The organism is Streptomyces sp. CC228A, from assembly GCF_021390935.1.
GTDB lineage: Bacteria > Actinomycetota > Actinomycetes > Streptomycetales > Streptomycetaceae > Streptomyces.
The window spans coordinates 110,817-168,487 of sequence record NZ_JAJPUI010000005.1 but is presented as its reverse complement, the minus strand read 5'-3'; the positions used below and the strand labels follow the sequence as shown (position 1 = coordinate 168,487).

At 72.2% G+C, this 57,671-nt stretch carries 40 protein-coding genes, 3 rRNA genes and 5 pseudogenes (2 of these 48 cut by a window edge); 17 read left to right on the top strand and 31 right to left on the bottom strand.

The features are described from left to right. Window positions 1-1,748 carry the 3' portion of an asparagine synthase-related protein gene (locus L6E17_RS16240; protein ID WP_236241480.1) on the top strand. It extends 1,129 nt beyond the left edge of the window, so 1,748 of the gene's 2,877 nt are visible here — the last part of the coding sequence; its start codon lies beyond the left edge, outside the window; it ends in the stop codon at window positions 1,746-1,748. A 38-nt stretch (window positions 1,749-1,786) separates the two neighbouring features. Here the strand turns inward: L6E17_RS16240 and L6E17_RS16235 are convergent, their stop codons facing one another. The 3 genes and pseudogenes from L6E17_RS16235 to L6E17_RS16225 all read right to left on the bottom strand — a co-directional run bounded on the left by L6E17_RS16235 (window position 1,787) and on the right by L6E17_RS16225 (window position 6,456). Further along, window positions 1,787-2,326: a hypothetical protein gene (locus tag L6E17_RS16235; protein ID WP_236241479.1), complete on the bottom strand. Its 540-nt coding sequence runs from the start codon at window positions 2,324-2,326 to the stop codon at window positions 1,787-1,789. Between the two features lie 607 nt (window positions 2,327-2,933). After that, window positions 2,934-4,857: pseudogene (locus tag L6E17_RS16230) on the bottom strand (sigma-70 family RNA polymerase sigma factor). 666 nt (window positions 4,858-5,523) lie between these two features. Continuing rightward, window positions 5,524-6,456 (bottom strand): TetR/AcrR family transcriptional regulator, encoded by a 933-nt coding sequence (locus L6E17_RS16225; RefSeq protein ID WP_374109065.1) that lies wholly within the window; start codon window positions 6,454-6,456, stop codon window positions 5,524-5,526. Window positions 6,457-6,805: 349 nt separating this feature from the next. Between L6E17_RS16225 and L6E17_RS16220 the strand changes: the two genes are divergently transcribed. Together L6E17_RS16220 and L6E17_RS16215 are read left to right on the top strand one after the other, a co-directional pair. Then, the gene (locus tag L6E17_RS16220) at window positions 6,806-8,443 is read left to right on the top strand and encodes an NAD(P)/FAD-dependent oxidoreductase (RefSeq protein WP_236241477.1); all 1,638 of its coding nucleotides are present in this window, start codon (window positions 6,806-6,808) and stop codon (window positions 8,441-8,443) included. Between the two features lie 108 nt (window positions 8,444-8,551). Further along, window positions 8,552-10,312: a SpoIIE family protein phosphatase gene (locus L6E17_RS16215; protein WP_236241476.1), complete on the top strand. Its 1,761-nt coding sequence runs from the start codon at window positions 8,552-8,554 to the stop codon at window positions 10,310-10,312. A gap of 15 nt (window positions 10,313-10,327) precedes the next feature. Here the strand turns inward: L6E17_RS16215 and L6E17_RS16210 are convergent, their stop codons facing one another. Next, window positions 10,328-11,629, bottom strand: a complete 1,302-nt coding sequence (locus tag L6E17_RS16210; protein ID WP_236241727.1) for an MFS transporter — start codon at window positions 11,627-11,629, stop codon at window positions 10,328-10,330. 143 nt (window positions 11,630-11,772) lie between these two features. Between L6E17_RS16210 and L6E17_RS16205 the strand changes: the two genes are divergently transcribed. From L6E17_RS16205 to L6E17_RS16185, 5 genes are all read left to right on the top strand, one after another. Next, window positions 11,773-12,324 carry a MarR family winged helix-turn-helix transcriptional regulator gene (locus tag L6E17_RS16205; RefSeq protein WP_236241475.1) on the top strand — a complete coding sequence of 184 codons (552 nt, stop codon included), beginning with the start codon at window positions 11,773-11,775 and terminating at the stop codon, window positions 12,322-12,324. Between the two features lie 623 nt (window positions 12,325-12,947). Continuing rightward, window positions 12,948-14,473: ribosomal RNA gene (locus tag L6E17_RS16200) — 16S ribosomal RNA — on the top strand. A gap of 319 nt (window positions 14,474-14,792) precedes the next feature. Further along, window positions 14,793-17,915 (top strand): 23S ribosomal RNA (locus L6E17_RS16195). Window positions 17,916-17,990: 75 nt separating this feature from the next. After that, window positions 17,991-18,107 (top strand): 5S ribosomal RNA (gene rrf, locus L6E17_RS16190). Together the 16S, 23S and 5S rRNA genes form the textbook arrangement of a ribosomal RNA operon. Before the next feature lie 172 nt (window positions 18,108-18,279). Then, on the top strand, window positions 18,280-18,843 hold the full coding sequence (locus L6E17_RS16185; protein ID WP_236241474.1) for a GNAT family N-acetyltransferase: 564 nt from the start codon (window positions 18,280-18,282) through the stop codon (window positions 18,841-18,843). Window positions 18,844-18,991: 148 nt separating this feature from the next. Here L6E17_RS16185 and L6E17_RS16180 read toward each other — a convergent pair whose 3' ends face one another. From L6E17_RS16180 to L6E17_RS16145, 9 genes are all read right to left on the bottom strand, one after another. Next, window positions 18,992-20,776 (bottom strand): type IV secretory system conjugative DNA transfer family protein, encoded by a 1,785-nt coding sequence (locus L6E17_RS16180; protein ID WP_236241473.1) that lies wholly within the window; start codon window positions 20,774-20,776, stop codon window positions 18,992-18,994. A 1-nt stretch (window position 20,777) separates the two neighbouring features. Continuing rightward, the gene (locus tag L6E17_RS16175) at window positions 20,778-22,184 is read right to left on the bottom strand and encodes an ATP-binding protein (RefSeq protein WP_236241726.1); all 1,407 of its coding nucleotides are present in this window, start codon (window positions 22,182-22,184) and stop codon (window positions 20,778-20,780) included. Window positions 22,185-22,428: 244 nt separating this feature from the next. Next, window positions 22,429-23,997: an SCO6880 family protein gene (locus L6E17_RS16170; RefSeq protein ID WP_236241472.1), complete on the bottom strand. Its 1,569-nt coding sequence runs from the start codon at window positions 23,995-23,997 to the stop codon at window positions 22,429-22,431. After that, a complete protein-coding gene (locus L6E17_RS16165; protein ID WP_236241471.1) occupies window positions 23,994-25,424 on the bottom strand; it encodes a hypothetical protein in 1,431 nt (476 codons plus the stop codon). Before L6E17_RS16165 ends, L6E17_RS16170 begins: the two co-directional genes overlap by 4 nt. Next, entirely contained in the window at window positions 25,414-26,247 is an 834-nt protein-coding gene (locus L6E17_RS16160; protein ID WP_236241470.1) for a hypothetical protein, read from the bottom strand. The genes L6E17_RS16165 and L6E17_RS16160 overlap by 11 nt, the downstream gene beginning before the upstream one ends. A gap of 126 nt (window positions 26,248-26,373) precedes the next feature. Beyond that, window positions 26,374-26,682: a hypothetical protein gene (locus tag L6E17_RS16155; RefSeq protein WP_010474953.1), complete on the bottom strand. Its 309-nt coding sequence runs from the start codon at window positions 26,680-26,682 to the stop codon at window positions 26,374-26,376. A gap of 332 nt (window positions 26,683-27,014) precedes the next feature. Next, a complete protein-coding gene (locus tag L6E17_RS30560; RefSeq protein ID WP_268985256.1) occupies window positions 27,015-27,149 on the bottom strand; it encodes a hypothetical protein in 135 nt (44 codons plus the stop codon). Between the two features lie 512 nt (window positions 27,150-27,661). Next, window positions 27,662-27,940, bottom strand: a complete 279-nt coding sequence (locus tag L6E17_RS16150; RefSeq protein ID WP_236241469.1) for a hypothetical protein — start codon at window positions 27,938-27,940, stop codon at window positions 27,662-27,664. Next, on the bottom strand, window positions 27,937-28,440 hold the full coding sequence (locus L6E17_RS16145; RefSeq protein WP_236241468.1) for an SseB family protein: 504 nt from the start codon (window positions 28,438-28,440) through the stop codon (window positions 27,937-27,939). The genes L6E17_RS16150 and L6E17_RS16145 overlap by 4 nt, the downstream gene beginning before the upstream one ends. Before the next feature lie 223 nt (window positions 28,441-28,663). Here L6E17_RS16145 and L6E17_RS16140 point away from each other — a divergent pair, with 223 nt between their 5' ends. Both L6E17_RS16140 and L6E17_RS16135 read left to right on the top strand, forming a co-directional pair. Then, on the top strand, window positions 28,664-29,671 hold the full coding sequence (locus tag L6E17_RS16140) for a bifunctional lytic transglycosylase/C40 family peptidase (RefSeq protein ID WP_236241725.1): 1,008 nt from the start codon (window positions 28,664-28,666) through the stop codon (window positions 29,669-29,671). Window positions 29,672-29,800: 129 nt separating this feature from the next. Beyond that, a pseudogene (locus L6E17_RS16135) lies at window positions 29,801-30,507 on the top strand (phosphatase PAP2 family protein). Between the two features lie 300 nt (window positions 30,508-30,807). On the opposite strand, the gene L6E17_RS30990 reads toward L6E17_RS16135, so the two are convergent. Beyond that, window positions 30,808-30,996, bottom strand: coding sequence for a hypothetical protein (locus tag L6E17_RS30990; protein ID WP_236241467.1), 189 nt, complete (start codon window positions 30,994-30,996; stop codon window positions 30,808-30,810). 242 nt (window positions 30,997-31,238) lie between these two features. Here L6E17_RS30990 and L6E17_RS16125 point away from each other — a divergent pair, with 242 nt between their 5' ends. Beyond that, entirely contained in the window at window positions 31,239-31,991 is a 753-nt protein-coding gene (locus L6E17_RS16125) for a hypothetical protein (RefSeq protein WP_374109064.1), read from the top strand. Window positions 31,992-32,148: 157 nt separating this feature from the next. Continuing rightward, entirely contained in the window at window positions 32,149-32,313 is a 165-nt protein-coding gene (locus L6E17_RS16120) for a hypothetical protein (protein ID WP_236241466.1), read from the top strand. Between the two features lie 108 nt (window positions 32,314-32,421). Here L6E17_RS16120 and L6E17_RS16115 read toward each other — a convergent pair whose 3' ends face one another. Then, on the bottom strand, window positions 32,422-32,787 hold the full coding sequence (locus L6E17_RS16115) for a metal-sensitive transcriptional regulator (protein ID WP_236241465.1): 366 nt from the start codon (window positions 32,785-32,787) through the stop codon (window positions 32,422-32,424). Between the two features lie 191 nt (window positions 32,788-32,978). Here L6E17_RS16115 and L6E17_RS16110 point away from each other — a divergent pair, with 191 nt between their 5' ends. Further along, complete coding sequence (locus L6E17_RS16110) at window positions 32,979-33,599, top strand: DUF47 domain-containing protein (RefSeq protein WP_071270980.1); 621 nt, start codon at window positions 32,979-32,981, stop codon at window positions 33,597-33,599. A gap of 7 nt (window positions 33,600-33,606) precedes the next feature. Next, a complete protein-coding gene (locus L6E17_RS16105) occupies window positions 33,607-34,605 on the top strand; it encodes an inorganic phosphate transporter (RefSeq protein WP_236241464.1) in 999 nt (332 codons plus the stop codon). A gap of 408 nt (window positions 34,606-35,013) precedes the next feature. Here L6E17_RS16105 and pstB read toward each other — a convergent pair whose 3' ends face one another. The 11 genes and pseudogenes from pstB to mshD all read right to left on the bottom strand — a co-directional run bounded on the left by pstB (window position 35,014) and on the right by mshD (window position 47,909). Next, window positions 35,014-35,790 carry a phosphate ABC transporter ATP-binding protein PstB gene (pstB, locus tag L6E17_RS16100; protein WP_236241463.1) on the bottom strand — a complete coding sequence of 259 codons (777 nt, stop codon included), beginning with the start codon at window positions 35,788-35,790 and terminating at the stop codon, window positions 35,014-35,016. A gap of 25 nt (window positions 35,791-35,815) precedes the next feature. Then, window positions 35,816-36,895: a phosphate ABC transporter permease PstA gene (gene pstA / locus L6E17_RS16095; protein WP_236241462.1), complete on the bottom strand. Its 1,080-nt coding sequence runs from the start codon at window positions 36,893-36,895 to the stop codon at window positions 35,816-35,818. Next, window positions 36,892-37,902 carry a phosphate ABC transporter permease subunit PstC gene (gene pstC / locus L6E17_RS16090; protein ID WP_236241461.1) on the bottom strand — a complete coding sequence of 337 codons (1,011 nt, stop codon included), beginning with the start codon at window positions 37,900-37,902 and terminating at the stop codon, window positions 36,892-36,894. The genes pstA and pstC overlap by 4 nt, the downstream gene beginning before the upstream one ends. A gap of 123 nt (window positions 37,903-38,025) precedes the next feature. Then, complete coding sequence (gene pstS / locus L6E17_RS16085; RefSeq protein WP_236241460.1) at window positions 38,026-39,156, bottom strand: phosphate ABC transporter substrate-binding protein PstS; 1,131 nt, start codon at window positions 39,154-39,156, stop codon at window positions 38,026-38,028. Window positions 39,157-40,348: 1,192 nt separating this feature from the next. Continuing rightward, window positions 40,349-40,753: an NUDIX hydrolase gene (locus L6E17_RS16080; protein WP_236241459.1), complete on the bottom strand. Its 405-nt coding sequence runs from the start codon at window positions 40,751-40,753 to the stop codon at window positions 40,349-40,351. Further along, window positions 40,750-41,717: pseudogene (locus tag L6E17_RS16075) on the bottom strand (CHAD domain-containing protein). Before L6E17_RS16075 ends, L6E17_RS16080 begins: the two are co-directional and overlap by 4 nt. Then, complete coding sequence (locus L6E17_RS16070; RefSeq protein ID WP_236241458.1) at window positions 41,704-43,959, bottom strand: RNA degradosome polyphosphate kinase; 2,256 nt, start codon at window positions 43,957-43,959, stop codon at window positions 41,704-41,706. The pseudogene L6E17_RS16075 and the gene L6E17_RS16070 overlap by 14 nt, the downstream one beginning before the upstream one ends. A gap of 613 nt (window positions 43,960-44,572) precedes the next feature. Continuing rightward, window positions 44,573-45,547, bottom strand: coding sequence for an ABC transporter permease (locus L6E17_RS16065; protein WP_236241457.1), 975 nt, complete (start codon window positions 45,545-45,547; stop codon window positions 44,573-44,575). Further along, the gene (locus L6E17_RS16060; RefSeq protein WP_236241456.1) at window positions 45,544-46,452 is read right to left on the bottom strand and encodes an ABC transporter ATP-binding protein; all 909 of its coding nucleotides are present in this window, start codon (window positions 46,450-46,452) and stop codon (window positions 45,544-45,546) included. The genes L6E17_RS16065 and L6E17_RS16060 overlap by 4 nt, the downstream gene beginning before the upstream one ends. Continuing rightward, window positions 46,449-46,835 carry a GntR family transcriptional regulator gene (locus L6E17_RS16055; RefSeq protein ID WP_236241455.1) on the bottom strand — a complete coding sequence of 129 codons (387 nt, stop codon included), beginning with the start codon at window positions 46,833-46,835 and terminating at the stop codon, window positions 46,449-46,451. The genes L6E17_RS16060 and L6E17_RS16055 overlap by 4 nt, the downstream gene beginning before the upstream one ends. A 132-nt stretch (window positions 46,836-46,967) precedes the next feature. After that, complete coding sequence (gene mshD, locus L6E17_RS16050) at window positions 46,968-47,909, bottom strand: mycothiol synthase (protein WP_236241454.1); 942 nt, start codon at window positions 47,907-47,909, stop codon at window positions 46,968-46,970. A 303-nt stretch (window positions 47,910-48,212) separates the two neighbouring features. On the opposite strand from mshD, the gene L6E17_RS16045 reads away from it, so the two are divergent. After that, on the top strand, window positions 48,213-50,045 hold the full coding sequence (locus L6E17_RS16045) for a bifunctional UDP-sugar hydrolase/5'-nucleotidase (RefSeq protein ID WP_236241453.1): 1,833 nt from the start codon (window positions 48,213-48,215) through the stop codon (window positions 50,043-50,045). Window positions 50,046-50,432: 387 nt separating this feature from the next. Continuing rightward, window positions 50,433-51,299: a phosphatidylinositol-specific phospholipase C gene (locus L6E17_RS16040; RefSeq protein ID WP_236241452.1), complete on the top strand. Its 867-nt coding sequence runs from the start codon at window positions 50,433-50,435 to the stop codon at window positions 51,297-51,299. On the opposite strand, the gene L6E17_RS16035 is transcribed toward L6E17_RS16040, so the two are convergent. The 5 genes and pseudogenes from L6E17_RS16035 to L6E17_RS16010 all read right to left on the bottom strand — a co-directional run bounded on the left by L6E17_RS16035 (window position 51,279) and on the right by L6E17_RS16010 (window position 56,772). After that, window positions 51,279-52,691, bottom strand: coding sequence for a HAMP domain-containing sensor histidine kinase (locus L6E17_RS16035; protein WP_236241451.1), 1,413 nt, complete (start codon window positions 52,689-52,691; stop codon window positions 51,279-51,281). The genes L6E17_RS16040 and L6E17_RS16035 overlap by 21 nt on opposite strands. Window positions 52,692-52,770: 79 nt before the next feature. Then, window positions 52,771-53,496: pseudogene (locus L6E17_RS16030) on the bottom strand (response regulator transcription factor); the annotation flags it as partial. A 28-nt stretch (window positions 53,497-53,524) separates the two neighbouring features. Next, window positions 53,525-54,705 (bottom strand): annotated as a pseudogene (locus L6E17_RS16025) (S1C family serine protease). A 207-nt stretch (window positions 54,706-54,912) separates the two neighbouring features. Continuing rightward, entirely contained in the window at window positions 54,913-55,941 is a 1,029-nt protein-coding gene (locus L6E17_RS16015) for a LacI family DNA-binding transcriptional regulator (protein ID WP_236241450.1), read from the bottom strand. A 24-nt stretch (window positions 55,942-55,965) separates the two neighbouring features. Next, complete coding sequence (locus tag L6E17_RS16010) at window positions 55,966-56,772, bottom strand: response regulator transcription factor (protein ID WP_236241449.1); 807 nt, start codon at window positions 56,770-56,772, stop codon at window positions 55,966-55,968. Between the two features lie 263 nt (window positions 56,773-57,035). Here L6E17_RS16010 and L6E17_RS16005 point away from each other — a divergent pair, with 263 nt between their 5' ends. Beyond that, window positions 57,036-57,671: the 5' portion of an alpha/beta hydrolase gene (locus L6E17_RS16005; protein WP_236241448.1), read on the top strand. Its footprint extends 243 nt past the window's final position; only the first 636 of its 879 coding nucleotides appear in the window; the start codon lies at window positions 57,036-57,038; the stop codon falls past the right edge of the window.

The following is a 57,671-nucleotide window of genomic DNA, read 5'->3' as shown; positions in this document are numbered from 1 at the left end:
AAGCCGTACGCGCCCGTCTCACCGCCCCCCGGCACGCCCCCGCCGCCCCACCGCCCGACCCCGGACCCGTCCCCGGCATGGGGCCCGCCGACCGCCGCGCCGCCCGCGGCGCCCCCACGCCCGTGCCCGGCATCGGCGCCGACCTGTCCGGAGGCAGCGCTTCCAGCACCCTCGCCCTCCTCGCCGCGGGCCTGCCCGGCGTGCCCGGCATCATCCCCGGCACGTTCGGCACCTTCGGCGCCTTCGACACCCCGGCGGACCACGCGGCAGCGCGCTCACCGGAAGCACCCCCGCCACCACCCGGACCACCCCACCCCCGCGACCCCCTGGGCGCCACCGGACACACCACCCCCAACGGCACCCGACACGGCACCCACCACGGCACGGCCCACGGCTCCGGCCACAGCACGCACGGCACCGCCCCCGGCCCCACCCACACCACCAGGCACACCGCGGAAGCCGGCGAACGCCTCCTCGCCGTCACCTTCAACGACCTCACCGCCAACGGCCACGACCCCGCCCGCACCGCCGAACTCGAACGCGCCCGCACCCTCGCCGAGAACCCCCGCCTCCACCACGTCGTCGTCGCCGCCGGCGAGGAAGCCCTCCCGTACGCCGACCTCGACATCCCGCTCACCGACGAACCGGGCCCCGCCCTCGTCACCGCCGTCCGCCACCGCCTCCGCCTCGCCGCGGGCAGCGCCGACCACCTCACCGGCCACGGCGCCCGCCAGGTCCTCGACGCCCACCCCGCCCGACTCGCCGACCTCCTCATGGACCGCAGGCGCCGCCACCTGCTGCGCCCCGTCACCGCCCTCGCCAAAGCGTCGGGCGCGTCCGCCGGCGCCCTCCTGGTCCCCCTCACCGTGTACCGGGCCGCCCGCAAACTCGCCCGCACCCCCTACCGGTCCGGACTGGAGGCCGCCGCCGCCCGCCTCGCGAGCGGCCCCCGCGACGCAGCCGCCCCACCCGGCGGCCCCGAAGACCCCGCGGCCGGCAGCGCCGCCGACGGCGCCCGCCACCCTGCCGCCGTCCGCCACGGCCCCGTCGACGCCTCCCTCGCCGCCCTCACCTGGGCCCGGCCCGGCCCCGCCGCCCGGTGGCTCACCGGCGAGGCCCTCGCCGACGTCGCCGCCCGCCTCCACCAGGCAGCGGGCCGCCTCACCCCCGTCCACCGCCCCGGCGAGGCCCGCGCCCGCGCCGCCCTCACCCGGCACGCCGCCGACCACCGCGTCCTGGAGCAGGCCGCCGAGATCCGCAGCCAGCGCCTCCACGCCCCCTTCCTGGACAACCAGGTCGTACGCGCCTGCCGCGACCTCCCCGAATCCCTCCGCGTACGCCCCGGCGCACGCGCCGACATCCTGCGGGCCGTCCTCGCCGGCAGCGGCATCCACCACCTCCCGCCCGGCTGGGGCGCCACCTCGCACGCCCCCTCCGCCACCGCTGCGCACACCGGCCTGCGCGCCGCCCTGCCGCACCTGCTCGCCCTGTTCGACGCGCCCCTCCTGGCGGACGCCGGACTCATCGAGGCCCGCGTCGTCCGGCGCGCCCTCAGGGACGCAGCCGACAGCGGCAGCGCCGCGGCCGACGACCTCGACGGCCTCGCCGACCTGATCTCCACCGAGCTGTGGCTGCGCCGCCTGCTGGCCCGGCGCGGCACCTGCTGGACCGGCACCGGAGCCCCGCGCCAGCGCGCCGCCGCCACCGGTATCCCGCACCGCCCGCCCCGCCCCGGCATCCGCGCCTGAGCCGCGCTCCGGCGCGGCACCGCACCCGCGCCCCCGCGTCAGCCGGGCAGCAGGTCCCCGAGCGCGTCGAGAAGCAGCATCCACATCGGCAGCGCACCGGTCCCGAACGCCGCGGCCAGCGCGTACCCGATCGCCGCCTCCACCGGCCGCACCCCGGCGCCGGCCGCCCACTGCGCGACGACGACCCCGTCACCGTCCGACGACAGCTCCCCGATGCGCTCCGAGCCCCGCAGCAGCCGGCTGCCGGTCATCGAGTCCGGCACCAGCCGGTAGCGCACACCGGCGTGGGTGATGTCGACACGGAACGAACGCCGGGTCAGCCGCCCCCTGCCAGGGGAGACCGGGACGGCCCCGCCGTCGACCGTCAGCGCCAGGCGCCTGCCGTCCCGCGTACCGACCGGGACGTGCTCGTCCACCTCGCCGGAGCCCTCGGCCCGGCGTACGACGACCCGGGGCAGCCCCTCCCCCTCGACGGCCACCAGCCCGTGCTCCGCGTCGAGCGTGACGCGGACCTCCCCGAACTCCTCATCCCGCGTCGACGTGCCGACGGCAGCCGACGGCTCCGCTCCGTGCTCCACAGTGCTCCCCTTGCTTGCGCCGGTACCGCCGGCGTCCGGTCAGTACGCCGACGGGCGCGGCCCGGGCACACGGCATCGCCGCAGCCGCGCGGACCGCACAGGAACGACTGTTCCACCCCTGGCCACCCGGCCGGAAACCCGGAGCAGCCCCCGGTGCGTGGCCTCCGGTGCGTGGCCTCCGGCGCGCGGCCTCCGGCCCTCACGGCAGACCCCCTTGGGCGGAACCTCCCGCCCCGTGCGGACCCCACGCAGCGAAACACCCCGCCCCACCCCGCAACCACGGCCCGTACGGGTTCAGGGGCTCCCACGGGCCCAGGGGCTTGCACGGGCCCCAAGGCGCACCGGCCCAGGGGCGCGCCGGCCCAAGGGGGCACCGGCCCAGGGGCGCACCCGCCCAAGGACGCACGGACTGGCACGGGCCCACGGTCTACGGGCCCACTGCTTCGCAGAGCCGCAGAGCCGCAGAGCCGCAGAGCGGCCGAGCCGCAGAGTTCGCTTCGTGTCGGTGCGCGGTCGGGGCCGGCAACGCCCCTGGGGCCCCAGGGGTTACCTCGGTGGCTGCCCGATGCATCACCGCGTCGGGGCTTGCTCCCGCAGGCTCCTCCGGCTATCCCTTTCCGGCGCAGCCGATCCGGGCTTCCGCCCAGTTCGCGAGCGCCACCGCACCGAACGGCCTGGCCGGCTCCACCACGAGCCGCAGCGATGTGTGGCCCGTGATGCCGACCCGTACCGGAGCGGCCGGGTCGCCGCCGTCGACGACAGGCGACCGCCACAGCCGCTTCCCGTCCTCCCCGTACACCGAGAACCGTGCCGACCCCAGCCCGAGCGACATGTCGTCGACGCCGACGAACGCCTCGAAGGTGGAGCACTCACGGTTGAGGTCGACGATCACCGAGGACCGCGGGTGGACGGTGATGCCGTGCCCGTACCGCTGACCGCCGATCGACATCTCGTACCGCTGCCACAGCCAGCTCGACCCGCCCATCCGCAACTCCGGCCCCGTCCCGTCCCCGAACAGGTCGTAGGGGAGACGGTTCACCTGGTACACGGCGGGCGGCGGCTCCGGGCTCGGAACGGCCGAAGAGCGCGTCGGACTCGGTGCGGCCGGCGGAGACGGGGACGGCACGACCGGGGAAGGCACGGCGGCCGCAACCGTCGGTGCGGGTGACGGCGTGGGCGTCGGTTTCGGCGCCGGTGCCGGCGTGGTGGGCGCAGGAGCCGGTGGCTCCGGGCTCCGCGCCGCCGGCGGCTGCGGGTCGGCCGGCGGTGTCGGTGTCGGTGTGGGCGTCGGCGACGGAGGTGCGGCCTCCGGTACGAGGGGCTGCGCGGCGGGCGGACGCCGATCCGGCGGCGGTACGGGCTCGGGGAGCCCGACAGCGCCCACACGAGGCCCGCCGTCGCGGCCACCGCCACCGCTGCCGCGACACCGGCCTTGGCGGGGGCACCGAGGCCTTCGGCTACGGCCCCCCGGCGGCCCCCCCGCCCCCACCCCCGCCCGCCCCCGCCGCCACCCCGGCCCCGGCCGCGCCGGCACTGCCGACCGCACCGCCGGCACCTGAGCCGGCCACAGCTCCCGCCCCGGCACCGGCACCGGCCCCGGTGCCGGACGCCGCCGCACCCGCGGCGGCACCCGCGGCCGCACCCGCGCCGGTCCCTGCTGCCGCGCCTGCCCCGCCGGTCGCCGCGCCACCGGTGGCGGCTGCGGCGGCTCCCGCGCCAGCCGCTCCGGCCACGCCGCCGGTGAGGACGCCCGCCGCCTTGACCGAGAACCCGGCGGCGAACCAGCCGATGACCGCGACCGGCAGCAGCGCCGGGATCCCGGCGTTGACCTGCGCGAGCTCCCCGGCCGCCAGCCGGCATCTGCCGCACTCCTCCAGGTGCTTGCGCAGGCCCCGCTCGGCCCGCATGCGCAGTCCGCCCCGGGCGTACGCGCCCAGCCGGTCGGCGTAGCGGGCGCAGTCGCCGCCCGAGGTGAGGGACTGGCTCACATGCGCCTGCAGGTACGCCTGCTTGAGCCCCTCCCGTGCCCGACTGGCGAGTACGGCCGTCGCGTTGGCGGTCAGCCCGAAGAGCGGTGCGATCTGGCTCGGTGACTCCTCCTCCACTGTCGTGTGCCACAGCACGGCCTGCCATCGCTCCGGCAGCGACCGGAACGCCTGCAGGGCCAGTGACTGCTCGGCCTCGTGCATGGCCCGTACGTCGGCGGCCAGTTCGACGGTGTCGGTGTCCGACAGTTCGGACGTTGAGGCCGCTTGTGCCGCGAACACCGCGAAGTCCTCGACGAGCTGCTCCCGCTTCGCGGTCCTCGTCCAGGCGGCTGCGACGTGCCGCACCGTGGTGAGCAGGTACGCGCGGACCGCCTGGTCGGGGCCGGCGCCCCTGCGCACCGCTTGCAGGGTCCGCGCGAAGACCTCAGCCGTCAGGTCGTCCGCGGTGTGCCGGTCGCGGCAGCACGTCCGTGCGTAGCGCCGTACGGCCGGAGCGTGCCTGCGGAACAGCTCCTCGTACGCGGAGTCGTCGCCGCCGCGCATCCGCTGCACCAGTTCCGAGTCGGATGGCGGCAGTTCCACGGGCGGGGGCAGCAGCGCGTCGTTCGGCTCCTTCCCGCGGGCGCCGGAGGCCGCGGCACCGCGGTGCCGGGCCCGCCCGCGCCCGCGCTGGGAGGGAACGCTCGGACCTTCCGCAGGCGGTGCCTGCCGCCGTTCGCTTGCGGGGCCGCCCTGGTCGGGCACCTGCTCGCCGCGGACCTCACCGCTCACCGCGACCGCCCCCGTACCACTGCTCAGACCGGAACACCAAGCAAGCGTGCCACAAGGGAATGACCGGGCTGCCGCCGTGCGGGCGTCAACCACTCCTGCGGGATGCATACCGAACGAAAGCCCTGATAGCAGGCGTTCCTTCAGTCGGCCGCCATCGCGCGGGGAGGGTGTGCCGCGGCGGTGCCGGGAGGAGCCCGCCACCGAGCCCGTCGGTTCCCGGGGCACGCGGCCTTCGGGACGGCGGCTCTCTGGTGCTCCCCGCGTGTGGCAGGAGCCCGCCGCTGGGCCCGGCAGCTTCCGAGGCACGGCCACTTCCGAGGCCCGACGGCTCCGAGTCGTGACGGCCCTGAGGCGCGGCGGCTCGGGAAGCCCGGTGGCTTCCGAGCCTCGGCGGCCTCCGGGACTCCCCGCGCCGGCCCGCGGGCGTGGCGCGCGCCGTCAGGCGGGGCGGGACCTCAGGCCCTCCAGCATGATGTCGAGGAGCCGCGCCGCCGCAGCGCTCTGCTGCGCCGCGTCCGGCAGGGACGGCGCGGCCGTGGCTATGACCAGCAGCACGTCACCCACCGTCACGTCCCTCCGCAGCTGGCCGGCCTCCCGCGCCCTGCGGACGAGCTGGCCCACGACGTCGAGGAGTTCCGAGGCCCCGGCGTTCTCCAGCTCGGCCGCCGGTATGGGGCGGGGTGCCACGCCGCGGAGGTCCGGCGCCGCCTGGGCGCCGTCCGCGTAGGAGTGCCGCTGCTGCGGGACACGTGCCGCGTCCGCCGACTGAGCGGCACCGGCCTCGGGGGCCTCGTGGGCGTCCACGACGTCGACGCCCACCCTGAGGATCTGCGGGGGCAGCAGCCGTCCCGCTCCCGAGGCGACGGAGGTGCGCAGGAAGCGGGAGAGCGCCGACCAGGGCTCGTCCTCCTGCCCCAGGGCCGTGCGGGCCTGCTCCGTGAGCCGGGCCGTCTCCTCCTCGGCTATGCGCCGGACCAGCACGTCCTTGCTGGGGAAGCGCCGGTAGACGGTGCCGACGCCGACGCGGGCGCGGCGGGCCACGTCCTCCATCGGTGCTCCGTAGCCCAGCTCGCCGAACACCTCGCGGGCGGCGCGCAGGACGTGCTCGAGGTTGCGCTGCGCGTCCACGCGGAGCGGTGCCGGCCGCTGCGCTGCTGCGGTGCCCGTCGGGTGCCCGGCGCCGGTGGTGCTGGTGGTGGGGCCGGTCGGCACCAGGGCGCGTGCCGCGCCCCGTACACCCACCGCGCCGGCCGCACCCGCCGCACCCGTGCCGGGCGTGCCGATGCCGCGCTGGGTGTTTCCGCTGCTCATGGTCGGCGCGCCGTGCGTCATCGCTGTGCGCGCCTGCCCATGCGAATCGTGCATATGCATTGTCATCCCCCGGTAACTGACGTCTCCCCCCGGAGACTCCCCGCCCTGACTGCCGTGCCCGGCCGGGCCGCGCTGTGGTCGTACGCACGGCTGCCGGAACCCCGACGGGATACGAACATAGTTGAGACGGAGTCAATTCAGAAGGGGCTGTTCCGTCCGGTGCGCCCCCCGATCGGAGCAAGGCCCGGAAGGCTCCCTATTCCGGGCCGGTCCGGCCCCCATGGCTCCCCGTTTGACCTGCGGTTACGTGCCTTTCAGGAGGTTAAACGCCACCCTGCGCCTCCCCGCCCGGCCGGTCACACAATTCGTCGGGCCTGTGGACAAACCTCGGCGCCCGTTGCGTCATGGGATGGTGACGGCTGCAATCTCGCGGGGAGCGACTGACGCGTCCCCCACTCGTGCGCGCATTCTCGTCGTCGGCGGCGGCTACGTCGGGATGTACACCGCCCTGCACCTCCAGCGGATGCTGAAGGCGGAACTGAGGCGCGGTGCGGCGGAGGTCGTCGTCGTCACGCGCGATCCCTACATGACGTACCAGCCGTTCCTGCCCGAGGCGGCCGCCGGGAACATCTCGCCGCGCCATGTCGTGGTGCCGCTGCGGCGGGTGCTGGACGCGTGCACGATCGTGATCGGCGAGGTCACGGCGGTCAACCACGCCAAACGCTCCGCGACCGTGGCCACGCTCGCCACGGACGAGGAGGCGGCGGGGCCCGTGGAGATGGCGTACGACGAGCTGGTCTTCGCGCCGGGCTCGGTGTCGCGGACGCTGCCCGTGCCGGGCCTCTCGGACCACGGCATCGGCTTCAAGACCGTCGAAGAGGCCATCGGGCTGCGCAACCACGTCATCGAGCAGATGGACATCGCGTCGTCGACCCGCGACCCGGCCATCCGGGACGCGGCGCTGACGTTCGTGTTCGTCGGCGGCGGCTACGCCGGGGTGGAGGCGCTCGGCGAGCTGGAGGACATGGCGCGCTACACGTCGCGGTACTACCGGAACATCAAGCCGGAGGACCTGAAGTGGGTGCTCGTGGAGGCGAGCGACCGGATCCTCCCCGAGGTGGGGGAGGAGATGGGCCGGTACACGGTGCGCGAACTACGGGCGCGGAACATCGACGTCCGGTTGCAGACGCGGCTTGAGTCGTGCGTGGACCGGGTGGCGGTGCTGAGCGACGGCAGCCGCTTCCCGACGCGTACGGTCGTGTGGACGGCGGGGGTGAAGCCGGCCCCGGTGGTGGCGGCGACGGACCTGCCGCTGAACGAGCGCGGCCGTGTCCGCTGCACCGCCATGCTGTCGGTCGAGGGGGTGCAGCACGCGTGGGCGGCGGGCGATGCGGCGGCCGTGCCCGACGTGACCGCGGCGGAGCCGGGCAAGGAGTGCGCGCCCAACGCGCAGCACGCGCTGCGGCAGGCGCGGGTGCTCGCGGAGAACCTCGTGGCGTCGCTGCGGGGCGGGCCGCGCAAGGAGTACGCGCACAAGTACGTCGGGTCGGTCGCGTCGCTGGGGCTCCACAAGGGTGTCGCGCACGTCTACGGGCGCAAGCTCAAGGGCTACGCGGCCTGGTTCATGCACCGCACCTACCACCTGAGCCGTGTGCCCACCTTCAACCGGAAGGCTCGGGTCATGGCGGAGTGGACGCTGGCGGGCCTGTTCAAGCGGGAGATCGTCTCGCTCGGCTCGCTGGAGCATCCCCGCGCCGAGTTCGAGATGGCGGCGGGCCCTCCGCCGCCGCCCGACCTGGAGGTCACGGCCGACTCCTCGCCCGGTGCGCACGACTCGCCTGAGGCCGGCCGCCCTCCCGCACCGGGCGGGTCCGCGGCCGAGGGCCCGGCGGCAGGGGGCGCCGCGACCGGCGGCGGCTCCGGGCGCGCTGCCGGTGGTACGGGACGGCGCGGAGCGGAGGAGTCCGGCGGCCAGGGTGAGGCGGCGGACGCCGGGGGCGCGGAAGGAACCGGAAGCACCAAGAACGATGGCCCGGAACTCGATTGACGCCCCTTTGTCAGTGTGTTCGGTCACACTGGACGTGTGACCATAGGTGGGCCCACACCTGCACAGAGTGACTCAGCACGGCAACGACACCACGAGGCATAGAGATCCGTGAACTTCACGCGTTGGAGCGCCCGCTTCCCCGGTACACAGCGCCGTGCCGCCGCGCGCAGGGCCGGCCGAGCAGCCTCGTCGGCACAGCGGGGGGAAGGCGCGGTGCCCGCCGCGCGCAGCGAGTACGGGCAGGGCGAGTCGCGTGCCGGGAGCGGCTGCCCGCCCGGTGGTGTGCAGGACGCGGCGGGCGGGGGAGGAGCGGAGGCCGCGGACAGCCGGGCGCCGGGGAGCGCGGATGCTCCTGGGCGGCCGGTCCCGGCGCTGGAGGACTTCTCGGTGCGGGAGATCCTGGAGCGGCTGCCCGGCCTGGTCGCCCTCACCTATGGCAGCGACCACCGCCTGGCGTACGTGAACGACGCGTACGGCACGGCGTTCGGCCCCCGGCCGGCGGGGGTCGCCGTGGCGGACGGCTGCCCGGAGCTGGCGGATCTCGGGCTGCTGCCGCTGATGGACCAGGTGCTGCGCAGCGGGAAGCCGCGGACGGTCAAGTCGCGCCGTACGCGCGGCGGCTCGTACACGGTCACGTGTCTGCCGGTGGACGTGCCGGGGCGCAGCGGCGGAGGCGTCCTCGTGCACGCCGCGGACGTCACCGACCACGCCGACGCGGCCGAGCGGCTGCGGGCCAGCGAACGCCGGCACCGGGAGACGGCGGTGACGCTGCAGCGGTCCCTGCTGCCGCAGGAGTTGGAGCAGCCCGACGACCTGCGCGTGGCCGCGACGTACCAGCCGGGCGGTACGGACGCGGCGGTCGGCGGTGACTGGTACGACGTGATCACGTTGGGCGCCGGCCGGACCGCACTGGTCATCGGCGACGTCATGGGCCGCGGGGTGCGCGCGGCGGCCGTCATGGGCCAGCTCCGCACCGCGGTACGGGCCTACGCGCGCCTGGACCTGCCGCCGCACGAGGTGCTGCAACTGCTGGACGGCCTGGCCGCGGAGATCGACGCCAGCCAGATCGCGACCTGCGTGTACGCGGTGCACGACCCGAACGAGGGCCGCCTCGTGTACGCGTCGGCCGGGCACCTGCCGATCCTGGTGAGGGACGAGGACGGGGCGGTGCGGCGTGCCGAGGACCCGACGGGCCCGCCGCTGGGCACGGGCGGCTGGCTGCACACGTCCGGCACGATCGCGCTGCCGCCGGGCTCCACCGCGGTCCTGTACACGGACGGGCTCGTGGAGCGGCGCAGGGAGGACATCGACGAGGGCGTGGCGGCGCTGGAGCGGGCGCTGGCCGGGGCCACGGGCACACCGCAGGTCGTCTGCGACCGGCTGCTGCGCTCCCTCGGCGTGACGGCCGAGCACGATGACGACGTGGCGGTGCTGGTGCTGCAGCACCCGTCGCGGACGGGCCCGGATGCGGAGCTCTTCCACAATGCGGCGCTGGACCTGCTCGGCGGTGTGGAGGCGGCGCCCCGCGCGCGTGCCTTCGCTTCCGGGGTGCTGTCGAGCTGGCGGTTCCCGGTGGAGCTGCGGGACCTGGGCGTGCTGGCGGCGAGCGAACTCGTCGCGAACTCCCTGCAGCACGGCACGCCCCCGATGCGGCTGCGGCTGCGCCGCACGGACCGGCGGCTGATCATCGAGGTGACGGACGGGGACGACCACCTGCCGCGCCGCCGCCGGGCCGAGACGGAGGACGAGGCGGGCCGCGGCATTTCGATCATCGCGACGATCGCCTCGTCCTGGGGGAGCCGCCGCACCCCGGGCGGGGGCAAGGCGGTGTGGTGCGAGTTCGCGCTGCCCGGCCGGACCGGCGGCTGAGCCGCGCGGGCACCGTCAGACGGCCGCCTCCACCGCCCGCCCCGGCCCTTCGGCGGGCGCCGGCCGGTGCTGTGCGACGACCCGGGAGCGGGCGGCGGCGTACGGATGGTCCTGCGCAGGGGTGAGGCCGCGCCCGAGCCGCAGCGCGAGCACGCTGATGCCGAGCGAGAAGACGACGAACGTGATGATGTACGGACCGTGCAGCGCGGCGCCCATGGGCCCGCCGACGGCCGGGCCGACGGCCAGCGCCAGCTGCTTCACCAGGGCGAAAGCCGAGTTGTACTGGCCCACCATGCCCTCCGGGGCGAGGTCGGCGACCAGCGGCGCCACGGTGGGGGACAGCATCGCCTCCCCCAGCCCGAACAGCCCGTACGTCGTGATGAACGCGGCCGTCGCCATCTCCTGGCTGACGTGGCCGAGGCCCGCGAAGCCGGCGAACAGCCACGCCACGGCCCACAGCAGCCCGACGGCCGCGACGACCCGGGTGCGGCTGCGCCGCTCCACGAACCGCAGCACCAGGAACTGGGCCGCGACGATGACGGCCGTGTTGGCGGCGAGGGCGATGCCGAGGGTCGACGGCTCGATGCCGGCGGCCTCCGTGCCGTACGCGGCAAGACCCGACTCGAACTGGCCGTAGCAGGCGAAGAACAGCACGAAGCCGAGCACGCACAGCTGCACCATGGCGCGGTGGCCGAGCAGCGCCCGCATGCCGCCGGACGCCGGTGCCGCGTCCTGGCCGGGCCGCGCCTCGGCCGCGGACGGCAGGGAAGCGGTACGGGGGAGGCGTACGGTGGCCGCGATCCCGGCGAGGACCAGGAACATCGCGGCCTCTATGGAGAACAGCAGCAGGAAGCTGCCGGCCCGGTCCTCGTCGACGAGCTGGCCGCCTATGAGCCCGCCGATGCCGAGCCCGAGGTTCTGCAGGAAGAACTGCAGGGCGAAGGCGCGCGTCCGGTCCTCCGCCGGCGAGCACCAGACGATCAACGTCGCCAGCGCGGGCTGCAGCACCGCCGTGCCGGCCCCGAGCAGGGCCGCCGAGGCGACGACCGCGGCCACGCTCGCGGCCACCCCCATGGCTGCGGCGCCCACGGCGGCCACCAGGGCGGCGCCCACGAGGACCGGGAGGGGGCCGCGCCGGTCGATGGCCCGGCCGGTGAAGGGCAGCACGGCGAGCGCTGCCATGGCGAAGACGGCCAGCACGGCACCCGCCGCGGTGGCCCCGAGGTCTCGCACCTGCGCCACATAGACATAGAGGTACGGAACGGTGAACCCGAGTCCGAACGCGCTCAGCGCGTTGCCTGCCTGGATCCGGCGCATCGCAGCGCCCTTCGCCTTGGTCACACTCACCCACTTCGAACGTGTAGGGCTCAGCCCTGAAGACTTCACAACTAAACTTTGAACGTTAACTCTACACGGCGAAGGACTTCGATGCCAAGCGGGGGCGTGGAATACTCCTCCGCATGCCCGAGCCACAGGAACCGAGCGTCGAACCCGCCCTCGACGAGCAGATCGCCGCCTACCAGCGCGAGTTCCGCGACCTCGACCCGCAGGTCGAGAAGGTGGTGTCGGCCCTGGGCCGGCTGAACCGCCGCATGAACGTGGCGTACGGACGCCAGGTCGCCGAGCTCGGCATCACCAATCCCGAGTGGGAGGTCCTCAAGACGCTGGTGCTCGCCGGCGCGCCCTACCGCATGGGACCGAGCGAGCTCGCCAAGCGCCTCGGCCTCACCCCCGCGGCGATGACGCACCGCATCGACCGCATGGCGGCCGAGGGTCTGGTCACCCGCGACCGCGACGAGACCAACCGGGTCCGGGTGATCGTGGAGCTCACCGACGAGGGCCGCGCGAAGTGGCTGGAGGCCATGCGCATGGCGACTGCTTTCGAGGAAGAGCTGCTCCAGGACCTCACGGCGACCGAGCGGGCGCTGCTCGGTGAACTGCTCATCCGGCTCCTGCGGCGCGTCGAGGACACCCAGCCGGACGCCGGCGGCCGCCTGACCGGCCTCGACTGACGGCCGCACAGGGGCGGCCGGACCGCGATTGACACGGCCCGCGCCGATCCGTAAAGTTCTTCGGGTTGCCACGGAGCCGGACAGGCCCGGGGTGGCACCTCTGCCGCGAAAGCGGCCACCCAAACCCAGCACGACCTCCCCAGCGGGAAGTATTTCGGCATGCCGGAATTCCTCCCTACGACTCGATTGTGAGTCCGAAGGGGAAATCAGCTAAGGTTTGGACCGCCGGAAGGGCCCAAGCGGCCGGGAAGGCAAACCCCTCTGACTGGGAATCAGGCCCGAAAGGATCTGATAGAGTCGGAACCGCCGGAAAGGGAAACGCGAAAGCGGAGAACAGTCCGGCAGCCCGCTCCAGCGGGTGGCGGAAACGGAAAACGGATCTGCTAAGCTGGAAACATCGAAGGGAAGCGCCCGGAGGAAAGCCCGAGAGGGTGAGTACGAAGGAAGCGTCCGTTCCTTGAGAACTCAACAGCGTGCCAAAAGTCAACGCCAGATATGTTGATAACCCCGTCTCTTGGAGACGAGGTTCCTTTGAAAAACACAGCGAGGACGCTGTGAACCGGGAGATTATTCCTCTCCTGGTTCCGCTCAACGCGAGTGTTGACCCGGATCACCGGGAAGCATTCACGGAGAGTTTGATCCTGGCTCAGGACGAACGCTGGCGGCGTGCTTAACACATGCAAGTCGAACGATGAACCACTTCGGTGGGGATTAGTGGCGAACGGGTGAGTAACACGTGGGCAATCTGCCCTGCACTCTGGGACAAGCCCTGGAAACGGGGTCTAATACCGGATACGACCACTTCAGGCATCTGATGGTGGTGGAAAGCTCCGGCGGTGCAGGATGAGCCCGCGGCCTATCAGCTTGTTGGTGAGGTAACGGCTCACCAAGGCGACGACGGGTAGCCGGCCTGAGAGGGCGACCGGCCACACTGGGACTGAGACACGGCCCAGACTCCTACGGGAGGCAGCAGTGGGGAATATTGCACAATGGGCGAAAGCCTGATGCAGCGACGCCGCGTGAGGGATGACGGCCTTCGGGTTGTAAACCTCTTTCAGCAGGGAAGAAGCGAAAGTGACGGTACCTGCAGAAGAAGCGCCGGCTAACTACGTGCCAGCAGCCGCGGTAATACGTAGGGCGCAAGCGTTGTCCGGAATTATTGGGCGTAAAGAGCTCGTAGGCGGCCTGTCACGTCGGTTGTGAAAGCCCGGGGCTTAACCCCGGGTCTGCAGTCGATACGGGCAGGCTAGAGTTCGGTAGGGGAGATCGGAATTCCTGGTGTAGCGGTGAAATGCGCAGATATCAGGAGGAACACCGGTGGCGAAGGCGGATCTCTGGGCCGATACTGACGCTGAGGAGCGAAAGCGTGGGGAGCGAACAGGATTAGATACCCTGGTAGTCCACGCCGTAAACGTTGGGAACTAGGTGTGGGCGACATTCCACGTCGTCCGTGCCGCAGCTAACGCATTAAGTTCCCCGCCTGGGGAGTACGGCCGCAAGGCTAAAACTCAAAGGAATTGACGGGGGCCCGCACAAGCGGCGGAGCATGTGGCTTAATTCGACGCAACGCGAAGAACCTTACCAAGGCTTGACATACACCGGAAACATCTAGAGATAGGTGCCCCCTTGTGGTCGGTGTACAGGTGGTGCATGGCTGTCGTCAGCTCGTGTCGTGAGATGTTGGGTTAAGTCCCGCAACGAGCGCAACCCTTGTCCCGTGTTGCCAGCAGGCCCTTGTGGTGCTGGGGACTCACGGGAGACCGCCGGGGTCAACTCGGAGGAAGGTGGGGACGACGTCAAGTCATCATGCCCCTTATGTCTTGGGCTGCACACGTGCTACAATGGCCGGTACAAAGAGCTGCGATACCGTGAGGTGGAGCGAATCTCAAAAAGCCGGTCTCAGTTCGGATTGGGGTCTGCAACTCGACCCCATGAAGTCGGAGTCGCTAGTAATCGCAGATCAGCATTGCTGCGGTGAATACGTTCCCGGGCCTTGTACACACCGCCCGTCACGTCACGAAAGTCGGTAACACCCGAAGCCGGTGGCCCAACCCCTTGTGGGAGGGAGCTGTCGAAGGTGGGACTGGCGATTGGGACGAAGTCGTAACAAGGTAGCCGTACCGGAAGGTGCGGCTGGATCACCTCCTTTCTAAGGAGCACTTCTCACCGAGCACCTGGTGCTTGGTCAGAGGCCAGTACATCAGCGAGTGTCTGATGCTGGTTGCTCATGGGTGGAACGTTGACTATTCGGCCTGGTGCATGGGTCGAAGACCGCTAGTACTGCCTCGTCAGGGGCGTGGAACGTGTGATCTTCGGACGTGGCCGGGTCGGGCGCGCTGTTGGGTGTCTGAGGGTGCGAGCGTTGCTTGCCCTTCATGCGCCGGCCCCAGTGAACTCGCTGCTTGTGTGGCGGGGTGATGGGTGGCTGGTCGTTGCTTGAGAACTGCACAGTGGACGCGAGCATCTGTGGCCAAGTTTTTAAGGGCGCACGGTGGATGCCTTGGCACCAGGAACCGATGAAGGACGTGGGAGGCCGCGATAGGCCCCGGGGAGCTGTCAACCGAGCTGTGATCCGGGGGTGTCCGAATGGGGAAACCCGGCAGTCGTCATGGGCTGTCACCCGCTGCTGAACACATAGGCAGTGTGGAGGGAACGCGGGGAAGTGAAACATCTCAGTACCCGCAGGAAGAGAAAACAACCGTGATTCCGGGAGTAGTGGCGAGCGAAACTGGATGAGGCCAAACCGTATGTGTGTGATACCCGGCAGGGGTTGCGCATGCGGGGTTGTGGGATCTCTCTTCTGTTGTCTGCCGGCAACAGGGCGAGTCAGAAACCGTTGATGTAGGCGAAGGACATGCGAAAGGTCCGGCGTAGAGGGTAAGACCCCCGTAGCTGAAACATCAGCGGCTTGCTTGAGAGACACCCAAGTAGCACGGGGCCCGAGAAATCCCGTGTGAATCTGGCGGGACCACCCGCTAAGCCTAAATATTCCCTGGTGACCGATAGCGGATAGTACCGTGAGGGAATGGTGAAAAGTACCGCGGGAGCGGAGTGAAATAGTACCTGAAACCGTGTGCCTACAAGCCGTGGGAGCGTCGCGCAAGGACTTGTCCTTGCGTCGTGACTGCGTGCCTTTTGAAGAATGAGCCTGCGAGTTTGCGGTGTGTTGCGAGGTTAACCCGTGTGGGGTAGCCGTAGCGAAAGCGAGTCCGAATAGGGCGGTTCAGTAGCACGCTCAAGACCCGAAGCGGAGTGATCTAGCCATGGGCAGGTTGAAGCGGAGGTAAGACTTCGTGGAGGACCGAACCCACCAGGGTTGAAAACCTGGGGGATGACCTGTGGTTAGGGGTGAAAGGCCAATCAAACTCCGTGATAGCTGGTTCTCCCCGAAATGCATTTAGGTGCAGCGTCGTGTGTTTCTTGCCGGAGGTAGAGCACTGGATAGGCGATGGGCCCTACCGGGTTACTGACCTTAGCCAAACTCCGAATGCCGGTAAGTGAGAGCGCGGCAGTGAGACTGTGGGGGATAAGCTCCATGGTCGAGAGGGAAACAGCCCAGAGCATCGACTAAGGCCCCTAAGCGTACGCTAAGTGGGAAAGGATGTGGAGTCGCAGAGACAACCAGGAGGTTGGCTTAGAAGCAGCCACCCTTGAAAGAGTGCGTAATAGCTCACTGGTCAAGTGATTCCGCGCCGACAATGTAGCGGGGCTCAAGCGTACCGCCGAAGTCGTGTCATTGCAGCATGAGGGCCAACGCCCGCTGTGATGGGTAGGGGAGCGTCGTGTGCCGGGTGAAGCAGCACCGGAAGGTAGTTGTGGACGGTTCACGAGTGAGAATGCAGGCATGAGTAGCGATACACACGTGGGAAACGTGTGCGCCGATTGACTAAGGGTTCCTGGGTCAAGCTGATCTGCCCAGGGTAAGTCGGGACCTAAGGCGAGGCCGACAGGCGTAGTCGATGGACAACCGGTTGATATTCCGGTACCCGCTTTGAAGCGCCAACGCTGAATCCAGCGATGCTAAGCCCGTGAAGCCGCCGGCTGAGTCTTCGGACGAGGTCGGAGTGGTGGAGCCGGTGAACCGGACTGGTAGTAGGTGAGTGATGGGGTGACGCAGGAAGGTAGTCCAGCCCGGGCGGTGGTTGTCCCGGGGTAAGGGTGTAGCCCGAGGGGTAGGTAAATCCGTCCCTCATGTAAGGGTGAGACCTGATGCCGAGCCGATTGTGGCGAAGTGGATGATCCTATGCTGTCGAGAAAAGCCTCTAGCGAGTTTCATGGCGGCCCGTACCCTAAACCGACTCAGGTGGTCAGGTAGAGAATACCGAGGCGTTCGGGTGAACTATGGTTAAGGAACTCGGCAAAATGCCCCCGTAACTTCGGGAGAAGGGGGGCCATGTCTGGTGATGGCACGTGCTGCCGGAGCTGGGTGTGGCCGCAGAGACCAGCGAGAAGCGACTGTTTACTAAAAACACAGGTCCGTGCGAAGCCGTAAGGCGATGTATACGGACTGACGCCTGCCCGGTGCTGGAACGTTAAGGGGACCGGTTAGCTCCATTTCGGTGGGGCGAAGCTGAGAACTTAAGCGCCAGTAAACGGCGGTGGTAACTATAACCATCCTAAGGTAGCGAAATTCCTTGTCGGGTAAGTTCCGACCTGCACGAATGGCGTAACGACTTCTCGACTGTCTCAACCATAGGCCCGGTGAAATTGCACTACGAGTAAAGATGCTCGTTTCGCGCAGCAGGACGGAAAGACCCCGGGACCTTTACTACAGTTTGATATTGGTGTTCGGTTCGGCTTGTGTAGGATAGGTGGGAGACTGTGAAGCTTGGACGCCAGTTCAGGTGGAGTCGTCCTTGAAATACCACTCTGGTCGTGCTGGATGTCTAACCTGGGTCCGTGATCCGGATCAGGGACAGTGTCTGATGGGTAGTTTAACTGGGGCGGTTGCCTCCTAAAGGGTAACGGAGGCGCCCAAAGGTTCCCTCAGCCTGGTTGGCAATCAGGTGTTGAGTGTAAGTGCACAAGGGAGCTTGACTGTGAGACCGACGGGTCGAGCAGGGACGAAAGTCGGGACTAGTGATCCGGCGGTGGCTTGTGGAAGCGCCGTCGCTCAACGGATAAAAGGTACCCCGGGGATAACAGGCTGATCTTCCCCAAGAGTCCATATCGACGGGATGGTTTGGCACCTCGATGTCGGCTCGTCGCATCCTGGGGCTGGAGTCGGTCCCAAGGGTTGGGCTGTTCGCCCATTAAAGCGGTACGCGAGCTGGGTTTAGAACGTCGTGAGACAGTTCGGTCCCTATCCGCTGTGCGCGTAGGAATATTGAGAAGGGCTGTCCCTAGTACGAGAGGACCGGGACGGACGAACCTCTGGTGTGCCAGTTGTTCTGCCAAGGGCATGGCTGGTTGGCTACGTTCGGGAGGGATAACCGCTGAAAGCATCTAAGCGGGAAGCCTGCTTCGAGATGAGTATTCCCACCCACTTGATGGGGTAAGGCTCCCAGTAGACGACTGGGTTGATAGGCCGGATATGGAAGCACCGTGAGGTGTGGAGTTGACCGGTACTAATAGGCCGAGGGCTTGTCCTCAGTTGCTCGCGTCCACTGTGTTAGTTCTGAAGTAACGAACTCCCTTTGCCGGTTGAGTTGTTATCTTCATAGTGTTTCGGTGGTCATAGCGTTAGGGAAACGCCCGGTTACATTCCGAACCCGGAAGCTAAGCCTTTCAGCGCCGATGGTACTGCAGGGGGGACCCTGTGGGAGAGTAGGACGCCGCCGAACAATTTGTGGGGGAGCCCCGCACCTTATGGTGCGGGGCTTCCTGCATTTCCGGACCTGCTGGCCTTCCTTGAGTCGCCCTCCCCCCGTGCTCCGCGGAAAAGCCGTGTCGTGGTGGGCACGCAGAGCGGTACGGTTCGCAGATTCCGTGAGGACGAAGGAAGGAGCCGGTGCTGTGGACTACGAGGTCAGGGCCGTGCGGGCCGACGAATGGCGCCAGGTGCGGGAGCTGCGGCTGGCCGCGCTACAGGACCCGGTCGCTGACATCGCTTTCCTGGAGACGTACGAAACCGCCGTCGACCGGCCCGACGCGTTCTGGCAGCAGCGGGCAGAAGGCGCCGCGGAGGGCGCTGACGGCGTTCGCCAGCTCGTCGCCAAGGCGGCGGACGGCAGCTGGCTCGGGTCCGTGACGGTCCTCGTGGAACGACGCGCGGACGACGTACGGATAGGGGCGCCGCCGGAAGCCGACCAGACGCACCTCGTGGGCGTGTTCGTACGGCCCGAAGCCCGCGGAAGGGGTGTGGCGGACGCGCTGTTCCGCGCCGCGCTGGAGTGGTCCTGGTCACTGCGGGAGCCGGTGGTGCGCCGGGCACGGCTGTACGTCCACGAGCGCAACGACCGCGCGGCAGCCTTCTACCAGCGAGCCGGCTTCGTGCAGAGCGGGCAGACGGCGTTGCTCGACGGGGATCCGGCATCACGCCAAGTCGAGTACGAGGTACCGCGGCCCCGGGCGGTCTGAGGAGCGGTGCCGCGAACTGACGTGCTCTGAGGTCCAGACGACGCGGCACGCAGGTGCCAGGACGGGCGAGCAGGGCTCTCGTGGCTGGGGGGAACCGCCGCGGAAGACTGCTCCCCCATGTGTGTGGGCATGGCCGGCGTTCTCGGGGTCAGGGGCGGTGGTCGGCGGTGAGGAGGGGGTGGGGCCAGTGGGCGCGCGCCTGTTCCGGGGAGCGGAGCAGGGCGAGTGCGAGGAGGCCCCGGTCGTGGCCCGTGGCCAGCAGGTCGGGAAGGTGCGGCAGCGGCGCCACCGCGGCGACATCGTCCAGGACCAGCGTGAGTGGTGGGTCGAGCCGACCGTCGGATGACCGTGCGGCCATGCGGCGGCCGTGCTCGACCACGTGCGCGGCGAGCGCCGTGAGGAGCGGCATGGCCCCCGGGTCCGTCCGGGGGTCCTCGATCGGTTCGCCCACCAAGTAAAGGGTGCCCGTCTCCTGGATGAATGATTCCAAGGTCAGCGCATCAGTTCGATGAGGGGTGCAGGCGTCCCGGATGTGCACCGAGGCGAGCGCGGACAGGGCGCGGGCGGTGAGGGCCCGGGCGGCGTCGCGGCGCTCCGGGTACGCCGTGAGCGCGGATTCGAGAAGGCCGGCGTGGCTGTGGGTGGCCTTGGGGTGGACGCGGAGGATCCGCACGGGTTCGTGGGCGGTGCCGTGCTGCTGGGCCCAGCGGTGGACCTGCTTGAAGGGGCGGCCGTCTACAGCGGCGGCGTGCAGCCAGCAGCGCAGCAGGGTTTCGGCGGTCTCGGCTATGGCGGCGTCGATACGGGCGCGGGGCCGTACCGGTGCGAGGAGCGCGGCCGCGCGAGCGGCGGCTGCAGCGGTGTCCTCGCAGCCCTCGACAGGTGACCAGCGCAAGCGGTCGGGGCTGTCGCACAGGTGCCCGGGGTCGTACAGCAGGACCGGGCCGAGTTTCGCGCGGGCGTCCTTGGTGTCGGCCCAGAGGGCGGGGTCGGAGGTGACGACGAGGACGGGTCCTGCGGCGTCCTGGACCGCCCGCAGGGCGCTGGAGCGGCGGGCGCCGCGGTCGCCGTACAGCAGGCCGGGCACGGGTGGGCCGGTGAGGGGTTCGGGGCCGGCCGACGGGTGAGTACGGGCCGGCGGCGGGGGCACCGGGGACGCGGGCGGGGCGGCTGGTGGCTGCCGGTCTTCCCGAGCGGGGTGTACAGGGGTGCGGTCCCCGTGCGGGTGGGCGGCGGGATCCTGCTGGGGGGCGGGCGCCTGGGCCGTGTGCCCGGGGGTGCCGTCGTCGTGTGCCCGGTGGTCGCGGCGCGGGTGGTCCTCGGCCGGGCGGGCCTGGGTGCGGGGCTCCGGGTGCCCGTATTCCGGAGTGCCGTACTCCTGGGTCCCGTACTGCTGCGCTTCGTGGGCCCCGTGCCTGCCGGCCCCCTGCTTCAGGGGCCCCTGCTTCTCGGCTCCGTGCGGCTGGTGCCCCGGTCGGCGGTCTCGCGGGTGCGGGGGTACGGGCGGGTCGGGCTGCGCGTACTCGTGGGGCTGCGGGGGCTGGTGGGCGGCGGCCCGTACCGCGCGCCAGCGGGCGAAGGTGCCGAGGACGAAGACGGCGAGCACCACCAGGACGAGGAACTCGCTGATGAGGACGCCCCAGAAGACGCCGTGGCTCGCGAGGCCGGCGGGCGGGGTGGCGGGCCAGGCGGCGGCCAGGTCGCGGGGGTCGGTGAGGAGGGAGCGTATGGCCGGGGGCGTCCGGGTGAAGGTGACGCCGGACGGCCAGGCGCCGTGGGCCAGGAGGCCGCTGAGGCCGGTCGCGGTCCACACGAGCAGCGTCGCGCCGAGCAGGACGCCCAGGACGCCGACGAGCAGGCCGTCGGGGATGCCCCGCTCGCCTCCCGGCCCCGTGGCGGGGCCGGAGGCGGGGTACCTGGTGCCGCGCGCCATGTCAGGCCACCGTGGACTCGGGGCTGTGCAGGTGCTGCTCGATGAGCGCGGCGCGCTGCTCCGTCTCCCACTCGGCGGCCTTGATGTCGTCCGGCGGCTCCTGGGAGGAGGACTCGGTCATGGCGCGGTCGGTGTAGACGAGGGGGCGTTCGGTTTCCGTGACGAGGTGTTTGACGACCTGGACGTTGCCGTTGACGTCCCAGACGGCGATGCCAGGGGTGAGGGTGGGGATGATCTCGACGGCCCACCGGGGCAGGCCGAGGACGCGGCCCGTGGCGCGGGCCTCGTCGGCTTTCTGGGCGTAGATGGTGCGGGTGGAGGCCATCTTGAGGATGGCGGCGGCCTCGCGGGCGGCGGCGCCGTCGACGACGTCGCTGAGGTGGTGGACGACGGCGACGAAGGACAGGCCGAGGCGGCGTCCGAACTTCAGCAGCCGCTGGAAGAGCTGGGCGACGAACGGGCTGTTGATGATGTGCCAGGCCTCCTCGACGAGGAAGATGCGCTTCTTCCGGTCGGGGCGGATCCAGGTGTGTTCGAGCCACACGCCGACGATCGCCATGAGGATGGGCATGGCGATGGAGTTGCGGTCGATGTGGGACAGGTCGAAGACGATGAGCGGCGCGTCGAGGTCGATGCCGACGGTGGTGGGGCCGTCGAACATGCCGCGCAGGTCGCCGTCGACGAGCCGGTCGAGGACGAGGGCGACGTCGAGGCCCCAGGCCCGTACGTCGTCTATGTCGACGTTCATCGCCTCCGCGGACTCCGGTTCGGGGTGGCGGAGTTGCTCGACGATGTCGGTGAGGACGGGCTGGCGGTCGGTGATGGTCTCGTTGACGTAGGAGTGGGCGACCTTCAGGGCGAAGCCGGCGCGCTCGTCCAGGCCGCGGCCCATCGCGACCTCGATGATCGTGCGGAGCAGCGCGAGCTGGCCCGTGGTGGTGATCGCGGGGTCGAGGGGGTTGAGGCGGATGCCGTCGTCGAGGGCGGCCATGGGGTCGAGCCGGATGGGAGTTATCCCCAGCTGCTCCGCGATGAGGTTCCACTCGCCGACGCCGTCCTCGCCCTGGGCGTCCAGGACGACGACCTGGCGGTCGCGGAACCGGAGCTGGCGCAGCACGTACGTCTTCTCCAGCGCGGACTTGCCGTTGCCGGACTCGCCGAGGACGAGCCAGTGCGGGGCGGGGAGCTGCTGCCCGTACAGCTGGAAGGGGTCGTAGATGTATCCCTTGCCGCTGTACACCTCGCGGCCGATGATGACGCCGGAGTCACCGAGGCCGGGGGCGGCGGTGGGCAGGTAGACGGCCTGGGCCTGCCCGGTGGAGGTGCGGACGGGCAGCCTGGTGGTCTCCACCTTCCCGAAGAGGAAGGAGGTGAAGGCGTCGGTGAGGACGGACAGCGGATCACGCATCATCAGGCCCCTATCGTCCTATCGTCGTCGTTGTCTCGTCCATGCCGCCCGGGTGGTGTTCCTGGGTGGTGCGCCGCCGGCTGTGTCCGTCGGTGGGTGGGTCCGTCGGTGGGTGGGTCTGTGGTCGGGTGTGTCTGCCGGCGGGGGTGCCGGGTGCGGGTGCTGCCTGCTGTGGGGCGCTGCCCGGCGGGCGGGTCGGCCGCCTCCTCCGCCGTGCGGGTGCCCCGTGCCGGAGCGGGTGGGGCTAGCGGCGGATGCCCGTCGCGAACGGCAGGGTGTTCACGAAGGCCCGGTGGTGCTCGCGGTCGCACCACTCCAGCTTCAGATACGACTTGCCGGCCGACGCCCGGATCGTCCGCTTGTCCCGGGCGAGGGCCTCGGGTGAGCGGGACGACACTGTGATGTACCCGACGAGGTTCACCCCTGCCGCGCCGCTGGCGAGATCTTCACCCCGCTGGTCGAGCCGCCCGTGGGCCGCGATGTCGCGGGGGTCGACGGTGCGGTTCATCTTGGCGGCGCGGCTGGCCTCGGCCTCGTCGTTCGTCTTCTCGGTGAGCATCCGCTCGATGGCGATCTCGGTGGGTTCGAGGTCCATCGTGACGGCGACGGTGCGGATGACGTCGGGGGTGTGGACGAGGAGCGGGGCCAGGAAGTTCACGCCGACGGGGGTCATGGGCCATTCCTTGATCCAGGCGGTGGCGTGGCACCAGGGGGCGCGGGTGGTGGACTCGCGGGTCTTGGCCTGGAGGTGGGTGGGCTCGACGGCGTCCAGCTCCGCGGGCCAGGCGTTGCGTTTCGTCATGGCCTGGATGTGGTCGATGGGATGGTCCGGGTCGTACATCGAGTGGATGAGCGAGGCGAGCCGCGACTGCCCGAGGGGCTGCCGTACGCGGATGTCGGCTTCGGCGAGGCGGGCGCAGATGTCGGTCAGCTCGCGGGCCATGACGACGGCGAGGCCGGCGTCCTTGTCGAGCTTCTCGCGCCGGCCGCCGGACGCGCGGCGGGCGGCCTGCGCGGCGCGGGCGATGGCGTGGGCCTCGGCGGCGAGCTCGCGGGTGTAGTGCATGCAGGCCACGAGGTAGGCGCGGTGCTGCTCGCTGGACGTGGACACCATGGACTGGAGCTGGTCGTACGAGTCGAGGAGCCAGCGCGGCGCGTGCGGGTCGCCGCGCTGGGCGACGTCCTTGGCGTGGGCGTCGGGGTCGGCGGGCAGGGTGCGGGCCAGCATCTGGAGGCGGGTGACGAAGCCGTCGCCGTTGGCGACGTGCTTGAGGAGGGTGCCGAAACGGTCCACCAGGGCTTCCTGGTCCTCGCTGTCGCGCAGGCCGACGCCGGGGCCCTCGATCTCGATGGCGGCGGTGACGGTGCGGCGGTCCGCGTGGAGGAGGACGGCGATCTCGTCGGGGCCGAAGGGGGCGGCGAGCCAGTTGATGCGGCCGATGCCGGGCGGGGCGCCGATCTCGACCTCGCGGCCGTCGAGGCGGGTGCCGGCCTCCATGGCGCCCGAGCGGTAGGTGGTGCCCTGGCGGAGGACCCGCTTGTAGCTGCGGTTGATCTCGTACCAGCGGTAGAACGTGCGGCCGCGGTACGGGACGTACACGGCGGCGAGCGCCAGGACGGGGAAGCCCGCCAGCATGACGATGCGGAGGGAGAGGACGGGGACCAGGAGGCCGCTCATCATGCCGAGGAACGCCCCGAAGACGATGAGGGCGATCTCGCCCGTCTCCCGGTTCTTGCCGATGACGGCGTTGGGGCGGGCGCGGCCGATGAGGTACGTGCGGCGGGGCGTGATCGGATGGGACTGGGTCGTCACCGCCCTCCACCTCCTGATCCTGTGGTTCCTGTGGTGCCTGTGCCGCCGGTGGGGCGGACTCCGGGGCTCCGGCTGCTGTGCGGGGTGTTGGTGGCGGGGCTCGCGGCGCCGGGGGCGCTACGGGGCGGGGGTGCGGCGGAGGGGACAGTTCCGCCGCCGGCCCCGCCCCCGGTGGTGGCTGCGGGGGCGGTGGAGGCGCGGCTGCTGTGGGCGGACATGCCGCCGCCCACGGCACCGGAGCCGGCCGGCGCGGGTGCGGGGGACGCCTTCTGGTGGCTGCGGGTGCTGTGGGCCTTGATGCCCTGCGAGACGAGCGCGGCCGGGGAGGAGATGACGGCGGCGGCCTGCGCGCCGTCGGTGGCCTGCTTGCGGTTCGTGCGGGCGGCGGCGATGTCGTCGCCGAAGCCGGGGACGAAGCGGTAGATCGCGGCCGACGCGAAGATGGCGAGCAGGATGATGGCGAGGCCGGACACGACGGCGGAGAAGGCGTCGGGTCCGTCGCCGGAGGACAGGGCGCCGGCGAGGCCGAGGACGATCACGATGACGGGCTTCACCATGATCACCGCGATCATGATACCGGCCCAGCGGCGGACGTGGCCCCACATGTTGCGGTCGACGAGCCCGGCGTAGACGACGGTGCCGAGGAGCGCGCCGACGTACAGCAGGGCGGCCCGGATGACCAGTTCCAGCCAGAGCACGCCCGCGGCGACGATCGACACGAGCGCGACGATGATCAGCATGATGGGGCCGCCGCCGATGTCGTCGCCCTTCTTGAGGGCTTCGGCGAACGACCCGAAGAACACGTCGGTCTGCCCGCCGGTGCCCGCGGCGATCACCTCGGTGACGCCGTCGGTGGCGGAGACGACGGTGTGGAGGATGAGCGGCGTGAACGCGGAGGCGAGGACGGTGAGCCAGAGGAACCCGACGGCCTCCGACATTGCGGTGGTGAACGGCACGCCCCTGATGGCCCGCTTGGCGACGGCCAGGAGCCACAGGATCAGGGTGAGGATGGTGGAGGCGGCGAAGACGACGGCGTACTGCTTGAGGAACTGGTCGTTGGTGAAGTCGACGGCGGCGGTGCTGTCGACGGCGTTGCTGAGCTTGTCGACGGTCCAGGCGGCGGCGTCCGCGCAGCCGCGCGCGAGCGCGGACAGCGGGTCCAGGGCCTCCTGCGGCTGCAGGGGGCTGGTGGGGGTGGTGGCGGCGCCTTCGCCGTTGTCGCAGAGGTCGCGGGCCATGCCGACGATCAGATCGCAGGGGTTGCCGCTTCCACTCGGCGACGGCGCCGGGGTGCCGGTACCGGGCGTGGTGCCTGGCGTCGGCGTGGGGGCTGCGGCGGCCCGTGTGGGCAGGAGGACAAAAGCCACCGGAGCCCCTGCCAGGGCGGCGAGCAGCCGCCGCGTGCGCTGCTGCGGCTTACCGGGCATAGGTGAAGCCTCCGTATCCGATGACCGCGTCGGCAATCTCGTCCGCCGTGGAGGCACGGTTGTCACCGTTGACCGGTGTGGGTCCTTCTTGCTGAGTAGAGGACTCGATCTTCCAGTCGCCGTCGACCCAGCGGAGCCGCTGCGTGATGGTGAACCAGGTTTCGGTGACCGGCTTGGTGGAGCCCTCGCCCGCGAGGCCGACCAGTCCGGTGCACCACACCTCCACCGTGGCTCTGCCGCTGCTCATCTCGGTCAGACTTGTCCCGACCGGGATGGTGCGGGAGACGAAGGTGTGGCCCTCCGGCGGGGACCCGTCTTCATTGAGGCCGACGTTGGTGAGGAAGGCGCTGGAGTAGGCCTTGTCCAGTTTGGTCAGCAGGGCGCCCGCCACCGCAGGGTCGTGCACGGTGCGGATGATGGCGTGGCGGCTCTCGCGCTGGAACATCCCGTCGGAACCCAGCGCCACCGCGTAGTTCGCCGCGGCGCTCTGGGCGCCCTGTTCGTCCTGGCTGTAGCCCGTGGGGATGGTGCCGGTCTTCCCCGTGACCGGCTTGATGCCGGTGGCCGCGGTGGGGGCCGCCGCCGCGCCGCCGGACCCGGTGGCGCGGGCGCCGCCGTCGCTCTCCCCGCCGTCCCGGTTCGCGAAGGCGATCGCCGCGATGAGCAGGACGACGACGCCCACCACGGTGACCAGCGAGCGCGAGGTGCGCGGCGGCCTGCGCGGGGTGTCGCTCTCCGGGAGGCGGGTGCGGGTGCGCGTCGTGGTGGTGCCCGCCTCCCCGGCCTGGCCGGGTCCGGCGCCGTACTCGTCGCCGAAGCTCATGACGGGTACGCCTCCTCGGACGACAGGTGTCGTGCTGCTGACCGCGTGCGCGCGGTGGGGTGAGTGGACATCAGGAGACGCATCCTCTGGTTGACCGGGCCTGCGGCCGGCGGCCGGCTCGGCGGGCTAGACGGCCATCCCGTACACGATGGTGAAGAGTGTTCCCAGCGACCCGATGATGAAGACGCCGGTCAACCCGGCCACGATCAGGCCCTTGCCCTGTTCCGCGCTGAAGGTGTCGCGCAGTGCCGTCGCGCCGATGCGCTGCTTGGCGGCGCCCCAGATGGCGATGCCCAGACACAGCAGGATGGCCACGGCCATCACGATCTCGATCATCACACGGGCCTGGTTGCCCAGCCCCCCGAAGGGCCCCCAGTTCGGGGCGATTCCGCCAATGATGGTGGTGATGTCGCCCTTCTCGGCCGCAAGGTACATGTAACTCACCGCCCCTGTTCGGTAGTTCGACGCCCTGCCCGTTGGCATGGGTCATCAACTATCTTCGCTGATCGAACCGCCGACGCACGACGACTTGGCGGGTCTCTTTACCCGATTCCCGCACGCCTGACCGAGCCGCCGTGCTGACCTGCGGAGTCATGGGGCGCCGGATGTGTGCGGATACGCGTATGGTCACTCTGTGTATCACGGGGCGTGACTCCGGGCAATGACCGTCGTTGGGCCCTATCCGGCCCCCTCGTGCGCGGGGAAACGCGACGCCGCCGCCGGACGGGGTGTGTCCGGCGGCGGCGGGGCTTCGCGGTGACCGCGTGTCAGAACTTGGTCTGACCCGTCTGGGTGAAGAGGAAGTACCCGAGCACGACGACCGCGACCGCGGTCAGTGCGATGACGGTGACGGCGGCGGCCGTTCCCCCGGAGTCCCCGAGTCGGCCCACCTTGTTCCCCATGTGTCTCTCCTGTGGTGCTTGCCCGCCGTGGTCTCCGGCTGGGGCGTGATGCGGCCGTTTGCGGCTGCATGCCACAGGGTAGCGCAGTGGTCCAGACCAGTTGGCGGGGGTCAGGTGGAGGTGCTGGGGACGTGAGGGGGCCGGTCGGGGGATCCTGTGTGCGCTGGAACCTGACGGTCCCTCTGGTCGTCTTCGTCGTAAGAGGTGTTGCCCGGACGGCCGAGAGGTGCGGTGTTCAGGCAGCTAGCGTCGGATGTGGGGGCTTTGGGCGGCCGGCATGGCGGCTGCTCGGCGGGGCGTGAGATGTCCAACAGGGCGCGGCGGCCCGGGCCCTCCCTCCGGCGGGGCCCGGGTGACGGTCGGTGCGTGTTCGGTGGGCATCGGTGTGGCTGGTGTTCGCCCTGCGTGTTGGCTGAATGTACTTATGCGTACACCGAAAGTGCATGCGGGGCGCAGCGGTGGGTGCGGGGCTGACGGGCCCCCTGCCTGCCGGGGCGGGGTGCGGCGGAGTATCAGCTGTGGTTGAGCCAGAAGAGCGCGCCGAAGACGGCGAGCACGGCTGCTGCGGCGGCGCCGCCCATGCCGGGACGCTGCTTCCGGGCGGCGCAGACGGCGACGGCGAGGATCGGCGGCAGCCAGCCCGCGGCGTAGCAGGCCCAGCCCACCCGGACGGCAAGGTCGGTGCCCACCGCGTTGAACGCCGTGAAGGCCGCCGTGACGAACACCGCGGGCGAGGCCCAGAGGTTCCGTACGAGGACGTCGCGGGGTGCGGTGGGTGGTGTGCCGGTCATGGGCGGCTCCTGTGGTCGGTCTGGCGGTCGGCCCGCGCCCCGGGCTCCCCGCCCGCGGGCGGTGCGTCGGCGGGCAGGGGGAAGGCAGTGGCGTGGCCGCTGCCCGGGTCGAGGGACACGCCTGCCGGGACGCCCAGCCGAGGGGCCAGGGCATCCAGCAGGTCGGCGCCGAGGAGGGTGCGGTAGCGCCAGGTGCGGGGCGCCTCGCCGCGGGCTTCGGCGAAGCGGGCGAGGGCGTCCTCGTCGGAGAAGGCGCAGATCCAGCGGACGCCGCCGTGGTCGGCCGTCCACAGGCCGCCTTCCGGGGTGGTCGGTACGAGGACGGGCGTACGGCGGAACGCGTCGAGTGAGCTGGTGGGGGCCTCCGCGGGTGATGCCCCTGCAGGTGGCCGCCCTGGCGCGGGGATTGGTGCCGGCGGGCCGGCGAGGTCCGCGAGTCTCGATCGTCCCGCCGGGCCGTGCGTGGTCGGCGGCCCGTTCTGCTCCCCCCGGGTCGTCATGGGTCGGATCATCGTACGGATCGGTGGGCGGCCGCCACCGGCGGCGCGGCGCGGCGGACGGTGCACCCGTCCGTGTGAGGGCGCCCCGGCCCGTGCGACGGCGGACGCGTCCGCGGGGCTGCGGATGCGTCCGTGTGACGGTGTGCGCTCCTGGTGCCACCTCCAGAAGTGACGGTGCGCCACCTAGACTGACGTTCGGTGGCCCGGCGAAAGGTGGGTGACGGTGCGTAAGGCGTGGGTGCTCGGGCTGGTGGCCGTGGCGGCGTGCCTGGGTTTCGTCGGGCTGCTCGTCGTCGGGACGTACTCCGCGGCCGCCGGCATGTTCGGGGGCGGCACCGCCCGCGGGACCGTGGCACTGGCCAAGGGGGCCGTACCGGCCGCGTACCAGGGGCTGGTGCAGCGGTGGGGGAACCTGTGCCCGGCCATCAACCCGGCGCTGCTCGCCGCGCAGCTGTACCAGGAGAGCGGGTGGAACCCGCGGGCCGTCAGCCATGCCGACGCGCGCGGGATCGCGCAGTTCATCCCGGGCACGTGGGCGGCGCACGGCATCGACGGGGACGGGGACGGCGACCGGGACATCTGGGACCCCGCCGACGCGATCCCGTCGGCCGCCTCGTACGACTGCGAACTCGCCCAGTACGTGCGGAAGGTGCCCGGCGACCCGACGAACAACATGCTCGCCGCCTACAACGCGGGTGCGTACCGGGTCATCAAGGCGGGCGGGGTGCCGCGGATCAGCGAGACGCAGAACTACGTGCGGATCATCCGGTCCCTGGAGAAGAGCTTCGCCCGGCCCGTGGGGCGGGTGGAGCCGTCCCGGCAGGCCGCGGGCGCCATCCACTACGCGCAGCAGCAGCTCGGCAAGCCCTACCTGTGGGGCGGCGAGGGGACGGCCGAGGACGGCGGGCGGTTCGACTGCTCGGGCCTCACCCAGGCGGCGTACCGGACCGTGGGCATCGAGCTGCCGCGGGTGGCCAACGACCAGTACAACGCCGGGCCGCACCCGAGCAGGGAGGAACTGCTGCCGGGGGACCTGGTGTTCTTCTCCGACGACCTGACGGACTCGCGGGCCATCCGGCACGTGGGGATCTATGTCGGCGGCGGCTACATGATCAACGCGCCCTACACTGGCGCCGTCATCCGCTTCGACAAGATCGACACCCCTGACTACTTCGGGGCGACCCGGGTCACCGAGGACGGTGCTCGGGCCCTGCCCCGGCGGGGCGCCTGACGGCCGTCACTCTTCGATAACGTCCTGGTGATCGTTCCGTGGAGAGTGGAACGTGCGCCTCAGGCGCGTCGTTCCCTGGACTGACACGACCGCACCGCAGCAGCACGAGGCAAGGGGCCGCAGCAGATGGTGGCTGGACTCGCATCCAATGGCTCGAACCCCGACGTCAGCCTGCTCTACGACATCAACGGACTGGCCGGGTCCGCGCCCGCCTGGCTCGACCGCGTCATGGAGTTCGTCGGGGAGTACGGCATCCTGCTCGCCCTCGTCCTGACGGTGCTGTGGTGCTGGGGCAGCGTGCGGCGCAGGGCGTCCCTGGAGGAGGCCGTCAGCGGTGCGGCGGGCACGGTGTGGGCGCCGCTCGCCGCCTCGATCGCGGTCCTCGTCAACATCCCGATCCGGGGGTTCGTCGAACGGCCCCGGCCGTTCCTCGACCATGACGGGCTGGATGTGCTTGTTGACGGGAAGACCGGCTTCTCCTTCGTCAGCGACCACGCGACCCTCGCCATGGCCCTGGGCGTGGGGCTCTTCCTGGTGCACAAGCGGATCGGGCTCGTCGCCATAGGGCTGGCCTTGGCGGAGGGGTTCTGCCGGGTGTACATGGGCGTGCACTACCCGACCGACGTGGTCGGCGGGTTCGCGTTGGGCACGGCCGTCGCCCTGCTGCTCGCCCCGGTGGCGCTGGGCCTGCTCACGCCGCTGTGCGGGGCGGTGGCGCGGGCGCCGCGGGCGGCCGGCTCGTGCGGTCGCGGCGCGCCGGCGGGGCCGGCCGGGCGCACCACGCGCTGGACCTGCACGACGCGCGGGCCGAGGCCGAGAGCGACCTCGCCGCGTAGCGCGCACAGCGGCTGCCGGGGCGTCAGAAGGCCGGCCGGGCGTAAGGGTGGCGCGGCGCCCTTTCTGTGCGGGCGCGGCGCCGGTCCGCCGGGGCGGGGCCGGGGCGGGGCCGGGGTGGTTCCGGCAGGCCGCATACGGGGGCTGCGCGGCCGTCACCGCACGGCCCGGTGCCGTGAGTGCGCCGTCGCCGCGCCACCGCCCGGATCCACGGTCGTGCCGGGTAGGGTCCTCGACGGCGTACGAGGGTGGTGAGCGCGCCGGTCAGGGCCGTGGTGAGCGGTGCGCGCCGGTCCACGGCGTCACCTGTCGCACGGCGTCGCCGCCCTGGGGGCGGGCGCCGCGGCATGCGCGGCCGCGTCGGTGCGGGCCCGGTCCCGGGAGCGCCTGGCGGGCCCGGACCAGCCGCAGTCGCAGCGGGCGAGGCAGAAGGATCCGCGTTCGACGGTGGTCGTCCGGGGGTGCGCGGGCGGCGCGTCCTGCGGGTGCACAGGCCAAAGGTACTCGTGTTCCCGGGGCGTGACGGGGGCCGCGGTGGTCGTTATGCGGGGCGGGCGGGGGTCTCGGACGACGTGGTGGAAGCGCAGTGGCGACCCTTTGGGGGTAGGCGGGCGATGGTGGTGCGGAAACGGGAGCGCGGGGGTGGCGCCTGCGCCGTCGCCGCCGTGGCGGTGATGGCCGCGGGAAGCGGGCTCACCGGGTGCTCCGGGTCGGCCGACGCCGGTCCCCCGCGGTGGGCCGGGGCAGTACGGCGGCGCAGGCGGTGGCGCTGGGCGCGCGGGAGGCCGCCGGGGCGGTGCGCGGGGTGCCGGACGCGTTGGAGCGGGCCGGCACGGCGCGGGCCAGGACGTTCCTGGAGACGGCGACCGGCGGCACGCGGCTGGTCATCGAGGGCGCCGGCGGCTACGACTTCCGCACCGGGCGGGGCCGACTGCGGGTCGTGGTGCCGGCGCAGGGCGCGGCCTCGGGCGAGCGGAAGCCGATCACGGAGCTGTTCACGCCGGGCGCGCTCTACATGAAGGACCGGGGCGCCGGCGTCCCCGCCGACAAGTGGGTGCGCATCGACACGGCGGCCCTGGGCGACGGCAACCTCGTCACGGGCGGCGCCACCGACCCGGGTGCCGCCGTGGAGCTGCTGCGGGCGGCGCGGGACGTGGCGTACGTCGGTCCGGCGGAGGTCGGCGGCGTGGCGGTCGGCCACTACCGCGGCACGGCGGACCTGGGGGAGGCGGCGAAGGCGGCGACGCCGCGGATGCGGGGCGCCCTGGCGGCCGCGGCGGAGGGCTTCGCCACGGACGCGGTGCCGTTCGACGCGTACCTCGACCCGGAGGGGCGGCTGCGGAAGGTGCGGCACCGCTTCAGTTTCGTGAACGCGGGCCGGGAGGTGGAGGTGGCGTCCACGACGGTGCTGTACGGGTTCGGGGAGCCCGTCGACGTCCGGCTGCCGCCCCGGCGGGACATCTACGAGGGCACGATCGAGGACTGAGGCCGGGCTGCGGCAGGGCGGGCGCGCCGCGGCGGCGGGCGGGGACGGGGGGGACCATCGGGTGGTCCCGGAATGGTCCGGACGTGTCATGCGCGGCGGGTGGGGCGCTCCCTACGCTGGAATCCGGCAGCGACTGACAGCTGGAGGTGACCCGCCCGTGGCGACGCTCAGCACGACGACCGTCCAGGACCACGTCGCCCTCTCCGAGATCGAGCTGTGCGGCGAGCTGATCATCGCCGCGTCCGCGACGGAGGGGGAGCGGTTGAGCGCCGACCGGATCGACGAGGTGCTGAAGGTGACGCCGGGCGGGGGCGACGGCTGACCGCCGGACGTGACGGCGGTGGCGGCCGCGCCCCGGAGCCGGGGCGAGCGAGGGTTTCGCGTCATCCCCGGGCCCTGCGGCAGGCGGCCGCCGGGTGTCCGGCAGGCGTCAGGTGCGCATCATGCGGGCGATGGCCTTGGTGGCCTCCTCGACCTTCGCGTCGATCTCGTCGCCGCCCTTGAGCGCCGCCGAGGCGACGCAGTGCCGCAGGTGCTCCTCCAGCAGCTGGAGGGCGAACGACTGCAGGGCCTTCGTGGAGGCGGAGACCTGGGTCAGTATGTCGATGCAGTAGACGTCCTCGTCGACCATCCGCTGCAGGCCGCGGATCTGGCCCTCGATCCTGCGCAGGCGCTTGAGGTGCTCGTCCTTCTGCTGGTGGTAGCCGTGCACCCCGTGATCGTCCTCACCCCGGGAGCCGTCCCGGGCGTGGGCCGCGCCCGTGACCGGAAGGCCGGCCGCCTCGGTGGTCGTCATCTCGTCCTCCCGTTGTCCGAAAGGGCCCATATACCCCTCGTGGGTATATGGTACCGATCCCCGCCGGATCGTGCGGGGCCGGTTCGGTTCCGCGTACCTGATGGGCGACACTGAGGAACGCCGCTTAGCCGTGGCCGGATGATGCGCCTAGCATCAGCCTGACCGACATCCATGCACCCGAGGGACACCACGTGCGCTTCCGTCTGACCCCCAGGGAGACGAGCTTCTACGACATGTTCGCCGCGTCCGCGGACAACATCGTCACCGGTGCGAAGCTCCTCATGGAACTGCTCGGAGCTGACGCGTCGGCGCGGGCCGACATCGCCGAGCGCATGCGGGCGGCCGAGCACGCGGGCGACGACGCCACCCACGCGATCTTCCACCAGCTGAACTCCTCCTTCATCACGCCGTTCGACCGCGAGGACATCTACGCCCTCGCCTCGTCGCTCGACGACATCATGGACTTCATGGAGGAGGCCGTCGACCTCGTCGTCCTCTACAACATCGAGGAACTGCCCAAGGGCGTCGAGCAGCAGATCGAGGTGCTGGCGCGGGCGGCGGAGCTCACGGCGGAGGCCATGCCGCACCTGCGGACCATGGAGGACCTCACCGAGTACTGGATCGAGGTCAACCGGCTGGAGAACCAGGCGGACCAGATCCACCGCAAGCTGCTGGCGCACCTGTTCAACGGCAAGTACGACGCCATCGAGGTGCTGAAGCTCAAGCAGATCGTGGATGTCCTGGAGGAGGCGGCGGACGCCTTCGAGCACGTGGCGAACACGGTGGAGACCATCGCCGTCAAGGAGTCCTGAGCCCGCTGTGGACACGTTTGCGCTGGTCGTGACCGTCGGGGTCGCGCTCTTCTTCACGTACACCAACGGCTTCCACGACTCGGCGAACGCCATCGCCACGTCGGTGTCCACCCGGGCCCTGACGCCGCGGGCGGCGCTGCTGATGGCGGCTGTCATGAACCTTGCCGGCGCCTTCCTCGGCAGCGGGGTCGCCAAGACGGTCAGCGAGGGGCTCATCGAGACCCCGCACGGCGACAAGGGCATGGGCATCCTCTTCGCGGCGCTGGTCGGCGCGATCACGTGGAACCTGGTCACCTGGTACTTCGGGCTGCCGTCGTCCTCCTCGCACGCCCTGTTCGGCGGCATGGTGGGCGCGGCGCTGGCCGGCGGCACGGAGGTGATCTGGTCCGGGGTGCTGGAGAAGATCGTCATCCCGATGTTCCTGTCGCCGCTCGTCGGCCTGCTGGTCGGCTACCTGGTGATGGCCGCCATCATGTGGATCTTCCGCAACTCGGGGCCGCACCGGACCAAGCGGGGCTTCCGTATCGCGCAGACCGTGTCGGCGGCGGGCATGGCGCTCGGCCACGGCCTCCAGGACGCGCAGAAGACGATGGGCATCGTGGTGCTGGCCCTCGTCATCGCGGACGTGGAGCAGTCCGGGGACCCGATCCCGCTGTGGGTGAAGGTGTCGAGCGCGGTGATGCTGTCGCTCGGTACGTACGCGGGCGGCTGGCGGATCATGCGGACGCTGGGGCGGCGGATCATCGAGCTGGACCCGCCGCAGGGGTTCGCCGCCGAGACGACGGCGGCGTCCGTGATGTACACGGCGTCCTTCATGTTCCACGCGCCCATCTCGACCACGCACGTCATCACGTCCGCGATCATGGGCGTGGGTGCGACGAAGCGGGTCAACGCGGTGCGCTGGGGGGTCGCCAAGAACATCGTGCTGGGCTGGTTCATCACCATGCCCGCGGCCGCGCTGGTCGCGGCGCTCAGCTTCTTCGCGGTGAACCTGCTGTTCGGCTGACCCCGTCCGCCCTCGTCCACCCCGTCCGCAGCCCGCCGGCCACCGCCGGCGGGCTGCGGCGCTTCTCCCGGCGGGCCGCGGCGGACCGTGGCGGGGCCGTACGGGGCACGGGGCGGGCTTGCCGGGCGGCTTGGCCGTACGGGGGATCTGGTGGCGCCGGTGCGGCGGCGCACCGGCGGCGTGCACCCGGCGGGGCATGAGGCGGCCGGGCCGCGGGGAGGCCGCCGCGGGGTGGCGCGGCGGACCGTCGCGCCACCGGAGGGGGCCGGGCGGCCCCTTGTGGGGCGCCGGGTCTGCGCGGGCGGTGGCGGGGGCCCGGGGGACGACGAGGGCCCGCCCCCCTGGGAGTGGGGGGCGGGCCCGGTTTCGTCTTGCGGTGGCACCGCCATGCAGCACCGCAGGACGGTCTTATCCGAAGCGGCCCGAGATGTAGTCCTCGGTCGCCTGGACGGACGGGTTGGAGAAGATGCGCTCCGTGTCGTCGATCTCGATGAGCTTGCCGGGCTGGCCGACGGCCGCCAGGTTGAAGAAGGCGGTGCGGTCCGAGACGCGGGCCGCCTGCTGCATGTTGTGCGTCACGATGACGATCGTGAAGCGCTCCTTCAGCTCGCCGATCAGGTCCTCGATCGCCAGGGTGGAGATCGGGTCCAGGGCGGAGCAGGGCTCGTCCATCAGCAGCACGTCCGGCTCGACCGCGATCGCGCGGGCGATGCACAGGCGCTGCTGCTGGCCGCCGGAGAGGCCGGCGCCCGGCTTGTTCAGCCGGTCCTTGACCTCGTTCCAGAGGTTCGCGCCCTTGAGGGAGCGCTCGACCACGTCGGCGAGCTCCGCCTTCTTGTAGCGGCCGTTGAGGCGCAGGCCCGCCGCGACGTTGTCGAAGATCGACATGGTCGGGAACGGGTTCGGGCGCTGGAAGACCATGCCGACCGTGCGGCGCACGGCGACGGGGTCGACGTCCCTGCCGTACAGGTTCTGGTCGTCCAGCATCACCTTGCCCTCGACGCGGCCGCCGGGGGTGACCTCGTGCATCCGGTTCAGGGTGCGCAGGAACGTGGACTTGCCGCAGCCGGACGGGCCGATGAAGGCCGTCACGGAGCGGGGCTCGACGGTCATGGAGATGTCGTCGATCGCCTTGTGGGTGCCGTAGTACGCGGAGAGGCCGCTGACGTCGATTCGCTTGGCCATCAGAATCACTTCCAGTTTGCCGCGGTCAGCGGCCGGTCTTCGGGGCCTTCCAGCGGGCGATGCCGCGGGCCACCAGGTTGAGGAGCATGACGAAGGCGATCAGCACGAGCGCGGCGGCCCAGGCGCGGGCCACGGCGGCGTCGGTGCCGACGGCGTACTGCTCGTACACGTAGAGCGGGAGCGACGCCTGGGCGCCTTCGAAGGGGTTCGGGTTGATCAGCTTCGTACCGAAGACGAGGAGCAGCACGGGGGCCGTCTCGCCGGTGATACGGGCGATTGCGAGCATGACGCCGGTGGTGATGCCGCCGATCGCGGTCGGCAGGACCACCTTCAGGATGGTCTTCCACTTGGGGACGCCGAGCGCGAGGCTGGCCTCGCGCAGCTCGTTCGGGACGAGCTTGAGCATCTCCTCGGTGGAGCGGACGACCACCGGCACCATCAGGATGGCCAGCGCCATCGACCCGGCGAAGCCGGAGGGCCCGAAGCCCAGCATCAGATTCCAGGTGGCGAGGACGAACAGGCCCGCGACGATGGACGGGATGCCCGTCATGACGTCCACGAAGAAGGTCACGGCCTGGGCGAGCCTGCCCTTGCCGTACTCGACGAGGTAGATCGCGGTCAGCATGCCGAGCGGGGCGGCGATGACCGTCGCGATGAGGACCTGCTCGATGGTGCCGAGCAGCGCGTGGTAGACGCCGCCGCCGGTCTCGGCGTCGAGGACGCCGTTCATGGAGTGGGTGAGGAAGTAGACGTCGAGGACCTCGACGCCCTTGCTGACCGTCACCCAGCCGAGGGAGGCGAGCGGCACGATCGCGAGGATGAAGCAGACCCACACGACGCTGGTCGCGACGCGGTCCTTGGCCTGGCGGGAGTTCTCCACCTTGGCCGTGACGGCGTACGTGGTGACGACGAAGAGCAGCGCGGCGATCAGGCCCCACTGGATGCGGCTCTCCCAGCCGGCGGCCAGGCCGATGCCGGCGCCCGCGGCGACGGAGCCGGCGGCGATCGCGGCCGGGGCCCAGCGCGGCATGCGCGCGTGGGAGAGCGGGGAGGGACGGCGCTCGGTGCGGGTCACGGGAGGCCGGTCCTGGATGGTCTGGCTCATGCGGCGGCCCCCGAGTACTCCTTGCGGCGCGCGATGATCCACCGGGCGGCGCCATTGACCAGCAGCGTGATGGCGAAGAGGACGAGACCGGAGGCGATCAGCGCGTCACGGCCGAACTCGTCCGCCTCGTTGAACTTGGCGGCGATGTTCTGCGCGAACGTGCCGCCGCCCGGGTCCAGCAGCTTGCCCGAGATGACGAAGCTCGGGGAGAGGACGACGGCGACGGCCATCGTCTCGCCCAGCGCCCGGCCGAGGCCCAGCATGGAGGCGCTGATGATGCCGGAGCGGCCGAAGGGCAGGACCGACATGCGGATGGTCTCCCAGCGGGTCGCGCCGAGGGCCAGGGCGGCCTCCTCGTGCATGCGCGGGACCTGGAGGAAGACCTCGCGGGTGACGTTGGTGATGATCGGCAGGATCATGATCGCCAGCAGGATGCCGACGGTGAGCATGTTCCGGGCGACGCCGTCACTGGTCTTGTCGAAGATGTACGTCCAGCCCATGTACTGGTCGAGCCACTTGTTGAGGCCGTCCAGGTACGGGACGAGGAAGATCGCGCCCCACAGGCCGTAGATGATGCTCGGTACGGCGGCGAGCAGGTCGACGACGTAGGCGAGGGGCGTGGCGAGCCTGCGCGGCGCGTAGTGCGAGATGAACAGCGCGATGCCGATGGCGATCGGGACGGCGATCGCCATGGCGATGACCGAGCTGACGACGGTGCCGAAGGCGAGGACGGCGATGCCGAAGACCGGCGGGTCGCCGGCCGGGTTCCACTCGGAGGTGGTGAGGAAGTTGCCTTCGTTCTCGGATATCGCGAGGACGGCCCGGTAGGTGAGGAAGACCGCGATCGCGGCCATGATCACCAGCAGGGTGATTCCGGAGCCGCGGGACAGGCCGAGGAAGGCCTTGTCGCCCGCGCGGGACGCGGCGCTGCTCTTGAGGGGGTCTGTCTGGGGCCCCTGGTCGCGCCCGGAGGGCGGTGTGGGGCCGTGGGTGGTGGCTGTTGCCATCGTGTGTGTTCTCCGGTCTGCGGAGTCGCACGGGCGCGCGGGGCGCTGGGCGGGCTCCTGGCGGCGGTGCACCGGATACGGGGCCGGACCTGGGAAGGTCCCGGGTCCGGCCCCGGTCGGGGGTTACGACAGGGTCGGGACGATCTCGCGGACCTTGGCCGCGATCTCGGCCGGGAGCGGGGCGTAGTCCGCGTCGGCCAGGACCTTCTGGCCCTCGTCGCTGGCGGTGTAGTTCAGGAACGCCTTCAGGGTGGGCAGGGTCTCCGCCTTGTTGCCCCTGTCGCAGGCGATCTCGTAGGTGACCAGGATGATCGGGTAGGCGCCCTCCGCCTTGGTGGCGTAGTCCAGGGACAGGGCGAGGTCGTTGCCCGTGCCCTTGACCTTGGCGACGGCGATGGCCTTGGAGGCGTTCTCCGTGGTGGCCTCGACCGGCTGCGCGGCGCCCGTGTCCACCTTGACGGTGCTGATGTTGCTGGCGGTGGCGTACGACAGCTCGAAGTAGCCGATCGCGCCGTTGGTGTCCTTGACGGCGGTGGCGACACCGGAGGAGCCGTTCGCGGCCTGGCCGCCGGGGGCGGGCCACGACTTCGTCTTCGGGTCGTGCTTCCAGTCGTCGGGGGCGGCCTCGGAGAGGTACTTGCCGAGGTTCTGGGTGGTGCCCGACTCGTCGGAGCGGTGGAACGCCTGGATCGTGGTGTCCGGCAGCTTGACGCCCGGGTTCAGCTTGGCGATCGCCGGGTCGTTCCACTTGGTGATCTTCGAGTCGAAGATCTTGGCGAGGGTGGAGGCGTCCAGCACGAGGCTGTCGACGCCCTCCAGCTTGTAGCCGATCGCGACCGGGCCGCCGACCATCGGGAGGTTGATGCCCTTGCCGCCCTTGCAGATCTTCTGCGACTCGGTGACCTCGTCCTCCTTGAGGGCGGAGTCCGAGCCGGCGAAGGCGACCTGGCCCTGGTTGAACTTGGTGATGCCGCCGCCGGAGCCGATGGCCTGGTAGTTGACCTCGACGCCCTCGCAGGCCGCCTGGAAGTTCTTGACCCAGAGGTCCATCGCGTTCTTCTGGGCCGTCGAGCCGGCCGCCAGGAGCTGGCCCTTCGCCTCGCCGCAGTCGATGTTCGAGGCGGCGGCCGTCTTCCTGTCGCCTTCGGGGCTGGTGTTGTCGTCCGAACCACACGCCGTGAGAACCAGGGCGCCGGACACGGCGAGGGCACCGAGCGCGGTGGCGCGAAGCCCGGTCTTGCGATGAAGCTTCACTTCGGGGTGTTCCTTCCAGTAACCGCCGGCCTGGTGGCCCGCGGGTGCTTGCGCTGTCCGGGGCCGTTGTACGGCGGCGTGTGTCGGGGTGGGTGCCGGCGACCACTGCGGGGTCACCGTGTAAGGCCGAAATTAGGCAGATCAGGTGAAGCCGCTGACGGGGGTAAGTGAACGGGAAGTGAACCGTGCCGAAAGCCGGGGTGCGTCGCGGCGCGCCCGCACGGGCCGGGGCGCGGCGACAGCACGGAACGTCCTGCACAGGAGCGGTTCGGCGCTCCTGGGGGACGCCCGCTGCCGGGTGCCTTCCCGTGGCCCCGCGGCGGGCCGGGCCTCGGACGGTACGGCACCGGGGCGGCGCAGGCCACGCGGAGGGGCTCGGCGTGGCCGGTTGCTTGCGGGCGCCGCGTGGCGTGGGGGCGGTTGGCGGGTGGGCGGCGCGGGGTCCGGCGGGGTGGCCGGCTCGCAGTACGCGGGCGCGGGGTGGCCGGCGGCCCGCGGGGGCGGGTTCCGGGCGCGGTGGGGCGGGGGCGGGGTGCTGCGGCCGGTTCGCCCGCCCCACGTCCCGGCCTCCGTCGGTCACGTCCACCATGGCCACCGCGTCAGCGCTTCTCGCGTCGGTTCTCCCCGCCCGCGCCGGGCCGTGAGGAACGAGGGCTCGGCTCTCGGCCCTGCGGCACACGGCGGGAGCGGCCCCGGCACGGTGCCTGCCGCACACTGCTGCGCGGCGCGCGGCGGTCCCGTACCGGGCGGACGTTCCAGCCTACGGCTCCCGTGCCCGACGTGCGCTCCGGCCGCCGCGCCGGGGGCGGGGCGCAGCCTGGCGGGGGCGGGGCGTTACGGGCCCACCGGGGTGCGGCAGCCTGGGGCCGTGCGCCGAACGCGGGGGTACGCGCGGGCCACCGGGGTGCGGCAGCCTCGGGGCAGCCGCCGACCGCAGGGGTGCGAGGGCGTGGCGGGTGGGTCCGCCGTGAGTTCGGCGGGGTGTGCGCCGCCGCGGGGTACGGGGGCGTGGCGGGTGGGTCCGCCCTCAGTTCGGCGGGGCGTGCGCCGACCGCGGGTGTGCGCCGCCGCGGGTGTGCGCCGCCGCGGGTGTGCGCCGGCTGTGGGTGTGCGCGGCCCACGGGTGGGTCCGCCTCAGTCCGGCGAGGCCAGGAAGGACCGCGGGTGTGCGGGGCCGGCGGGTGGGTCCGCCTCAGTCCGGCGAGGCCAGGAAGGACCGGATCAGGGGCCGGTCCAGGGCGTGGGTCAGCCGGGCCTCGGCCTCGGCCGGGGGCAGCCACGCCACCGCGTCCACCTCGCGGCTTGGGCGGAACGCACCGCCCGTGGCCTGCGCCGACCAGTACGTGACCTCCTTGGCGCGGCCCTTCGCGGTGTAGTACACCGTGCCCAGCCGGCCGCCCAGGACGCAGGTGTGGCCGGTCTCCTCGCGGACCTCGCGGACAGCGGTGTCCCGCAGGGTCTCGCCCCGCTTCCGCTTGCCCTTCGGCAGGGACCAGTCGTCGTACCGGGGCCGGTGGACCAGGCACACCTCCAGGGTGCCGGACGCGGTCTCGCGCCACAGCACGCAGCCCGCCGCCTCGACCGGTCCGCGCGTCACGTCGCCGCGACCGCCGTCCGCTGCCACCTCCGGTGGAAGGCCAGCCGCGCCGCCTCCACCTCGTGGCGCTGGTCCGCGTGCAGCACCCCCAGGGCGTACGCCGTCGTCGGGGCGATCCGGGGCGTGCGGGCGGCCGCGGCGGCGGCGGCCGCGGCCTCGGCGGCGTCCCGGTGGCGGTCGAGCGCCGCGCCCGCCTCGTAGAGCTCGGGCGCCGGGGCGGACCGCACCTCCAGGGCGTAGCGGTGCAGCCGCAGCAGCAGCCGCGCCTGGTGCCAGTGCGCGTCCTGGTGCTCGCCGCCCACCGCGGGCGCCATCGGCAGGGCCCGCACCGCCTCCCGCAGGCGCCGCTCCACGACCTCCGCCGGGGGCGCCAGGAGTTCCCCGGCAGGCCGTGCCGCCGCCGGGCCCAGCGGGACGTCGGACGCCAGCAGCGCCACGGCGTCGGCGACCGCGTGGAACCGCGCCGAGCCCAGTGCCTGCAGCGCCGCCGAGTGGGCCCGCGTACGGGCCAGCGTCAGCTGCCGCTCCAGCAGCGCGCCGGCCTTGGCCGCGCCGAGCCGCAGCGCCTCCCCGCCCCCGCCCGCGCCGCGGGGCTGCGGCACCCGGTCCCGGGGCGCGCCCCGGCGCCCGTCAGCCGGGACAGCGCGTCCACCAGCCGGACCAGCCGCGAGGTGCAGGCCTGCTCCTGCGCCAGCGTCCCGGACGCCCAGGCGAGCTCGGTGCGCAGGCCGTCGGCCCAGGCGCCGTCCAGCAGCGGCCGGAAGGTGTGCAGGGTCCCGCCGATGCGCCGGGCGGCCGCCCGCAGGGAGCGGGTGGCCTCCTCCGTCCCGGCGGCGTCGGTCCCGCTGCTCTCGCCGTGCCGGCGCAGGGCCCGCAGGAAGTCGTTCGCCCGGGCGTGCAGGTAGGGGGCGAGGACCTCGCCGGCGGTCTCGGCGGTGACGACCTCGTCGTCAGGGTTGTGCACGTCGGCGCCTCCGGGCGTCAATCAGCATCTCCTGGACATGGCGCAGCGGCTGCCCGTCGCCGTCCACCGCGTGGCGCGTCCAGTTGCCGTCCGGGCCGAGGTGCCAGGAGGACGTGGTGTCGGCCATGCCGGTCTCCAGCAGGCGGTTCAGGGCGGCGCGGTGCGCCGGGTCGACGACCCGTACGAGCGCCTCGATGCGGCGGTCGAGGTTGCGGTGCATCATGTCGGCGCTGCCCAGCCACACCTCCGGTTCGCCGCCGTTGCCGAAGACGAAGATCCGGGAGTGCTCCAGGAAGCGGCCGAGCACCGACCGGACCCGGATGTTCTCGGACAGCCCGACGACGCCCGGGCGCAGCGCGCAGATGCCGCGGACCCAGATGTCCACGGGGACGCCGGCCTGGGACGCGCGGTAGCAGGCGTCGATGACGGCCTCGTCGACCATCGAGTTGACCTTGATGCGGACGGACGCGGGGCGGCCCGCACGGTGGTGGGCGATCTCCCGGTCGACGCGGGACACCAGGCCGTCGCGCAGCGACTTCGGCGCGACCAGCAGCCGCCGGTAGGTCTCGCGGCGGGAGTAGCCGGAGAGCCGGTTGAACAGGTCGGAGAGGTCCGCGCCGACCTGCGGGTCCGCGGTGAGCAGGCCGAGGTCCTCGTACAGGCGGGCGGTCTTGGGGTGGTAGTTGCCCGTGCCGACGTGGCTGTACCGGCGCAGCACGTCGCCCTCCTGCCGCACCACGAGGGACAGCTTGCAGTGGGTCTTCAGGCCCACGAGGCCGTAGACGACGTGGCAGCCGGCCTCCTCCAGCTTGCGCGCCCACTTGATGTTGGCCTGCTCGTCGAAGCGGGCCTTGATCTCGACGAGGACGAGGACCTGCTTGCCGGACTCGGCGGCGTCGATGAGCGCGTCGACTATCGGGGAGTCGCCGGAGGTCCGGTACAGCGTCTGCTTGATCGCGAGGACGTCCGGGTCGGCGGCGGCCTGCTCCAGGAACGCCTGCACGGACGTGGAGAAGCTGTCGTACGGGTGGTGCAGGAGGACGTCCCGTTCGCGCAGCGCCGCGAAGATGTCGGGCGCGGACGCGGACTCGACCTCGGCCAGGTCCCGGTGGGTGCCCGCGATGAACTTCGGGTACTTCAGCTCCGGCCGGTCCTGGGCGGCTATGCCGAACAGGCCGGTGAGGTCCAGCGGCCCGGGCAGCGGGTACACCTCGGCGTCGGAGACCTTCAGCTCCCGTACCAGCAGGTCGAGGACGTACGGGTCGATGGACTCCTCGACCTCCAGCCGCACCGGCGGGCCGAAGCGGCGCCGCATGAGCTCCTTCTCCAGGGCCTGCAGGAGGTTCTCGGCGTCGTCCTCCTCGACCTCCAGGTCCTCGTTCCTGGTCACCCGGAACATGTGGTGCGCCAGCACCTCCATGCCGGGGAAGAGCTCCTCCAGGTGCGCGGCTATGACGTCCTCCAGGGGGACGTACCGCTGCGGGGACGCCTCCAGGAAGCGGGACAGCAGCGGCGGCACCTTGACGCGCGCGAAGTGCCGGTGCCCGGAGACCGGGTTCCGCACGACCACGGCCAGGTTCAGGGAGAGCCCGGAGATGTACGGGAAGGGGTGCGCGGGGTCGACGGCGAGCGGGGTGAGGACGGGGAAGATCTGCTGCCGGAAGAGCGTGAAGAGGCGCGCCTGCTCCTTGTCGGTCAGGTCGGGCCAGCGGATCAGGTGGATGCCCTCGTCGGCCAGGGCGGGGGAGACGTCCTGCTGGAAGCAGGCGGCGTGCCGGGCCATGAGCTCCCGCGAACGGGTCCAGATCAGTTCCAGCACCTCGCGGGGCTGGAGGCCCGAGGCGGAGCGGGTGGCGACGCCGGTGGCGATGCGGCGCTTGAGGCCGGCGACCCGGACCATGAAGAACTCGTCCAGGTTCGAGGCGAAGATCGCGAGGAAGTTCGCGCGTTCCAGGAGCGGGGTGGAGGGGTCCTCGGCGAGCTCCAGGACCCGCTCGTTGAAGGCGAGCCAGCTGCGCTCGCGATCCAGGAACCGGCCCTCGGGCAGGTCGGTGCGGGCCGCGCTCTCGGCGGCGTACGTGTCCGGATCGGCGTCGAGCTCGTGCTCCAGGTCGGACACGGGCACGTGGGCGATGCTGCGGGGGCGGTGCGCGGCGATGGCACCCACGGGCGGCTGCGCGGGCTGGGCCGACGACGGTAGTACCTGCTGGGCGACCGGGACCTCGGCGGGCTGCTGGCTCATAGCACCATTCTTCCGCGCTAAGGGCTGGTCAGGCGCGTCGGAGCGGGCCGTGAGGGCGGACACGGCGGGCTTCATTGGGCGAGCGTCGCAAGCGAGTCTGAATGATCGGTAACGGCAACGTGACGTTCAGGGGGCTCTGAGACGGCCGCCGGTCGGCCGGAAACGGCCTGAACGGCCTGATGCGCTGCCCCGCCGGGTGGCCGGCCCGGCTGCGGCGGCGGCGCCGGGCGGCCGTGCGCGGCTCGTGAGGGGGCGGGCCCGCGGGCCGGGGGCACGGGGCGGCGGAGAGGGGCTCAGGAGGAGCGAGGCCGGCGGTGGGTCGGGTAGCCGGTGAGCGGGGTGCGCGGCGCGTGCCGGGCGGGGCCGGAACGGTGGCCCGGGCGCGGGGCGGCCGGGCGCGCGCGGGAGGGCGGCGGGCGGCGGGGGAGCGCGCGGTACGCGGGGAGCAGACGGAGGCGCGGGGGCGTACGCCTGCGGGAGCGGGACGGCCGGTACGCGCAGGAGGGGGCGGCCGGGGTGCGCGGTGCGTGGGGAGCGGATGGTGGCCGCGCGGGCGGGCGCCAGCGGGAGGGGGCGGAATCCCGTTCCGCCCCCTCCCGCGTCCGGCGTCCGCTCAGGCGTGGTGCCTGCGCAGCACCCGGAAGGCCGCGGCGGCGACGGCCGCGGCCAGGGCCAGGATGAGGGCCGTCTCGGTGAGCTGCACCGGCCAGAACGCCGACGGCGGGTGGTACTCGATGAACCAGCTGGTGACACCCAGCTCCGGAGGGCAGGCGTCATGGCCGGTCTGCAGGTCCCAGCAGCTGTCGTACGGCAGCCGTGCGCCGTCCTCGGTGACGTAGCCGGAGCGCAGCACGAAGGTGTCCGGCGGCAGTGAGGCCCAGCCGCCCTCGCGGCCCGTGCCGGCGCCGCTCAGCACCTTGTGCGGCCACAGGTCCCAGCGGAACGATCCGAAGAGCAGGACCACCAGCGCGGACGCCCCGCCCGCCACCGCCATGGCAGGCACGGTGCGCCGCACCAGCAGTCCGACGAGCACGCCGACGGCCACCCCGAGCAGGCAGTACGCCACCAGGACGGGACCCGATGACTCGTACGTGCCCCGCTCCGGCCAGTGGGCAAGGGACCTGAATCCGACGGACGCCCCACCCAGCTGGAACGTCCCGATGAGCAGTGCGGAGAGCACCACGGCGACGGCTGCCGCCGCGGCCGTCCTGGTGGCGAGCCACCGCCGGGGCGACACGGACTGGGTCCACGCCAGCCGGTAGGTGCCGCTCTCCAGTTCGCGGGCGACCAGCGGGCCCGCCACGAAGGCGCCCAGCAGCGCGGGCAGGAACAGCAGTGATTGGTCGGCGTACTCCATGGCCAGCCACAGCAGCCCCGTGATCGACATCTGGCCGTTGAAGGCGCGGGCGTCGCACATGTGCCAGTCCCCCGCCAGGCAGGCAGCCTCGCCGGGGGAGGCGGCCAGCCATATCCGCAGTGTCAGGGGGATGGCGGCGGCGACAGCCACCAGCCATCCGGCGGCCCACAGCGCCCTGCGGTGCTGCCGCACGGCGACCCACCCGCTCCCGCTCGGGGACAGCACGCTCACGCCGCCACCAGCCCTTCCCGGGCCGGGGCCGTCTCGGCGTCGAGCAGGGCGGGGGCGCCCGGTGCCCGCAGATGGGAGAGCAGCAGTTCCTCCAGGGACGGTTCGGTGGCCTGCCAGGAGTCGGGTGGGGGCGTTCCCGTCTCGTTCCTGACGAGCGCGGTGGTCTGGCGGCCCGTCGTGCGGGCTTCGACGACGGTGTACGGGGCGAGCGCCCTGTCCGCCTCGGCGGCCGGCCCGGTCAGCACGGTGTGGGCGCCCAGCACGCCGTCGACGGCGCCGCCCAGGCGTATCCGTCCGCCGTCGAGGAGCAGCAGGTGGTCGCAGGCGCCCTCCAGCTCGGTGAGGATGTGCGAGGACATCACCACGGTGGTGCCGCGCTCGGCGGCGTCCGCCATGAGCGCGCCCATGAGCTGGTGGCGGGCCAGCGGGTCGAGGTCCGCCATCGGCTCGTCCAGCAGCAGCAGTTCCGGTCGCTTGCCGAGCGCCAGTGCCAGGGCGAGCCGGGTGCGCTGTCCGCCGGACAGGGAGCGTACGGCGGACGCGGGGTCGAGCGGTGCGGCGACCGCGTCGGCGGCGTCGCCGTCCCAGCGCCGCGGGTTGAGCTCCGCGCCCATGCGCAGCGTCTCCCGCACCGAGAGCTGGGGGTAGAGCGGCTTGTCCTGGGACACGTAGGCGATCCGCTCGCGGGCCGACGCGGGGTCGGTGCCGAGCACGCGCAGCGCTCCGCTGCCGGGGCGCAGCACCCCGGCGGCGAGGGCGAGCAGCGTGGACTTCCCGGCGCCGTTCGGCCCGACGAGCGCGCAGACGCGGCCGTACGGCAGCCGGAAGGAGCAGTCACGCAGGGCGTCCCTGCGGCGGTACGCCTTGCCGAGGCCGACGGCCTCAAGGGCAGGCCCTGTGGTCACGGGTGTTCCCCCTTCTGGAACGCGTCCAGTACGGCGCCGAACAGCGCGGTCATGTCGTCCCGATCCATCCCGGCGCCGCCGGCGCGGGTGACCCAGTCGGCCAGCTCTGCACGCAGCGATGCGTCGGTGGCGCCGCCGCCCAGGGTGCGGCGCACGAAGGTGCCCAGTCCGCGCCGTGCTTCGACGAGCCCTTCGCGCTCCAGTTCGCGGTAGGCCTTCAGGACCGTGTTCGGGTTGATGGCGGTCGCCTCGACCACCTCGCGGGCGGTGGGGAGCTTGTCCCCGGGCTGCAACAGGCCCAGCCGCAGCGCCTGTTTGGTCTGCTGGACGATCTGGAGGTAAGTGGCGACGCCGCTGCGGCGGTCGATCCGGTAGGCGAGCACGCGACTTCCCCCCTTTCACTAATGAAGTAGTGAAAGGTTCCTCCGGAAAAGGGGTGCTGTCAACCGGCAGCACCCCTTCGGGCGGCCCCGGTGGGGCCGTGGCGGTGTGGTGGCGGGGCGGTGCCCCGCCGGTCAGGTCTCCGTGCGGTACATCAGGTCCACCTCGTGGGTGGTGAAGCCCAGGCCCTCGTACACGCGCAGGGCCGGGGTGTTGTCGGCGTCGACGTACAGCATGGCCGTGGGCAGGCCCTGGGCGGCCAGGTGGCGCAGGCCGATGGCGGTGAGGGCCTTGCCGAGGCCGCCGCCCTGGGCGTCGGGCGCGATGCCGACGACGTACACCTCGCCGAGCTGCTCCTCCGCGTGGACCTTCGTCCAGTGGAAGCCGACGAGGGCGCCGTCCGACTCGCGCTCGGCGAGGAAGAAGCCCTGCGGGTCGAACCACGGTTCGGCCTTGCGGTCGTCGAGGTCGCGCTGGGTGAGGGAGCCCTGCTCGGGGTGGTGGGCGAAGGCGGCCGCGTTGACGGCGAGCCAGGCCGCGTCGTCCTTGCCGGGCTCGAAGGTGCGGATCCGGACGCCCGGCGGCAGCGCCGGCTCGGGGATGTCCAAGGGGGACAGCGGGCGGCGGAGTTGGCGCAGCTCGCGGAAGAGAGTCAGGCCGAGCACCTGGGCCAGGTGGCGGGCGGCCGACTTGCCGCCGTGCGCCCAGAGCCGCAGCCGCTTGCCGGACTCGCCCAGCAGGGCCGAGCCGAGGGCCCGGCCGTGGCCGCGGCCCCGCTGGGACGGGTCGACGACCAGTTCGGCCGCCGGGGCCTCCACCGGGTCGGTGTCCTCCAGCTGGGCGTAGCCGACGAGGCGGTCGCCGACGCTGAGCAGCAGGTGCCGGACGCCCTCGCGCCGGCCTCCGCGCAGTTGGAGGCGCCCCTGCTCCGACACCGCCGGCATGCCGTCCACCTGGGCGGCGTCCGTGATGAGGGCGAGGACGGCCTCGACCTGCTCCGGGGTGAGCTCGTCGAAGGTCTCGATGCGGCGGCCCGGTTCGTAGGCCGTCGCCGATGCGGGAGCGTCAGTGGTCATGGGGACGAGCCTACGGCGGCCCTCGTCGGTCCGGGGGGTGCTTCCGGGGTGCTCGTCGGGTGATGGCAACCGGGTTGTGACCCGCTCCCCCCTGTTGCGCTACGCGCGTTGACCTTAGGCTGCGCTCGGCAGATCAGTGGCCACGGCCTCACGCCCCGACGTCGGCAGCGGTGCGCGCACCCCCTGGTGACGGCATGTGAGGTCAATCGGTGTCATGTGGTGTCGTACCAGGGGTTGTTTCCTGAACAGCAGCATCATGCGCCACAGGGGAACTAACGGGAACAAAGGGCAATAAGGGGACAGATGTCAGCGACTCGCCACAAGAAGCGGCACGGGCGGCGGATACTCGCCACCGCCGCCGGACTCGCCACCCTCGGTGCGCTCGTGGCCGCCATGCCGGCCGGGGCCGTGCAGCAGAAGGCGCCGAACGCCGAGTCCGCCGGCTGGACGTACGGCAAGAAGGCCGGCCGCACCGTCGACGTGCAGCTGCTCTCCTTCAACGACCTGCACGGCAACCTGGAGCCGCCGGCCGGTTCTGCGGGCCGTGTCACCCACACCCACGAGGACGGCAGCACCGAGACCATCGACGCGGGCGGCGTCGAGTACCTCGCCACCCACCTGCGCGAGGCCCGCAAGGGCCAGCGGTACTCGATCACCGCGGCCGCCGGCGACATGGTCGGCGCCTCCCCGCTGGTCTCCGGCCTGTTCCACGACGAGCCCACGATCGAGGCGCTCAACAAGCTGGAGCTCGACGTCACCTCCGTCGGCAACCACGAGTTCGACGAGGGCGCGGCCGAGCTCGCCCGCATCCAGGACGGCGGCTGCCACCCGGCGGACGGCTGCTACGACGGCCGCGGCTTCGGCGGCGCCGACTTCCCGTTCCTCGCCGCGAACGTCACCCGCGAGAAGACCGGCAAGCCGATCCTCGACCCGTACTTCATCTGGAAGAAGGGCGGGGTCAAGATCGGTTTCATCGGCGTGACCCTGGAGGACACGGCCAACATCGTCAGCGCCGAGGGCATCAAGGGCCTGAAGTTCGGCGACGAGGTCGAGACCATCAACAAGTACGCCAAGGTCCTGGAGCGCAAGGGCGTCAAGTCGATCGTCGCCCTCATTCACGAAGGCGGATACCCGGCCTCCGGCTCGTACAACTACGACTGCGACAGCCCCGGCCCCGGCGACGGCATCTCCGGGCCCATCGTCGACATCGCCCGCAACATCACCCCGCAGGTCGACGCGGTCGTCACCGGCCACACCCACCAGGCGTACGCCTGCACCATCCCGGACCCGTCCGGCACGCCGCGCACCGTCACCTCGGCAGCGTCCTTCGGGCGCCTCTACACCGACACGACGCTGACCTACGACCGGCGCACCAAGGACATCGTCCGCACGGCGGTCACGTCCGCCAACCACGTCGTCACCCGCGACGTCGCCAAGGCCCCGGACATGACCCGGCTCATCGACCGCTGGAACGGCCTCGCCGCCCCCATCGCCAACCGCCCCGTCGGCCACATCTCCGCCGACATCGAGGGCCGCGGCTCCGGTGCCCTGGAGAAGCCGCTCGGCAACCTGATCGCCGACGCCCAGCTGGAGGGCCTGGCCCCGGCCGGCAAGGGCGGCGCGCAGATCGCGTTCATGAACCCCGGCGGTATCCGCTCCGACCTCGTGCACGCGGGCTCCACCGCGGGCGAGGGCGACGGCGTCGTCACCTACGGCGAGGCGTACACCGTCCAGCCGTTCACGAACATGATGACCGTCCTCGACCTCACCGGGGCGCAGATCGTCACCGCGCTGCAGCAGCAGGTCAGCGGGCGCAACGCGGAGGCCGTGAAGATCCTCCAGGTGTCGCGGGGCTTCACGTACACGCTCGACATGACGAAGTCCGGCGCCGACCGCGTCGACACCGCGTCCGTGCGGCTGAACGGCGAGCCGCTCGACCCGGCGAAGACCTACCGCGTCGCGATGAACGAGTTCCTGGCCGGCGGCGGCGACGGCTTCACCGTCTTCACCGAGGGCGGCAACAAGCTGGTCGGCGCCTCCGACCTGGACGTGCTGATCGACTACCTCGGCGCCCACTCCTCGGCCGGCGCGCCGCTCGCGCCCCCGGCGACGGGCCGGATCACGGTCCTCCAGTAACACCCGGGAGCACCACCCGCACCCGGCAGTGCGACGGGGCGGCGAGCCGACAGGCCGCCGCCCCGTTCGCGTCCGCGGCCCGGCCCGCGGGCCGGTTCGCTCCGGTACGGGGTGCGCCCGGCGGGCCCCGCGCCCGGGGCGCGGTGCGGTGCGGGAGCGGGCGGGGCGGGGTGCAGGAGCGCGTCCCGCTGCGTCCGGGGGTGCCTCATGCCGTAGTGCGTCATGGCGTGGTGCGTCATGCCGTGGTGCGTCGAGCTGTGCTGCGTCCGGCGGTGCGGCAAGCCGCGGTGCGTCATGCCGCGCCTGCGTCCCGCCGTGCCGTCAGAGTCCGCACGCGGGCCCCGCAGCGGTCTGGCTGTATTGACGTGTACCCGCCATACTCCGCCCATGGCTCTCGACCGACGCGGGTTCCTTGCCGGAGGCGCGGCCCTGGCGCTCGCCGCACTGGGCGCCGCGCCCGCCCGCGCCCGCACGGCGGCGGATCTGCGGGACTGGATGGGCGCGCACCCCGACACCACGCCCCTGCGGGCCCTCACCATCCCCGGCACGCACAACTCCGGCGCCCCCGAAGGCGGGCTCTGGGTGGCATGCCAGAACACGACGATCGCCCAGCAACTGGACAGCGGCATCCGCTACCTGGACATCCGCTGCCGGGTGACCGGCGACGCCTTCGCCCTCCACCACGGCGCCTTCTACCAGCACCGGATGTTCGGCGACGTCCTCATCGCCTGCCGCGACTTCCTCGCGGCGCACCCCGGCGAGACCGTCCTCATGCGGGTCAAGCAGGAGTACTCGCAGGAGTCCGACGCCGCCTTCCGGGCGGTCTTCGACCGCTACCTCGACGCCAAGAACTGGCGCCCCCTCTTCCGCATCGGCCCCGGGCTGCCCCTGCTCGGCGAGGCCCGCGGCCGGGTCGTCCTCCTCGCCGACAACGGCGGTCTGCCGGGCGTGCGGTACGGGGACGGCGCCCTCTTCGACGTCCAGGACGACTACCGGGCCGAGCCCTTCGCGAAGTGGCCGAAGATCGAGGCCCACTTCAGGAAGGCCGCCGCCCAGCCGGGGAAGCTGTACGTCAACCACGTGTCCACCGCCGCGCTGCTGCCGCCCCGCTGGAACGCCGACCGGCTCAACCCGCAGGTCCACGCGCTGATGGACAGCGCGGAGGCGGCCGGCTGGCGCGGGCTCGGCATCGTCCCGATGGACTTCCCCGCCACCCGCGCCGGGCTGGTCGCCTCACTCCTGCGGCACAACTGACCCCGGTGCCGGGGGCGGCGGTGTCGGGGCCCCCGGGAGGCGGATCACCGCGCGGGTGCCGCCGCCCTCGGCGGGCGCGAGGGCCACCTCGCCGCCCGCCCGGCCCACCGTGCGCGCCACGATCGACAGGCCGAGGCCGGACCCGGGCAGGGAGCGGGCCGACGGCGAGCGCCAGAACCGCTCGAAGACGTGCGGGAGTTCGTCCGGCGGGATGCCGGGGCCGTGGTCCCGCACCGTGACGGCGCCGCCGTGCAGGGACACCTCCACCGTCCCGTCGGGCGGCGAGAACTTCACGGCGTTGTCCAGCACGTTCACCAGCGCCCGTTCCAACGCGGGCCGCTCCGCCCGCACGTACCAGGGGCGGATGTCCTCGTGGAACACCAGCCGGCGGGCGCGCAGCCGCACCCGGGCCAGGGCCGTGCCGAGCACCTCGTGCAGCGGTACCACCTCCGTGCGGCCCGGCGCCGGCCCGTCCGGGCGGGACAGCTCCTGGAGGTCGCCGATGAGCGCGGCCAGTTCGGTCATCTGCGCCGTGAGCGAGGCCAGCAGCGCCCTGCGGTCCTCCGCGGGGATCGCCCGGCCGGTCTCCTCGCTGCGCGCCAGCAGCTCGATGTTCGTCCGCAGCGAGGTCAGCGGCGTGCGCAGCTCATGGCCGGCGTCCGCGATGAGCTGCGCCTGCCGGTCGCGGGAGGAGGCGAGCGCGGCGGTCATCGCGTTGAAGGAGCGCGACAGGCGGGCGATCTCGTCCTCGCCCTCCGCCGGGATCCGCACGGTGAGGTCCTCGGTGTGGGCGATGTGCTCCACCGCGTCGGTGAGCCGGTCGACGGGCTTCAGCCCGGTCCTGGCCACCCACAGGCCCGCCGCACCCGCGCCGACCACCCCGAGGCCCGACACCAGCAGCAGCACCCAGAACAGCGTGGACATCGAGTTCTCGATCTCCGTCAGCGGACGGGCCACCGACACCGCGAAGACGCCCTGGTTCCTCGGCTGGTACGTGCGGACCCGCATCTCCACGCCGTCGCGGGCCCGCGTCGTGTGCAGCGCCTCCTCCCGCTGCCCGCGCGCCACCGCCAGGTCGGCCGGCTGCGCCGGGATCGGGGAGGCGCCGGGGGCCGTGCAGGTGGCGCCGCCGGCCATGACGATCTGCACCGTGTACGAGCCGGGGGCGGGCGGCACCTGCGCCTGGCCGCCGGACACGCAGGCCGTGACGAGCATCCGCTCGTACCCCTCGTCGACCGCGACGTTCCGCAGCGACGCGTCGAACTCGTCCGTGAGCCGCGCCCGCACCAGGAACCAGCACGCCACCGACACCGCCGCCACCACCATCGCCACCGACGCCGCCGTCAGCAGGGCGAGCCGCGACCGCAGCGGCAGCGCGCGGAACCGCCGCACGGGACCGGGGCCCCGGGCGGGACCGGGAGCAGCGCCGGGGGCGTGGGCGGGCACCGGCGGCGCAGGGGCGGTCACTCGCCGCCCCCGCGTCCCGCAGGACGTAGCCGACCCCGCGCACCGTGTGCACGAGGCGCGGCTCGCCGCCGGCCTCCGTCTTGCGCCGCAGGTACATCACGTACACGTCCAGGGAGTTCGAGGAGGGCTCGAAGTCGAAGCCCCAGACCGCCTTGAGGATCTGCTCGCGGGTGAGCACCTGCCGGGGGTGCGCGAGGAACATCTCCAGCAGCGTGAACTCGGTGCGGGTCAGCTCCACGCGCCGCCCGCCGCGGGTCACCTCGCGGGTCGCGAGGTCCATGCGCAGGTCCCCGTGGGCGAGGACCTCGCCGGCGTCGCCCGCGTCGCCGCCGTCGCCGCGCGCACCGTACGAGCTGCGGCGCAGCAGGGCGCGGATCCGGGCGAACAGCTCGTCCAGCTCGAAGGGTTTGACCAGGTAGTCGTCGGCGCCGGCGTCGAGGCCGGTGACCCGGTCGCCGACGGTGTCCCGGGCGGTCAGCATGAGGATCGGCACCGTCGAGCCGGACGCCCGGATGCGGCGGGCGGCGGTCAGGCCGTCCATGCGGGGCATCTGGATGTCGAGGACGACCAGGTCCGGCGCGCGGGCCGCCAGCTTGTCGAGGGCGTCCAGGCCGTCGACGGCGACCTCCGCGGCGTACCCCTCGAAGGCGAGGCTGCGCCGGAGCGCTTCGCGGACGGCGGGCTCGTCGTCGACGACGAGGATGCGGTCGGGCTCAGCGGTGGTGTTCATGGGTGTCAGCGTCGCACGGAGCCCCGGATCAGCCGCCCGAGCGCAGCGCGCCGAGGTCGGCCTTCACGGTGTCGATCGGGATGGCGAAGCCGAGGCCGACGCTGCCGGCGGCGGAACCGCCCGCGCCGCTCGGGGCGTACATCGCGGAGTTGATGCCGATGACCTCGCCGTTCATGTCGATCAGCGCGCCGCCGGAGTTGCCGGGGTTGAGGGAGGCGTCGGTCTGGAGGGCCTTGTACGTGGTCGTCGAGGAGCCGGTGTCGCCGTTGAACTGCTGCCCGCCGAACTCGAAGGGCCAGCCCTGCCGGGGGTCGTAGGAGCGCTGCCCGCTGTCGCCGCCGTCGTCCTTGGCGACCGTCACGTCCCGGTCGAGGGCGGAGACGATACCGCTGGTGACGGTGCCGGTGAGGCCCTCGGGGGAGCCGATGGCGACGACCTGCTCGCCGACCTGCACCCGGGAGGAGTCGCCGAGCACGGCGGCTTTCAGGCCCTTGGCGCCGCGCAGCTTGAGGAGCGCCAGGTCCTTGTCCGGGGCGGTGCCGAGGACGTCCGCGGTGTACGTGCTGCCGTCGCTGAGCTGCACGCGGATCTCGGAGGCGCCGGAGACCACGTGGTTGTTGGTGACGATCTCGCCGTCGGCGGTGATGATCACCCCGGAGCCGGTCGACCCGCCGGAGCGGCCGTCCGCCTTGATCTCCACGATGCTGGGCGACACCGCCTGCGCCACACCGGCGACGGTGCCCTTGCTCGACTGGGCGATCCCGGTGCCGTGGACCGCGCCGCCCGCCGCCACCGGTTCGCCGGCCGCGAGCCGCTGGGCCAGCGCGCCGGCGCCCCGCCGACGGCGGCGGCCGCGAGGGCGACGGCGGCGACGAGGGCGACGGGCCGCTTGGCGCGCCGCCTGCGCCTGTCCGGGGCGTGGCCCTCCGCCGCGGGGCCGGGGGCCGCGGGCCACGCGGCGGCGTACTGCGCCTGCCCGTGCGCGGGCTGCGGGTGCGCCGACTCCCCGCCTGCCGGCTGCCCGTCCGCGGACGGGGCGTGGGGGGAGGGCCCGTGCACCGGCTGACCGTACGCGTGCTGCCGGGGTCCCGGCTGCCCGTACGCCGGCGGCTGGGGGCGGCCCGGGTCGTCGGACCCCGCGTACCGGTCCGGTGCGTGGTCGTTCCCGTACTGCGGCAGGCCGTCGTGGCGGCGGTAGTGGTCCGTCATGGGTACGACTGTGGGGCGCGCGGATGAGAGGAGCCTGAGGACACCCTGAGAGCCCGGACAGAACCGCGCCGACGCGGGCGGAACGCGTGCCTGCCGGCCGCGGTGGTGGCGGCAGGCCGCGACGCGGACCTCGTCGTCGACGACCTGGTGGAACAGGCGGTGCTCATCGGTGACGCGGCGCGACCGGTAGCTGTGGAAGCCTCCGGCTCACGCCCCGTCGCAGCCGCAGCTGCGGCGGACCACCAGGGCCGACGGGAACTGCTTCACGCGCTCGCGGCGCGAGCCGGCGACGCGCAGGGAGTCGTCCAGGACCAGGTCCACCGCCGCGCGGCCCATGGCGGGGCGGTCGGAGGAGACCGTCGTCAGCGGCGGGTCCGTGAGGGCCGCTTCCTTCACGTCGTCGAAGCCCGCCACCGCCAGGTCGCCGGGGACGTCGAGCCGCAGCTCGCGGGCCGCGCGGAGCACGCCGATCGCCTGGTCGTCCGTGGAGCAGAAGATCGCCGGCGGCCGGTCGGGGCCCGACAGGATCTTGAGGGCCACCTCGTAGGCGTCGTAGCGGTTGAAGGGGGCGTGGAAGAGCCGGTCCTCCGTGGGCAGCCCGGCCTCCTGCATGGCGCGGCGCCAGCCCTCCACGTGGTCGGTCACCGGGTCGCCGACCGCCGGGGTGCCCTCGACACCGCCCATGCACGCCACGTACGGGTGGCCGTGCTCCAGCAGGTGGCGGGTGGCGAGCTGGGCGCCGCCTATGTCGTCGGTCACGACGGCCACGTCGTCGATGGCCTCCGGCCGCTCGTGCAGCAGCACCAGCCGCGCGTCCCACGCCTCGATCTCCGCCGCGGCCTGCCTGCTCAGGCCCTGGCTGACGAGGATCAGCCCGGCGACCCGCATCCCGAGGAACGCGCGCAGGTAGTGCAGCTCGCGTTCGTTGCGGTAGTCGGAGTTGCCGACCAGCACCATCTTGCCGCGGTCGGCGGCGGCGCGTTCCACCGCGTGCGCCATCTCCGCGAAGAACGGCTGCCGCGCGTCGGGCACGATCATGCCTATGAGGTCGGTCCGGCGCGACGCCATCGCCTGGGCCACCCGGTCGGGCCGGTAGCCCAGCTCCTTGATGGCGGCGAGGACACGCTCGCGCGTGGCCGGGGCGACCGGCCGGGGTCCGTTGTTGATGACGTAGCTCACGACCGCGGTCGAAGTACCCGCAAGTCGTGCCACGTCGTCCCGCGTCACCTTGGCCACGCGCGGCAGTCTACGCGGGGTGACCTACCTGCGGGCAGGGCGTGCGGCGGCTTCGCCTGCCTCTTCCGCCTGCTCCATACGGAGGACGTCGGGTACGGCGCGCTCGGCGCGCGCCCCGGCGCGCGCCTCCGCCCGGGCCTCCTCGGCCGCGCGCTCCACCTTCTCCGGGGCCACGAAGCGGTAGCCGACGTTGCGGACCGTGCCGATCAGCGACTCGTGCTCCGGGCCGAGCTTGGCCCGCAGCCGCCGCACGTGGACGTCGACCGTGCGGGTGCCGCCGAAGTAGTCGTAGCCCCACACCTCCTGTAGCAGCTGGGCGCGGGTGAAGACCCGGCCGGGGTGCTGCGCGAGGTACTTGAGCAGCTCGAACTCCTTGAAGGTCAGGTCCAGGACCCGGCCCTTCAGCTTCGCGCTGTACGTGGCCTCGTCCACGGAGAGGTCGCCGTTGCGGATCTCCATGGGCGAGTCGTCGACGGTGAGCTGCTGGCGGCCCAGCGCGAGCCGCAGCCGCGCCTCCACCTCGGCGGGGCCCGCCGTGTCGAGGAGCACGTCGTCGACGCCCCAGTCGGCGGTGACGGCGGCGAGCCCGCCCTCGGTCACCACCAGCAGCAGCGGGCAGCCGGGGCCCGTGGAGCGCAGCAGCTGGCACAGCGACCTGACCTGCGGCAGGTCGCGGCGGCCGTCGACCAGGATCACGTCGGCGCCGGGGGTGTCGACGAGCGCCGGCCCCTCGGCGGGGGCCACCCGCACGTGGTGCAGCAGCAGGCCGAGCGCCGGAAGCACCTCGGTCGACGGCTGGAGGGCGTTGGTCAGGAGCAGCAGAGAGCTCATCGGGTGCCTCCCTCGCACTCCGTACTGCGCTGCAGCAGGGGGAGCCCCCATGCCGGGGTAGGCGTCCTGCGGTCGTGCACGGTCGGCTGGCCCATCACGTCGGTTCCTCCTCGGTCCCTGCGAGGACGTTGCGGCACTGGCTCTTTCCCTGCGGCTCCCGCGCCCTGAGAGCCTTTGTTCACCCGCCTGTAACACCGGCCGGAAAACGCAAAAGGACCCGGGGGCTGCTCTGCCCGGATCCTCTGCCCGCCAGAATAGCCCACATGACTTCGGGGACAGAGGGTCCGTTTCACAGTGTGGTCTTCCCCTCGTCGACCGGCGGCCGTCCCGGCGCAACCTTGCGGAGGTTTTTGCGAACCTCTGACGGCGTGCTCCTCGACGCGCGCTACGACCCCTGCGCGGCGGCCCGCCCCGCGGGCGGCGGCACCGCGATCGTCGTCGCGCACGGCTTCACGGGGTCCGTGGACCGCCCGGCGCTGCGGCGCGCGGCCCGGGTGCTGGCCCGCGGCGCGTCCGTCGTGACGTTCTCGTTCCGGGGCCACGGCCGTTCCGGCGGCCGCTCCACCGTGGGCGACCGGGAGGTCCTCGACGTGGCGGCCGCCGTGGCGTGGGCGCGGGAGCTGGGCCACGACCGCGTGGCGACCGTCGGGTTCTCGATGGGCGGGTCGGTCGTGCTGCGGCACGCCGCCCTGCACGGGCCGGGGCGCGAAGGGGGCGCGCAGGCGCGGACCGACGCCGTGGCGTCCGTCAGTGCGCCCGCGCGCTGGTACTACCGCGGTACGGCTCCGATGCGGCGGGTGCACTGGCTGATCACGCGGCCCGCCGGGAGGCTGGTGGGCCGCTACGGCTTCCGGACCCGGATCCACGACCGCGACTGGGACCCTGTGCCGCTGTCCCCG

Excerpts from the sequence above, each read along its gene's own strand:
- mshD (WP_236241454.1), bottom strand. The coding sequence starts at position 47,909 with ATGACCACTGACGCTCCCGCATCGGCGACGGCCTACGAACCGGGCCGC.
- L6E17_RS16040 (WP_236241452.1), top strand. The coding sequence starts at position 50,433 with ATGGCTCTCGACCGACGCGGGTTCCTTGCCGGAGGCGCGGCCCTGGCG.
- L6E17_RS30560 (WP_268985256.1), bottom strand. The coding sequence starts at position 27,149 with ATGGGGAACAAGGTGGGCCGACTCGGGGACTCCGGGGGAACGGCCGCC.
- L6E17_RS16165 (WP_236241471.1), bottom strand. The coding sequence starts at position 25,424 with ATGCCCGGTAAGCCGCAGCAGCGCACGCGGCGGCTGCTCGCCGCCCTG.
- L6E17_RS16070 (WP_236241458.1), bottom strand. The coding sequence starts at position 43,959 with ATGAGCCAGCAGCCCGCCGAGGTCCCGGTCGCCCAGCAGGTACTACCG.
- pstB (WP_236241463.1), bottom strand. The coding sequence starts at position 35,790 with ATGGCCAAGCGAATCGACGTCAGCGGCCTCTCCGCGTACTACGGCACC.
- L6E17_RS16210 (WP_236241727.1), bottom strand. The coding sequence starts at position 11,629 with ATGCGCCGGATCCAGGCAGGCAACGCGCTGAGCGCGTTCGGACTCGGG.
- L6E17_RS16225 (WP_374109065.1), bottom strand. The coding sequence starts at position 6,456 with ATGCATATGCACGATTCGCATGGGCAGGCGCGCACAGCGATGACGCAC.
- L6E17_RS16155 (WP_010474953.1), bottom strand. The coding sequence starts at position 26,682 with ATGTACCTTGCGGCCGAGAAGGGCGACATCACCACCATCATTGGCGGA.
- pstA (WP_236241462.1), bottom strand. The coding sequence starts at position 36,895 with ATGAGCCAGACCATCCAGGACCGGCCTCCCGTGACCCGCACCGAGCGC.
- L6E17_RS16045 (WP_236241453.1), top strand. The coding sequence starts at position 48,213 with ATGTCAGCGACTCGCCACAAGAAGCGGCACGGGCGGCGGATACTCGCC.
- L6E17_RS16180 (WP_236241473.1), bottom strand. The coding sequence starts at position 20,776 with ATGGCGCGCGGCACCAGGTACCCCGCCTCCGGCCCCGCCACGGGGCCG.
- L6E17_RS16205 (WP_236241475.1), top strand. The coding sequence starts at position 11,773 with ATGCCCGAGCCACAGGAACCGAGCGTCGAACCCGCCCTCGACGAGCAG.
- pstC (WP_236241461.1), bottom strand. The coding sequence starts at position 37,902 with ATGGCAACAGCCACCACCCACGGCCCCACACCGCCCTCCGGGCGCGAC.
- L6E17_RS16160 (WP_236241470.1), bottom strand. The coding sequence starts at position 26,247 with ATGAGCTTCGGCGACGAGTACGGCGCCGGACCCGGCCAGGCCGGGGAG.
- L6E17_RS16175 (WP_236241726.1), bottom strand. The coding sequence starts at position 22,184 with ATGCGTGATCCGCTGTCCGTCCTCACCGACGCCTTCACCTCCTTCCTC.
- L6E17_RS16145 (WP_236241468.1), bottom strand. The coding sequence starts at position 28,440 with ATGACGACCCGGGGGGAGCAGAACGGGCCGCCGACCACGCACGGCCCG.
- L6E17_RS16010 (WP_236241449.1), bottom strand. The coding sequence starts at position 56,772 with ATGAGCTCTCTGCTGCTCCTGACCAACGCCCTCCAGCCGTCGACCGAG.
- L6E17_RS16220 (WP_236241477.1), top strand. The coding sequence starts at position 6,806 with ATGGTGACGGCTGCAATCTCGCGGGGAGCGACTGACGCGTCCCCCACT.
- L6E17_RS16115 (WP_236241465.1), bottom strand. The coding sequence starts at position 32,787 with ATGACGACCACCGAGGCGGCCGGCCTTCCGGTCACGGGCGCGGCCCAC.
- L6E17_RS16150 (WP_236241469.1), bottom strand. The coding sequence starts at position 27,940 with ATGACCGGCACACCACCCACCGCACCCCGCGACGTCCTCGTACGGAAC.